Annotated in this window: 56 protein-coding genes and 1 pseudogene (2 of these 57 cut by a window edge); 24 read left to right on the top strand and 33 right to left on the bottom strand. The window is 56.2% G+C overall.

All coding sequences use genetic code 11. The features are described 5' to 3' along the window. A protein-coding gene (locus IEX72_RS01415) for a heavy metal translocating P-type ATPase (RefSeq protein WP_188785594.1) crosses the window boundary here: on the top strand, nt 1–1,212 show its end. 1,518 nt of this gene lie to the left of the window's left edge; only the last 1,212 of its 2,730 coding nucleotides appear in the window; its start codon lies beyond the left edge, outside the window; its stop codon occupies nt 1,210–1,212. A gap of 21 nt (nt 1,213–1,233) precedes the next feature. On the opposite strand, the gene IEX72_RS01410 is transcribed toward IEX72_RS01415, so the two are convergent. The 3 genes from IEX72_RS01410 to IEX72_RS01400 form a co-directional block, all read right to left on the bottom strand. Continuing rightward, nucleotides 1,234–1,437 carry a hypothetical protein gene (locus IEX72_RS01410; RefSeq protein ID WP_188785593.1) on the bottom strand — a complete coding sequence of 68 codons (204 nt, stop codon included), beginning with the start codon at nt 1,435–1,437 and terminating at the stop codon, nt 1,234–1,236. A gap of 908 nt (nt 1,438–2,345) precedes the next feature. Next, nucleotides 2,346–4,532 (bottom strand): PKD domain-containing protein, encoded by a 2,187-nt coding sequence (locus IEX72_RS01405; protein WP_188785592.1) that lies wholly within the window; start codon nt 4,530–4,532, stop codon nt 2,346–2,348. 133 nt (nt 4,533–4,665) lie between these two features. Continuing rightward, nucleotides 4,666–5,739, bottom strand: a complete 1,074-nt coding sequence (locus tag IEX72_RS01400; RefSeq protein ID WP_188785591.1) for a hypothetical protein — start codon at nt 5,737–5,739, stop codon at nt 4,666–4,668. A gap of 164 nt (nt 5,740–5,903) precedes the next feature. Between IEX72_RS01400 and IEX72_RS01395 the strand changes: the two genes are divergently transcribed. The 3 genes from IEX72_RS01395 to IEX72_RS01385 all read left to right on the top strand — a co-directional run bounded on the left by IEX72_RS01395 (nt 5,904) and on the right by IEX72_RS01385 (nt 9,353). Beyond that, entirely contained in the window at nt 5,904–7,154 is a 1,251-nt protein-coding gene (locus tag IEX72_RS01395) for a glycosyltransferase family 2 protein (protein WP_188785590.1), read from the top strand. Between the two features lie 104 nt (nt 7,155–7,258). Then, nucleotides 7,259–8,362 (top strand): DUF4350 domain-containing protein, encoded by a 1,104-nt coding sequence (locus tag IEX72_RS01390; protein WP_188785589.1) that lies wholly within the window; start codon nt 7,259–7,261, stop codon nt 8,360–8,362. Nucleotides 8,363–8,375: 13 nt separating this feature from the next. Continuing rightward, nucleotides 8,376–9,353, top strand: a complete 978-nt coding sequence (locus tag IEX72_RS01385; protein ID WP_188785588.1) for an AAA family ATPase — start codon at nt 8,376–8,378, stop codon at nt 9,351–9,353. Between the two features lie 6 nt (nt 9,354–9,359). Here the strand turns inward: IEX72_RS01385 and IEX72_RS01380 are convergent, their stop codons facing one another. From IEX72_RS01380 to IEX72_RS01370, 3 genes are read right to left on the bottom strand one after another with little or no spacing between them, the layout of a single operon-like run. Next, nucleotides 9,360–10,340 (bottom strand): hypothetical protein, encoded by a 981-nt coding sequence (locus IEX72_RS01380; protein ID WP_188785587.1) that lies wholly within the window; start codon nt 10,338–10,340, stop codon nt 9,360–9,362. Further along, nucleotides 10,337–10,954, bottom strand: a complete 618-nt coding sequence (locus IEX72_RS01375; protein WP_188785586.1) for a hypothetical protein — start codon at nt 10,952–10,954, stop codon at nt 10,337–10,339. The genes IEX72_RS01380 and IEX72_RS01375 overlap by 4 nt, the downstream gene beginning before the upstream one ends. Continuing rightward, nucleotides 10,951–12,384, bottom strand: coding sequence for a DUF58 domain-containing protein (locus tag IEX72_RS01370; protein WP_188785585.1), 1,434 nt, complete (start codon nt 12,382–12,384; stop codon nt 10,951–10,953). The genes IEX72_RS01375 and IEX72_RS01370 overlap by 4 nt, the downstream gene beginning before the upstream one ends. Nucleotides 12,385–12,476: 92 nt before the next feature. Between IEX72_RS01370 and IEX72_RS01365 the strand changes: the two genes are divergently transcribed. Continuing rightward, complete coding sequence (locus tag IEX72_RS01365) at nt 12,477–14,705, top strand: tetratricopeptide repeat protein (protein WP_229663695.1); 2,229 nt, start codon at nt 12,477–12,479, stop codon at nt 14,703–14,705. 49 nt (nt 14,706–14,754) lie between these two features. On the opposite strand, the gene IEX72_RS01360 is transcribed toward IEX72_RS01365, so the two are convergent. Next, complete coding sequence (locus IEX72_RS01360) at nt 14,755–15,828, bottom strand: DUF1616 domain-containing protein (protein WP_188785583.1); 1,074 nt, start codon at nt 15,826–15,828, stop codon at nt 14,755–14,757. A gap of 279 nt (nt 15,829–16,107) precedes the next feature. Here IEX72_RS01360 and IEX72_RS01355 point away from each other — a divergent pair, with 279 nt between their 5' ends. Further along, nucleotides 16,108–16,380, top strand: coding sequence for an AbrB/MazE/SpoVT family DNA-binding domain-containing protein (locus tag IEX72_RS01355; protein WP_188785582.1), 273 nt, complete (start codon nt 16,108–16,110; stop codon nt 16,378–16,380). A 28-nt stretch (nt 16,381–16,408) separates the two neighbouring features. On the opposite strand, the gene IEX72_RS01350 is transcribed toward IEX72_RS01355, so the two are convergent. Next, nucleotides 16,409–16,870, bottom strand: a complete 462-nt coding sequence (locus tag IEX72_RS01350; protein ID WP_188785581.1) for a GDP-mannose mannosyl hydrolase — start codon at nt 16,868–16,870, stop codon at nt 16,409–16,411. A gap of 198 nt (nt 16,871–17,068) precedes the next feature. Between IEX72_RS01350 and IEX72_RS01345 the strand changes: the two genes are divergently transcribed. Beyond that, a complete protein-coding gene (locus tag IEX72_RS01345) occupies nt 17,069–18,322 on the top strand; it encodes an RNA-guided endonuclease InsQ/TnpB family protein (protein WP_188785580.1) in 1,254 nt (417 codons plus the stop codon). 163 nt (nt 18,323–18,485) lie between these two features. Continuing rightward, nucleotides 18,486–18,767, top strand: coding sequence for a hypothetical protein (locus IEX72_RS01340; RefSeq protein WP_188785579.1), 282 nt, complete (start codon nt 18,486–18,488; stop codon nt 18,765–18,767). A gap of 162 nt (nt 18,768–18,929) precedes the next feature. Here IEX72_RS01340 and IEX72_RS01335 read toward each other — a convergent pair whose 3' ends face one another. The 6 genes from IEX72_RS01335 to IEX72_RS01310 form a co-directional block, all read right to left on the bottom strand. Further along, a complete protein-coding gene (locus IEX72_RS01335; RefSeq protein ID WP_188785578.1) occupies nt 18,930–19,403 on the bottom strand; it encodes a hypothetical protein in 474 nt (157 codons plus the stop codon). Next, complete coding sequence (locus IEX72_RS01330; RefSeq protein WP_188785577.1) at nt 19,403–20,059, bottom strand: winged helix-turn-helix domain-containing protein; 657 nt, start codon at nt 20,057–20,059, stop codon at nt 19,403–19,405. The genes IEX72_RS01335 and IEX72_RS01330 overlap by 1 nt, the downstream gene beginning before the upstream one ends. 235 nt (nt 20,060–20,294) lie before the next feature. Then, nucleotides 20,295–21,518 (bottom strand): ABC transporter permease, encoded by a 1,224-nt coding sequence (locus IEX72_RS01325; RefSeq protein WP_188785576.1) that lies wholly within the window; start codon nt 21,516–21,518, stop codon nt 20,295–20,297. Continuing rightward, entirely contained in the window at nt 21,515–22,744 is a 1,230-nt protein-coding gene (locus tag IEX72_RS01320) for an ABC transporter permease (protein WP_229663694.1), read from the bottom strand. Before IEX72_RS01320 ends, IEX72_RS01325 begins: the two co-directional genes overlap by 4 nt. Before the next feature lie 5 nt (nt 22,745–22,749). Beyond that, nucleotides 22,750–23,520 carry an ABC transporter ATP-binding protein gene (locus IEX72_RS01315; RefSeq protein ID WP_188785574.1) on the bottom strand — a complete coding sequence of 257 codons (771 nt, stop codon included), beginning with the start codon at nt 23,518–23,520 and terminating at the stop codon, nt 22,750–22,752. Nucleotides 23,521–23,588: 68 nt separating this feature from the next. Further along, nucleotides 23,589–25,268, bottom strand: a complete 1,680-nt coding sequence (locus IEX72_RS01310) for a site-specific integrase (RefSeq protein ID WP_188785573.1) — start codon at nt 25,266–25,268, stop codon at nt 23,589–23,591. Between the two features lie 1,368 nt (nt 25,269–26,636). Between IEX72_RS01310 and IEX72_RS01305 the strand changes: the two genes are divergently transcribed. Then, on the top strand, nt 26,637–28,028 hold the full coding sequence (locus tag IEX72_RS01305; protein WP_188785572.1) for an Eco57I restriction-modification methylase domain-containing protein: 1,392 nt from the start codon (nt 26,637–26,639) through the stop codon (nt 28,026–28,028). Nucleotides 28,029–28,160: 132 nt separating this feature from the next. Here the strand turns inward: IEX72_RS01305 and IEX72_RS01300 are convergent, their stop codons facing one another. Both IEX72_RS01300 and IEX72_RS01295 read right to left on the bottom strand, forming a co-directional pair. Continuing rightward, on the bottom strand, nt 28,161–28,679 hold the full coding sequence (locus IEX72_RS01300; RefSeq protein ID WP_188785571.1) for a metal-dependent hydrolase: 519 nt from the start codon (nt 28,677–28,679) through the stop codon (nt 28,161–28,163). A 39-nt stretch (nt 28,680–28,718) separates the two neighbouring features. Next, on the bottom strand, nt 28,719–29,261 hold the full coding sequence (locus IEX72_RS01295) for a metal-dependent hydrolase (protein WP_188785570.1): 543 nt from the start codon (nt 29,259–29,261) through the stop codon (nt 28,719–28,721). Nucleotides 29,262–29,441: 180 nt separating this feature from the next. Here IEX72_RS01295 and IEX72_RS01290 point away from each other — a divergent pair, with 180 nt between their 5' ends. Then, on the top strand, nt 29,442–29,687 hold the full coding sequence (locus IEX72_RS01290; protein ID WP_188785569.1) for a hypothetical protein: 246 nt from the start codon (nt 29,442–29,444) through the stop codon (nt 29,685–29,687). Nucleotides 29,688–30,857: 1,170 nt separating this feature from the next. On the opposite strand, the gene IEX72_RS01285 is transcribed toward IEX72_RS01290, so the two are convergent. Beyond that, nucleotides 30,858–31,148, bottom strand: coding sequence for a hypothetical protein (locus IEX72_RS01285; protein ID WP_188785568.1), 291 nt, complete (start codon nt 31,146–31,148; stop codon nt 30,858–30,860). Nucleotides 31,149–31,496: 348 nt separating this feature from the next. Between IEX72_RS01285 and IEX72_RS01280 the strand changes: the two genes are divergently transcribed. Further along, on the top strand, nt 31,497–31,706 hold the full coding sequence (locus IEX72_RS01280; RefSeq protein ID WP_188785567.1) for a winged helix-turn-helix domain-containing protein: 210 nt from the start codon (nt 31,497–31,499) through the stop codon (nt 31,704–31,706). A gap of 265 nt (nt 31,707–31,971) precedes the next feature. Here the strand turns inward: IEX72_RS01280 and IEX72_RS01275 are convergent, their stop codons facing one another. Together IEX72_RS01275 and IEX72_RS01270 are read right to left on the bottom strand one after the other, a co-directional pair. Then, entirely contained in the window at nt 31,972–32,472 is a 501-nt protein-coding gene (locus IEX72_RS01275; protein ID WP_188785566.1) for a metal-dependent hydrolase, read from the bottom strand. Beyond that, nucleotides 32,465–32,908, bottom strand: a complete 444-nt coding sequence (locus IEX72_RS01270) for a hypothetical protein (RefSeq protein ID WP_229663693.1) — start codon at nt 32,906–32,908, stop codon at nt 32,465–32,467. Before IEX72_RS01270 ends, IEX72_RS01275 begins: the two co-directional genes overlap by 8 nt. Before the next feature lie 665 nt (nt 32,909–33,573). Here IEX72_RS01270 and IEX72_RS01265 point away from each other — a divergent pair. Together IEX72_RS01265 and IEX72_RS01260 are read left to right on the top strand one after the other, a co-directional pair. After that, entirely contained in the window at nt 33,574–33,702 is a 129-nt protein-coding gene (locus tag IEX72_RS01265; protein WP_011572441.1) for an AbrB/MazE/SpoVT family DNA-binding domain-containing protein, read from the top strand. 5 nt (nt 33,703–33,707) lie between these two features. Further along, nucleotides 33,708–34,946: an RNA-guided endonuclease InsQ/TnpB family protein gene (locus tag IEX72_RS01260; protein WP_188785564.1), complete on the top strand. Its 1,239-nt coding sequence runs from the start codon at nt 33,708–33,710 to the stop codon at nt 34,944–34,946. A 249-nt stretch (nt 34,947–35,195) separates the two neighbouring features. Here the strand turns inward: IEX72_RS01260 and IEX72_RS01255 are convergent, their stop codons facing one another. The 3 genes from IEX72_RS01255 to IEX72_RS01245 all read right to left on the bottom strand — a co-directional run bounded on the left by IEX72_RS01255 (nt 35,196) and on the right by IEX72_RS01245 (nt 36,717). Continuing rightward, the gene (locus IEX72_RS01255; protein ID WP_188785563.1) at nt 35,196–35,885 is read right to left on the bottom strand and encodes a nucleotidyltransferase domain-containing protein; all 690 of its coding nucleotides are present in this window, start codon (nt 35,883–35,885) and stop codon (nt 35,196–35,198) included. A gap of 15 nt (nt 35,886–35,900) precedes the next feature. Further along, on the bottom strand, nt 35,901–36,050 hold the full coding sequence (locus IEX72_RS01250) for a hypothetical protein (protein WP_188785562.1): 150 nt from the start codon (nt 36,048–36,050) through the stop codon (nt 35,901–35,903). A 256-nt stretch (nt 36,051–36,306) separates the two neighbouring features. After that, entirely contained in the window at nt 36,307–36,717 is a 411-nt protein-coding gene (locus tag IEX72_RS01245) for an ArsR/SmtB family transcription factor (protein WP_188785561.1), read from the bottom strand. A 100-nt stretch (nt 36,718–36,817) separates the two neighbouring features. On the opposite strand from IEX72_RS01245, the gene IEX72_RS01240 reads away from it, so the two are divergent. Together IEX72_RS01240 and IEX72_RS15490 are read left to right on the top strand one after the other, a co-directional pair. After that, complete coding sequence (locus tag IEX72_RS01240; protein ID WP_188785560.1) at nt 36,818–37,096, top strand: DUF433 domain-containing protein; 279 nt, start codon at nt 36,818–36,820, stop codon at nt 37,094–37,096. Beyond that, nucleotides 37,093–37,431, top strand: coding sequence for a DUF5615 family PIN-like protein (locus tag IEX72_RS15490; protein WP_188785717.1), 339 nt, complete (start codon nt 37,093–37,095; stop codon nt 37,429–37,431). Before IEX72_RS01240 ends, IEX72_RS15490 begins: the two co-directional genes overlap by 4 nt. 683 nt (nt 37,432–38,114) lie before the next feature. On the opposite strand, the gene IEX72_RS01230 is transcribed toward IEX72_RS15490, so the two are convergent. From IEX72_RS01230 to IEX72_RS01220, 3 genes are all read right to left on the bottom strand, one after another. After that, a complete protein-coding gene (locus tag IEX72_RS01230) occupies nt 38,115–38,498 on the bottom strand; it encodes a DUF7344 domain-containing protein (protein WP_425603789.1) in 384 nt (127 codons plus the stop codon). A 185-nt stretch (nt 38,499–38,683) separates the two neighbouring features. Continuing rightward, entirely contained in the window at nt 38,684–39,286 is a 603-nt protein-coding gene (locus IEX72_RS01225) for a hypothetical protein (protein WP_188785558.1), read from the bottom strand. Further along, complete coding sequence (locus IEX72_RS01220) at nt 39,276–39,602, bottom strand: hypothetical protein (protein ID WP_188785557.1); 327 nt, start codon at nt 39,600–39,602, stop codon at nt 39,276–39,278. The genes IEX72_RS01225 and IEX72_RS01220 overlap by 11 nt, the downstream gene beginning before the upstream one ends. Before the next feature lie 403 nt (nt 39,603–40,005). Between IEX72_RS01220 and tnpA the strand changes: the two genes are divergently transcribed. Beyond that, nucleotides 40,006–40,386: an IS200/IS605 family transposase gene (gene tnpA / locus IEX72_RS01215; RefSeq protein WP_188785556.1), complete on the top strand. Its 381-nt coding sequence runs from the start codon at nt 40,006–40,008 to the stop codon at nt 40,384–40,386. Next, nucleotides 40,383–41,657, top strand: a complete 1,275-nt coding sequence (locus tag IEX72_RS01210; RefSeq protein WP_188785555.1) for an RNA-guided endonuclease InsQ/TnpB family protein — start codon at nt 40,383–40,385, stop codon at nt 41,655–41,657. The genes tnpA and IEX72_RS01210 overlap by 4 nt, the downstream gene beginning before the upstream one ends. 149 nt (nt 41,658–41,806) lie before the next feature. On the opposite strand, the gene IEX72_RS01205 is transcribed toward IEX72_RS01210, so the two are convergent. Continuing rightward, complete coding sequence (locus IEX72_RS01205; protein ID WP_188785554.1) at nt 41,807–42,019, bottom strand: antitoxin VapB family protein; 213 nt, start codon at nt 42,017–42,019, stop codon at nt 41,807–41,809. A 498-nt stretch (nt 42,020–42,517) separates the two neighbouring features. Here IEX72_RS01205 and IEX72_RS01200 point away from each other — a divergent pair, with 498 nt between their 5' ends. Both IEX72_RS01200 and IEX72_RS01195 read left to right on the top strand, forming a co-directional pair. Then, nucleotides 42,518–42,895, top strand: coding sequence for an HVO_A0114 family putative DNA-binding protein (locus IEX72_RS01200; RefSeq protein WP_188785553.1), 378 nt, complete (start codon nt 42,518–42,520; stop codon nt 42,893–42,895). Between the two features lie 129 nt (nt 42,896–43,024). Continuing rightward, entirely contained in the window at nt 43,025–43,246 is a 222-nt protein-coding gene (locus IEX72_RS01195) for a DUF7718 family protein (protein ID WP_188785552.1), read from the top strand. Nucleotides 43,247–43,286: 40 nt separating this feature from the next. Here the strand turns inward: IEX72_RS01195 and aglM are convergent, their stop codons facing one another. After that, nucleotides 43,287–44,591: a UDP-glucose 6-dehydrogenase AglM gene (gene aglM / locus IEX72_RS01190; protein WP_188785551.1), complete on the bottom strand. Its 1,305-nt coding sequence runs from the start codon at nt 44,589–44,591 to the stop codon at nt 43,287–43,289. A 152-nt stretch (nt 44,592–44,743) separates the two neighbouring features. On the opposite strand from aglM, the gene galU reads away from it, so the two are divergent. The 4 genes from galU to IEX72_RS01170 all read left to right on the top strand — a co-directional run bounded on the left by galU (nt 44,744) and on the right by IEX72_RS01170 (nt 49,262). Beyond that, the gene (gene galU / locus IEX72_RS01185) at nt 44,744–45,610 is read left to right on the top strand and encodes a UTP--glucose-1-phosphate uridylyltransferase GalU (RefSeq protein WP_188785550.1); all 867 of its coding nucleotides are present in this window, start codon (nt 44,744–44,746) and stop codon (nt 45,608–45,610) included. After that, a complete protein-coding gene (locus IEX72_RS01180; RefSeq protein ID WP_188785549.1) occupies nt 45,607–46,539 on the top strand; it encodes a UDP-glucuronic acid decarboxylase family protein in 933 nt (310 codons plus the stop codon). The genes galU and IEX72_RS01180 overlap by 4 nt, the downstream gene beginning before the upstream one ends. 588 nt (nt 46,540–47,127) lie before the next feature. Beyond that, on the top strand, nt 47,128–47,763 hold the full coding sequence (locus tag IEX72_RS01175; RefSeq protein WP_188785548.1) for an IS6 family transposase: 636 nt from the start codon (nt 47,128–47,130) through the stop codon (nt 47,761–47,763). A 56-nt stretch (nt 47,764–47,819) separates the two neighbouring features. Then, a complete protein-coding gene (locus IEX72_RS01170) occupies nt 47,820–49,262 on the top strand; it encodes a sulfatase (protein WP_188785547.1) in 1,443 nt (480 codons plus the stop codon). A gap of 314 nt (nt 49,263–49,576) precedes the next feature. On the opposite strand, the gene IEX72_RS01165 is transcribed toward IEX72_RS01170, so the two are convergent. The 5 genes and pseudogenes from IEX72_RS01165 to IEX72_RS01145 form a co-directional block, all read right to left on the bottom strand. Further along, nucleotides 49,577–50,704, bottom strand: a complete 1,128-nt coding sequence (locus tag IEX72_RS01165) for a hypothetical protein (RefSeq protein WP_188785546.1) — start codon at nt 50,702–50,704, stop codon at nt 49,577–49,579. Between the two features lie 333 nt (nt 50,705–51,037). Further along, a complete protein-coding gene (locus tag IEX72_RS01160; protein WP_188785545.1) occupies nt 51,038–52,195 on the bottom strand; it encodes a glycosyltransferase family 61 protein in 1,158 nt (385 codons plus the stop codon). Nucleotides 52,196–52,393: 198 nt separating this feature from the next. Next, nucleotides 52,394–53,155 carry a hypothetical protein gene (locus IEX72_RS01155; protein ID WP_188785544.1) on the bottom strand — a complete coding sequence of 254 codons (762 nt, stop codon included), beginning with the start codon at nt 53,153–53,155 and terminating at the stop codon, nt 52,394–52,396. 11 nt (nt 53,156–53,166) lie between these two features. Next, nucleotides 53,167–54,051: an IS1595 family transposase gene (locus IEX72_RS01150; protein ID WP_188785716.1), complete on the bottom strand. Its 885-nt coding sequence runs from the start codon at nt 54,049–54,051 to the stop codon at nt 53,167–53,169. 840 nt (nt 54,052–54,891) lie between these two features. After that, nucleotides 54,892–55,860 (bottom strand): annotated as a pseudogene (locus tag IEX72_RS01145) (ISH3 family transposase); the annotation flags it as partial. Between the two features lie 321 nt (nt 55,861–56,181). Here IEX72_RS01145 and IEX72_RS01140 point away from each other — a divergent pair. Further along, on the top strand, nt 56,182–57,366 hold the full coding sequence (locus tag IEX72_RS01140; RefSeq protein WP_188785543.1) for a glycosyltransferase family 4 protein: 1,185 nt from the start codon (nt 56,182–56,184) through the stop codon (nt 57,364–57,366). A gap of 14 nt (nt 57,367–57,380) precedes the next feature. On the opposite strand, the gene IEX72_RS01135 is transcribed toward IEX72_RS01140, so the two are convergent. Beyond that, on the bottom strand, nt 57,381–57,671 hold the end of the coding sequence (locus IEX72_RS01135) for a glycosyltransferase (RefSeq protein WP_188785542.1). The gene runs 888 nt beyond the window's last position; the window shows 291 of its 1,179 coding nt (coding positions 889–1,179); its start codon lies off the right edge, out of view — the gene reads right to left on this strand; the stop codon is at nt 57,381–57,383.

Genomic DNA, 57,671 nt, shown 5'->3' with positions numbered 1-57,671 from the left:
ACGATGGTCGGGACCTCGATTGGGGCGAACAACGGCGTGGTGTTCAAAGGCGGTGACATCCTTGAGCGCGTTCGCGACGTTGACAGCGTGGTCTTCGACAAGACCGGGACGCTCACCCAAGGCGAGATGTCGCTGACCGACGTGGTCGCGATCGAGCCGACGCCCGACGGCGGCCGACTCAAGGGCGCGGGCGCGCCGGCCGGACCGCAGGCACCGACGGGAGACGCCGACGCCTCGGCCGAGCCACCGACGGGAGACGACGCGCCGGAGTCGGGGGTTACACCTGCCGAGACCGCGGTGCTCCGACTCGCGGCCGCGGCCGAGCGGAACAGCGAGCACCCGCTCGGGCAGGCCATCGTCGACGGCGCCGAAGCCCACGGCATCGACGTGCCCGAGCCGACCGACTTCGAGAACGTCCCCGGACAGGGAGTGACTGCGACCGTCGACGGCGCGCGGCTGCTGGTCGGGAACCGTCGACTGCTCGTGGACGCCGGAATCGACACCGCACCCGCTGAAGACGAGATGCGGCGACTCGAATCGGAGGGCAAGACCGCAATGCTCGTCGGCCGCGTCCCGGCGGCCGCCGAACCGGGTGACGCGCCGAGCGCGGTCGTCGGTGTCGTCGCCGACGCGGACACGGTCAAACCCACCGCGGCCGAGGCGGTGGCCGCGCTCCGCGACCGGGGGCTGGACGTCCACCTGCTCACCGGCGACAACGGACGGACCGCTCGCGCGGTCGCGGAAGACGTCGGGATCGCCCCCGACAACGTCCGCGCGGAGGTGCTCCCCGACCACAAGGCCGATGTCGTCGAGTCGCTTCAGGAGGGTGATCGGAATGCGATGATGGTCGGCGACGGCGTCAACGACGCGCCCGCCTTGGCGGCGGCGCACGTCGGTGCGGCGCTGGGCTCCGGGACCGACGTCGCGATCGAGGCCGCCGACGTGACGCTGATGCGCGATGCACCCCGCGACGTGACGAAGGCCATCCGGATTTCCGCGGGCACCCTCTCGAAGATCAAACAGAACCTGTTCTGGGCGCTGGGGTACAACACCGCGATGATCCCGCTGGCGTCGCTCGGCCTGCTCCAGCCCATCCTCGCGGCGGGCGCTATGGCGCTGTCGTCGGTGTCGGTGCTGACCAACAGCCTGCTGTTCCGGCGGTATTCACCGGATCACGACTACCGGATCCTGGAACTCCTCCGCGGGCGGTAGTCGCACTCCCGTTGTCGAGTGTCACCCCTCGTGGGGTGTCGCCGGCCGGAGCGCGAGCGAACCGCGTCCACCCGCTCCGAGCACGACTGCGAGGAGAACCGACACCGCAGCGACACCCATCAGGACTCCGAGCACCGGGGCGATCAGGAACAGTCCCCCAGCGAGTCCGATGTCGGCAGCGACGATGAAACCCGGATAGAGCGGCGTTCTCGACTGCGACGTCATACACTCCGGTACGACCCTCACGGTGAAGAACCCACGCAAGGCTCAAACAGACGCTGTAGACACTGCGCCAGCCGGGAGTCACGTGGGCTGAGCCGAACCGAAGGTCCCGCCGGACGTCGGCGCTACGCCCCGGCAACGCCAGCGAGCGTGACATCGGCTGGCAAACGACCACCGGGAGTGCGCCAGCCGGGAGTTGAACCACGGTCGCTTCGCTCCCCGATTCAAGTCCCGGTGTATCGATTCTTTGCCTCACTGCGCTCGGCAGAACATGCGCCAGCCGGGAGTTGAACCCGGGCTAGTGGCTTGGGAAGGCCCGCCGTTCCGAACGACAGGATTCGTCACCACCCCCGAACCTCCACGCCATATCCCGGATTTTGGCCTGTTTCAGCCTTGATTTGCGAGGCTTTACTTATAAAAACCCGGGAGCGTGGCGCTCAGACACTACCGATTCGGATGAAGTCCTCGGGTCTCAGAGCTGAAGAAGGATCTGATATCATACCTCCAGATGGGTGGTGATGCTGAATTGCAAGCATATTCAGGATGGATAGCGAGTCCGATGATTGCCGTAGCGAACAACAGCTTGGTTCACTACAACAATCAAGAGACCTCTAGGACACCGAAACACTTCATTTGATCAGCGAGAAACGATCTGGGCCGCTGCTTCAATACCATACTGCGCCTATCAAAAGAATCGATTAACCCAATTACGAGCATCTCTTGGCATCTACCCTGCCCGGAAGGGCGAGGATTCTAGCACGAGACAGCGGGTCAATCCCACGTCTTCGCTGGTAACTTTTCGCCCACCGAACAGGGTCCGGCGAGGCTTTCTCTTCGTAGTTCGGTAATCCCCTCGTTTAAATAATAATCCGATGCCGGGAGTCAAAAAAAAAACGTTGTCGTCGCTACGGTTAATTCTCTGTGCGCCGCCGTCCGATCATCGCCGCAGCGCCGAGTAGAGCGATGATTGCTACGATGATCCCGAAGCCGGGGGTTCCGGTGTCGGTGGTAGTGACCTCAGTCTCTGTAGCCGGAGTGTCTGTCTCCGGCTCCGGCTCAGGTGTGGGTGTCGCCGTATCAGCCTGCGTGATGCTGAGCGTCTCGGTGACGGTATCAGTCTCACCGCTGTCGTCGGTCACAGTAAGTTCAACCGTGTAGTCTCCGGGTTCATCCAGCGAAACGGTCACTGTTTCGCCGGAGAACGTCTGTCCGTTGACGCTCCACTCGTAGGAGACGATCTCACCGTCTTCATCACTCGAATCGACGCCGGACAGCGTGACATCCTCGCCGACTGCAGCTGTTGTCGGATTCAGGGATAGCGATGCTTCCGGGGGAGTCACTGCACTCACAGCGAAGATTGAGGTTCCGGGTGCCCGAGCTTCAAGCACTACACCGTCGGCGGTTTCTTGGGCGACGCTCGTCTCTAAGCGCTGCCAACTACCACCGGTGAGCCTGAATGCCCGCAGGTTCTCCGCAGTCGTCCCGCGTTCCTGCAGGCGTGCATTCGAGATTCGGAACCGGACCGTTCTGATCGTGTCTGACGCATCACCATCAGCTCCTGTGACGGTAATGTCCTGTAGCGATACCGACTGTCCAGGCGCCGGATTGGTGGTCTGCGTTTCCGGATCGAGATCCGTCACCGTCACTTCGGCGGACGAGTCCGTGGTTTCGAGTGTAATCGACTCCACGTTCTCCGATGTCTCGAACGTTGCCGTCGCCGTGCCTGTTTCCGTATCGATCTCTGGAGTCGCTTCCTCTACATTCGTCGCCTGTGCGCCGATCTCGTCAATCGATTCCTGAATCGATTCTGGCGGGTCATCGTCATCGTCATCGTCGCCGCCACCACTGGGCCCACTGGGACCGTCATCGTCGTCGTCAGCCGGTTCGGCGCCGATTTCGAAGGTACCAGCGTTAGTGGCGATCGAGCTTTTGTCACTGCCTAGTGTGCCGAGGTAGACGTACTGGTACGTCCCGTCTTCCCAGTCACTGTTTGTTTCGATGGTGAGGGTGTGTTCGCCGTCTTCGTCAACATCGGCGTCAATTGACGCGTTCAGTGTTGATTTCGGTTCAACGGCGGTGGTTTCAGGCGCGGTCCCGTCAAGATCTTCGGCGATAAAGTCAATCATCGCACCGGCTCCGACGGCACGTGAGACACGCCCGTCAGCGAGCCCGATTCCGTTGACTGACGCACCGTCTTCCACATCAGCTACCCCGTCGACGGTGGCGATCGAGTGCTCGAAGGTACTGTTATTCTGTATATCGAAGTCGCTGTCTAGCTCATCTGAATCGACTTCTATCGTGTGCGAAGAGTCCGTGAATCCTGATTTGTTGTAGACGGCTAAGACGTGAGTCACGTCACTGGTTCCGAGTTCATCCGAAGCATCAACGTCGAATGTGATGTCATCACCGGGCTGCGGATTCTCGGTGGTTTGTGACACGTCAGCTGACCCCTCTTGAACAGACACCGCATCGGTTCCCAGCAGGGTCACATCAGTAAAGGAGATATCGCCGTTGTTGATACTCACTCCGTTGGAGCCCGATTGGAAATTCGAGACTGCGAAGAACACGTAATGGCCGGATTGCGACGCCTCGTATGAGAGGTCTTCAGTATCACCGGCGCTGTCGAGACTGGTGTTTTCGGCGACAAATTCGAACGTTGCGTTATCGTTCGCGTTGTCTTCTGAGAGTAGATCGATTGCTTCTGAGAAGGTATTCGGGATGTCGCCTTCATTCCCACCTGTCATTCGCGCTGCGACGACGGTGATGTTGTCATTGTCCAAATCACCGGTGACAGCTCGATCAGAGATGAATGACAGGCCGATCTCATCCCCTGGTTCATACACGACCATTTTTCCTTTCGCTAAGGATTTTTCTCCGATTCCGGTTCCTTCCGCGTTGATCCGCGGATTTTCAACCGATTCGGCTGCGCCATCGTAATCAACACGGAGCGGGAAGATGGCGCGTTCCCAAGCGTCGACATCGTCATTGACGTTGAATACTTGGTCATTGCCCGGTGGTCCTGCTGACGCGGTGGGTGTGAAGGCGATGGTGCTGATCACCAGACACACCACGACAAAGATGGTGGCGCTAGTTCGCATTTGTCAATTAGGCTTGTTATCCGTGGCTAATTAAGTTTTTATACGGCAGTAGGGAGATATTAACCGGCGTCTCAGTCGAGTGTGCGTGTAGAATGAGCGTCCTGGATTGTATTCCGAAACCAGCTAACGGAGTTTAGATGTCCGATAGTTTGGCCACGAGCGCAAATATGAGGCTGACAACTCCGACCAACCAGAGTTGAAAGCCTGGAATGACCGTGTCAGTCGTGGTCTGTGACTGATTGGGCGAGAGAACCTCTGCCGTCTCTGTCGTCGGATCTTCTCCTGTCCCGTCACTGGCTTGTCCGGATGTCGGAGCGGTATCATCGGTAACTGACTGGTCGCTGGTTGGCGTCGAAGTGCTTGGTTCCAAGGTGGTTGAATCGGCTGAGGTTGTCGGTGCCTGGTCCGTGCCTGTCGCAGGATCAGCTGTCGTGGTCTGGCTTCCAGAGCCAACTCCCCCACTGCTTCCGGAATCATCCGATTCTGCTTCCTCTAAATCAAGTGTTTGCGCGTCGCTAACCCCGAAAATAACTCGTTCATCGAAGACAACTTCTTCCCCCCGGATATTAGCATAGACACGGTAAGACCCTGGGTCGAGCCCACCGGTGTCTACCGTTGCGGTGAAGGTATCGTCGCTTCCAGTAGCCGTCGTTCGAGTTAATTGATCGTCACCAGCGATCACGACTTCAACACGGTCATTCGTTGCGTTATCGCTCAGTCGATCGGTGGTCACGTCAACCGTGACATCGTCACCGACAGTAGCGGACGCAGGTGCGTCAATAGTGGTGTCGAATCCTTTGATGACGAAAGGGTGAATGACTTGATTTGCACCTCGTTCCTGCACTGCAAACACGTATGTCCCCGCGTCTAAGTCGGTAAGGTCAAACGTTACTGTGTCGTTCCCTTCCCCTGACTCACCTTCGACGATCTGGCGATCAGAATTGTACAGGTACACGTTGTAGTCCTGATCAGGGTCTGGTGCTTGGACACTAACATCAATACTCTCGCCGGATTGGGCTTTCCCGATCGCTGAAACGTTGTACGTGGCGCCTTCGAGTTCAACGGTTCGTGTTGGCGTGTCAACGCTTCCTTCTACGCTAATTTCGTACTCGGTGTCAGCGACAACGGGACTAGTCACTGCCGTGAGAAGGAGGGAAACAGCAACGAGTCCAAGAGCCGCTGTTACGAGGACCGACCTCAGGCGCATACTGTGAGCGGTACGGTTCGCATAGTAAAAAGCCACCTATTCGAATTATTCAGCCATCCAACACAATTATGTAAGTGGACTCGCACGCAGTATACAGTGCCTAATATTGGGGAAGGGGCGTACAATCCGACGATTGTCAACACTGTCCAGTCCAGCGCTACATAATGTCTACCGATAAACAACCTGAAGAACAGCAGAACCAACAACTTTCACACGAGACACACCTAGAGGCGCCTGACGCTACTCCTGCCGCGTCAAGCACTGGGTGGTTACTCGATGAATCCAGCGATCAAACACCGACGCTTACGGTTGTTCTGCCGACGCTAAACGAGGAGGAAGGGATTGTTGAGTGTATCGAACGGATCCGGGAAGCGCTGGATGAACTCGGGATTTACGGAGAAATTATTGTCAGTGACAGTTCGACAGATCGGACGCCGGAACTCGCCGAGCAACACGGGGCGATCGTTGTTGAACCGGACGGTGCCGGGTACGGGTACGCGTACCGGTATGCGTTCCAGCGGGCGCGCGGGGAGTACGTGGCGATGGGTGATGCGGATACGACGTACGATTTCACTGAACTCCCGAAACTCTTCTATCACGTCTCAACCGGTGAGGCAGACATCGCGTTGGGCAGCCGCTTCCAAGGGGAAATCCGTGACGGGGCGATGCCAGCGCTCCACGAGTACGTCGGGAACCCGCTTCTCACTCGCTTCCTGAACACGTTTTATAACGCAGAGATTAGTGATGCACACAGCGGGATGCGGGTGTTCGCTCGTGAGGCGATCGAGCAGCTTGAACTTGAAAGCGATGGGATGGAATTTGCAAGCGAGATGCTGATGGAGGCGAGTAGCCGCGGGTTGACGATCGCTGAGGAACCGATTACGTATCACCCGCGGAAAGGCGAGGCGACGCTGGAAAGCTTCAGTGACGGGTGGCGGCATCTCCGATTTATGCTTGTGAACGCGCCGAGTTACTTGTTCTCGCTGCCCGGGATCGTACTGGCACTCGTCGGTGTCTTGTGTTTGACGGCGTCTGTGAGCGGCGTTGAACTTGGCGGTGCGACGTTCGGGATTCGAACGGCGATCGCTGGCAGCTTGCTCGTCTTGACTGGCGTCCAAGTCACCAGCCTCGCCGGGTTTGCCGTGGCTGCTGGAAGCCCGGTCCGTACACGCACGGATCCGCTGTCCCGGTTCCTGACGCAAACCGTGGGCCTCGGCGGGACTGCAACCCTTGGACTACTGTTATTCGGGGCTGGAGTGACATACGCTGCGCTTATCATTTCCGGCTGGGCGTCAAGCGGGTTCTCACAGATCCCGTCTCCCTCCCCGCAGGTGGATCTGCTCGGGTTCACGGCAATCGTGCTCGGTATTCAATTAGTGTTCGCTGGCTTCTTCATCAGCGCGATCAACGAGTAACTCGCTTCGCTCGTGATCGTCGGCACTCTACACGTGTTCGGTGTATACGGAATTGGTTTGGGTGTAGTCGATGGCTTGATTGTGTACAGCGAGAACGGGTCGCTATGACCGACGAGTCGCTTCTGGCAGCGATCACCCCGCGGGTGCTGCTCGGAGGGTTTCTCGTCGTACTTGTCCTTGCAGTAGGGGCTGCGGCTGTCACGTCGACAGCGACACTGGCCCCGTACAATTCGGACTGGGACGGGACGAGCACAGCCCGCAGTACGATTGCAGCACAGTCATCTGCCCCGCCAGTCGTCGTTGAGGCGACGGCGTATGATCGCTTTGCTGGGAACGGGACGCTGGTCGTGATTCAGGCGCCGCGGGACGCGTACACTGCGGCTGACATCCAGCGAGTCCGTGCGTTCGTGGCTCGTGGCGGGACGGTCCTAATTGCTGAGGATCGACGGACGGCAACCAATCAACTGTTAGCACAGCTTGGCGTGTCTGCCCGTCTCGACGGGCGTCCGCTTCGGGATCCACAGCAGTACTACCGGAGTCCTGCACTGCCCGTGATTACAGACACGGCGAACAACTCGACGCTTCGTGGTGTCGACGAATTCACGTTGAACCGCGGGACGGTGTTGCGGTCGACCGACGGAACAGCGATCGCGAACACGTCTGCATTCGCGTATCTTGATCGGAATGGCAACGAACAGTTAGACAGTGGCGAGCGGTTCCGGTCGTACCCGGTGGCGTCGAGTGAACAGGTTGGGTCGGGGCGCGTGGTCGTCGTGAGTGATTCGAGTGTGTTCATCAATCAAATGTTGGAGCGTCCGGGGAACCAGGCGTTGCTCACCCGGTTGCTTGACTCGCACGATCGCGTGGTGCTTGATTACTCGCACGCGCCGGGCACGCCGCCGGTGGTTGTGCTGTGGCTGTGGCTGCACCGGACGGTATGGGCACAAGCCGTGCTCGGCGGCTTTGCTTGTCTCGCAGCCGTTATGTGGACCCACCGTGGCGTTCAACAGCGGCTCAGTACTGTTGCTGCGCACGTGGTCGGACGATTCATGCGGTCGTCCTCAATGGAGTCTGTCGTGCTTACATCGCGTGAACGCGTCCAATTTTTGACGGAGCGGCACCCAGAGTGGGATACTGAGCGTGTGGAACGGATCGCAGAGAGTATGGAGCGCTTGAACGAATCAGCGGCACTTGATACTGATGAGTGAAGAACACGACGGGATGTCACCGACGGAGTTGTATGAGACGATCCACGACGAAGTGACGCGCGTGCTCGTCGGGAACGAAGTTGTCGTCGAACGCCTCTTCTTGGCGTTGTTAACCGGTGGGCACGTCTTGCTTGAAGGTGTGCCGGGGATCGCCAAGACCGTGACGGCTGAGTCGTTCGCGCGAGCGAGCGGACTGTCGTTCAACCGGATTCAAATGACGCCAGACGTGCTGCCAGCGGACGTGACTGGCACGACGATTTACCGGGAGGCAACAGGTGAGTTCGAAGTACAGCGCGGCCCGGTATTTGCGAACATTGTCGTGGCTGACGAGATTAACCGGGCGACGCCGAAAACGCAAAGTGCGTTGCTAGAAGCGATGGGTGAGCAACACGTGACGATCGAAACGGAAACGCACGCGTTACCGGACCCGTTTCTCGTGATTGCAACGCAGAACCCGCTGGAAATGGAAGGCGTGTACGAACTCCCGGAAGCGCAACGCGACCGGTTCCAGTTCAAAATCCGTGTCGGTTATCCGGGGACTGAGGCTGAACACACGATCCTTGACCGGTTCGATTCCGACCCGGAGCTCGGCCCGGCGACAATTACACAGGTTATCGATGCCGGTGACATTGCCTCGGCTCGACAGGCCGTGGCGGACACGTTCGTCGCCCAGCCAGTGAAAGACTATTTGTTGGAGATCGTGACGGCCACGCGTGACAGCGCTCAAACCGAGATCGGAGCGTCGCCACGGGCAGCGCTTGATTTACTGCACGCCGCAAAGGCTCGGGCGGCGGTGGAAGGCCGTCGGTACGTCGTTCCTGACGATGTGAAACACTTAGCTGTTGATGTGCTCGCACACCGCCTCGTGTTAAATACGGATGCGGAACTGAGCGAAACAACGAGTGTGGACACGGTCGAAGCAGTGCTCGAGACGATCGACGCACCGAGCGGCGACATCGCTGCAGCGGTGCCTGACGAACGCGACGAGTAGCTTGAGTTACTCTGTCGTGGATGTCTGCGTGTCCGACGCGTCCGTGTCTTGCGTGTTCCACGCGCATTCGAAGACGAAGTCGTGGTCGTCGACGCGTTGAACGGTGATTCGAGTCGGGGTGTTGAATGCGATGGCAGCGCCGACCGCAACGAACGACGTAAGCAGGTGATCGAACGTGTCCGGCGCTCCGTACGTACTGCCGGTGACAGCGATCACGCACCGCGTGTCGGCTTCGACGGTTGGCGTGATTTGATCGGCTAACTCGAACTGTTCGACGAGCCCGTCAGCTAACTGGTCGAACACCCGTTCCGGATTCGGCTCGGGCTGGGTGGCGAACTCACTGGCACGTCGGAACGCAGCGAGTAACTTCGCCCCGCTTGGATGGACAGCGAGCCCGCGTTGACTCGGCTCTGCTGGCACGACGATCGTTCGTTGGAGGGCGTCCTCGTCCGGGATCGTGTAGTCGTGGTGCTGTGGGAGGAACAGACGGGCGTCCGCCGCACTCTCGCTTGTCACCGGGACGTACACCGGCTTGCCTTGCAGATTCAGATCTGCCCGAAGCCCATCGTACGTGGCTTGTAGCGTGGTTGCGAGGGTTTCACCGACTGTTGCGGTAACGAACTCCTCGGGCGTCAGGTAGTACGTGAGCATCCCAGCAACGAGCGCGCTCCCTCCTAACGCAAGTAACACGTCTCGACTCCCGGGGAACAGTGCCCCGCCGCCAACCGCAACAACGCCGATGAGCACTAGTCCAAGCGCTGTGCGTCGATACTTCGTTTGCCGAGCGCGTACGTATTCCCGACGTAACCGCTGGTTTTCAGCTTGCAGTAATTCGAGTTGTCCCCGCAACTCGTCGCGTGTCGCTGTCCCGTCGCTGGGATCCCGAGTTGCCGTGTCGGTTTCCGTTGTGGTGGTTGTTTCTGTGGGTGTTTCGTTTCCGTGGTCCGTGTCGGCGTCGGTTTCGGATTCGACGTGGTCAGAACTCATTTTTGGGTAGTATTGTCGGGCGTGTCTGTCGCCGTGGGCGCGTCCCCGTGCGGCGTCGTGTCCGCAGGTTCCGAGGGATCTTGACTGGTGTTCGTGTCCGAGTCGCGCGACCGGGACTGAATGTACACTCCGCCGACGCCGACGACGTACGCGACTCCCACAAGACCCGCAGTTTGGAGAAGCGGTGTTGTGAGCCAGACGCTGGCAGTGGCGATCGCTGTGACTACAAGGACGAGTCCGGTGGCTTGCGCGCTGCTTCGACGGGTTGGTGCGAGGAGGGCGCACTCGATGAGTACCGGGCCGATGAGGAGAAGTTCCGTCGCAACCAGCGCCCACCCGGCGGATGGCAGAATCCCGAGTGCAATGACGGCTAAGTGCCCGGCGAGAACGGCACTGATTGCTGGGCCGAGGAGCCATACACCGACGAGTCCAACGGCGACGACGATCTCCACGATGCGTCCAGTGGTGCCGAACAACGCGACAAGCAGGAGCGCCCACGCGACTTCGTACCATTGCCATCGTGCTGCGTGTGTGAGTGACGCGGTCGGGCCGACACGGAGCCGCGTCCAAAGTGACGTTACCGGCGACTGTGGGTGTTGTGAGCCGGAACTCATTGTTGTGCGTGTGTCACCCCGTCCGTGATCACCGCTTGGAGTTTGGCTCCGGGTGCGACTTCGAAGGCCGTGACGTTGTCAAGCCGGTCAAGACGGGTTCGGAATCGTTCGAACGCTGCGTAGCGACTGTACAAGTCGTCGATCGCTGTGATGTCGTCCGCTTCGAAAAGGACTGCAGGCGTAATGAAGACAAGGACTTCCGGGCTGAGTTGCCCGGCGAGTTTCGCTGTGTCATACAGTTCGGCTCGGTGCTGGTCGCCGGTGATGATGGCGACGCGGACATCTTGCCCGTGTCGCTTGAGGTATGTCCGCGCAGTTTGGACCAACGGGTCCCCCTCAATCTGCCGAGTCTGGCTTGCTGTCCCGCGGAGAAACGGTGTGAGTTGCGCGCCGAAGGCGGACTCGTCGGTTCGTAATCGGTCGGCGGCAACTCCGATGTCCAGCGGCGTCGTTCGCACACCGGTTGTCGGGTCGGTCTCGTCGGTGTCTTCGCGCTGGCTGGGTGTGTATAGTCGGTCCCGGAGTTTAAGATACTGTTCAGGCGCAGCGCTGAGTCGCTGGGATGCTTCGACGTCGTGGTTGTCGATTGTGTACAGCCCTACCGGATCGCCGTGTGAGGCCGCGTCGGCAACGAGCGCAGTCCCGATGTGCCGACGGTACTCGACAGGGTCATTTTCCGGGGTTGTTGCCGGTGGCGCCCGGGTGTCAAGCAGAATCGCTAACGGGCGAACGGTTTCGATTTCGAACTCGCGTACGTACACGTCGTCGAGCCGGGCGGTCGCTTTCCAATTGATGCGTGACGCGGGATCGCCCGGTGTGTACGCACGCATCCCAGCCGGGACCATTCCTGGCCCGGTGTTCCCGGATCCGTGTTCACCGAACGTGACGGCGAACTGCTCCCCGGCTTGCCCGACGTGGAGATCCGTTGGTTCGTCCGGGTCGACCGTCACAGTCGCCGTGTCTGTCGACGTAATGGTCGTCTCGAAGAGTCCGTACGCGTCTGATACGGACACTGTGGCCGGTCCGATCGTGTACTTGCCAGCGAACGGGAAGTAGACCTCTGTCGTGAGCGTGAGGTCTGTACTACCTGCTGGTAGGTCCTGTTCGGAGGTGCCCGAGATGTGGATTGCATGGGCTGGATAGTTCGAGTGGACGGTCACTGGGGTATTGACGGACTCGGACAGGTGGACTGCGGTCGTCGCGTCGATCGGTTGCTCCGGACGAACAGTAGGTTGCGAAACCGTGTGTGAGACTTGGAGCGTCTCCGAAATACGCTGTGTGCGTTGCCGAAACACGAGTTCGGATGCGAGTGCCCACGCGAGTAACGCGGCGGCGGGCAGCAGAAACTCGGGATTGGTGAATATGACGGCGAGCACGCCGAAAAACACAGCGAGACCAAGTACACTCCAGTACCGTTCCGTCCGGTGCACGTCTACCCCACGCCCCCACGTCACCGTTAATCTACCTGAACTCACCACTCCGTGTGGGTTCTCCGGGTACCGTTCCCTGTGGCGAAGAGGTTATGCCCGCTGACTGTCTTTCCGTATCTGATTGGATGTCTGTCACTCGTGGTGTTGCTGTCGTGCTCGGGATGCTGCTTGTCATCCACGCGGTGGCGGCGCCAGTCGGTGCAACCGCCCTGGCGGACACTCCCACAACCTTATCCAGTGAGGCTGAGGAACTGATGTCGGTCTCTGCTGGCGCGCTCGCTCAAACCACTTCGGGGAACACGTCAAACACGTCTAACACGTCCAACACGAGTGATCGGCACGTCGGCCCGGACCTGCCAGCAAGCGAGTCAACCGAGACTGTTGTACTGTCGGAATTAGAAGCCCGAATTGGGAGTCGATTAATAAATAGTTCAGACGCGGTTGAGGCTCGCCAGTTCGATGCGGCGGAAGCTGAACTTCAAGGAAATACCGCGGAACTTCTCCGTCAGTATGAACAGGTCGCCGCCGGTAGTGATTCGCCGACGGACGATGAGGTTGCACGCGAACTCAATCTTACTGTACAACAGCAACGAAAGTTAATTGATACAGCGCGGAATGCACGCGCAAACTACAGCGAGTATCAACTCGCACGGGCGAATGGGAACGAATCCCGCGCTCGCGAGATCGCTCGTGACTTGTTACAATCTGCTGCGGAGGGAAACGAGACAGCTGCAGAACTTGCAGAACGCTACGAGAAATTAGGGAACTCGACGGATATTAACACGACTGAGCTGAAAAGAAATCTGAACAGAGCACAAGACCGGTTAACCGAGCTTCAAGAAACTGTTCGCAATGAAACGTTCGTCAGTACAAACCTTACTGTCAACACGACAGCATCAGCGTCAACAAGTACAAACCTTACTGTCAACACGACAGCGGCAGCATCAACAAGTACAAATCTCACCGTCAACGCGACAGCGGTAGCGTCTCCAACACGTCCCCTTCGTGTTCACGGGCAGTTATCAGCGAACACGACAGGACTCCCGAATGGGACGATCGAACTCGTACTCGGAGATCAAGTCGTGCAGACGACACTGGAGAACGCGACGTTCAACGCGTCGCTTCGACCAATCACGGTCGCACCCGGGAACCGCACGGCAACGGTGCGGTTCGTACCTGCACCAACCTCAAAATACGAATCAGTCCGTCACCAGATCGATGTTCGTGTTTCCGCTGTAACTCCGAGCGTCACTATCCACTCCGCAACGCGCAGCGCACAGTTCAACGACACGGTCGTCGTTCACGGGCACGTCTCCGCCAACAACACGTCGTTAGCAGCTGTCCCTGTGCAAGTCACGATTGACGAGACCCGAATCGGAACTGTCCGAACGAATAGCACCGGCGAGTTCACTGTACGTAAGCGGTTCCCGGCATCGATTCCAAACGGGACACGGACCATCACCGTGGCCGTCTCCCAAATGAACACGTCAGTGCGACAAACGACGCACGAACAATCGCTTCACGTTGACCCGACACCGACGCAGTTGACTCTCACTACCACACAGCAGAACCAGACAGTCGTTACCGTCAGTGGGCGTCTCACAACGACGACCGGGACAGCACTCCCTGACCGCCCGGTTGCACTTTCCGTTGGAGACAGTGCCTCCGTGACCGTGCGAACCGACGAGGACGGTCGAATCAACGCCACACTGTCTCTCCCTACAGGCCTTGATTCGTCGTCACTCCCGTTCGTCTCGACGCAACTCACCGTGACCGGACAGTATGCGGCCTCTGGCACGAACCTCCAGTCGATAACCCAGACAGCAACACTCACTTACACGCCGCCGCCGTCCCAATCACTTCGCCATACCGGATACGCGGGACTCGCTGTACTGGTTCTCAGCGGTGCGGTCGTTGCGTGGCGGCGACGTGCAGCGACCCCCGACGCGCTGAACTCTGATAGTTCTGCAACGACGAATTCTGACTCCGCAATCACTGCTGATGTTTTGACTGATTTGTCACCATCAGCGATACTTGACCGCGCTCGAACAGCACAAACCGATGGTCGAACCACTGCTGCCGTGCGACTCAGCTATGTTGCGTTACGGCACGAATACGTCGACACGTTCGATCTGAACCCCGCGTTAACACACTGGGAGCTGTACCGGACACTCGACACCGAATTAGACCCTTCCGCTCACGAGTTCCTGTATGAGTTGACAGCAGCGTACGAACGAGCGACGTACACCGAACGACCAGAACCCCTTCCGGACAGCGACATCGAGACGATTCTCACCCGACTCGAAGACCAGATCGACTGACACCGATTCGAGTGTGCCCCGGTTCTCTGATGGCGAAACACGTCCGATCTTATTGCCGCACTGTGATCCACAGGTGTACTTCCCGGTACGCGTTGTCTGTTGACGGATCAGCTGGTGGTGCCCCGCGGTACAGCAGGTACGTTAACCGGATGTTGTCCCCAGTCAGTGTCGGTGCGACAGTGTGTTGCCGCTGCCACGTTTCGTTATCAGCCACCTGCGGTTGGAACCGGCGGAGCTGCTGCTCAGCGCGTATGGTTGTTGAATTGTTTTCGACGACAGCATCCTGAGCAAGCACCACGACGGTGTACGACACGGACTCGTGTTCGTGGTTCCCGATCCCAACGGTCAACGTCTGGTTTTCCCCAGCGACGAACTCGTCCGGGTAGTTATCAGCGACGAGGTCTCCATCGTCGGTTTCAGTGAGCAGGTAAAACTCGGTGAACGCTTCCCCTTGTTTCGGAACGGCGACAGCGTACCCGACACTCGCTGTCGCAAGCAAAATACTGCACACCATCAGCACGTTCAGTGCAGCGTCACTCCGACTGTCGGGCTCAAACAGTTCGCTGCGTGCTGCGTACAGCCACTGACGGTACGGCACCCGGAACCGCGTGTCCGGCGGTACTGCGCGTCGCCGTCGAGCGGCAACGTACGTTGCTGCAACGATAAACCCGGTGAGACTCACAACAATCGGGATGAGGCGAATCCCCCACGGCGTGAAATTCAACACGAGCCCGATGAGCGGTACGATAGCGATACTCGTCCCGAACGACAACGCAACGCGTTCGATCCCGTCGATTCCCCCGCGCTCCGCCGCAATCGCCGCTGCGGTCTCTGACACCGATTGCTCCGCAGATGCTGTGGCTGAACGCTCAGCAGTAGTCGTCTCGTCGTCCCCGTCCGTGCTGCTTCCGGCTTCCGGGAACAACGCGGCGATGAACACGTACCCGGGAATAAACAGCATCACCGGCAACGCGAACAGCACTCGGATCGGGGACTGATTGATTACAGGGACAAAAATTGACGCGACGGCGAGCGCGACGATGCCGAGGACGAACGCAAGGTCCGCTGGAAGCTGCCGCACCGTCGCTTCCAGGCCCTCGTCCCGACCCGCCCCCTGTGCCATAACCCGAAGCAGTCACCTGACAAGTATAAACTCCGCGCTCTCCGCTCAGGGCCGCGGTACCCCTGTACGAGACGTATCAATGCGTTCTTCCTAGTGTCGTCCCGGTCTGTTGCCGATACGTATTTTCCGGGAGGAGCGTACTTAGGTACCAAGGTGGGTGTCTGTTTCACGGGTTGGGGAACGAATCACCCATCATATCGCGTTTGCGAATTGATCAGCATTTCAAATGACGAACGTATTTTATATATAAGCAAAGTAGTGGGAAATAGGTGATCTAAAATGGGAAAGACATCGTTGAAAGCCGACAGCGGGGAAGAAATCACCCTCAGAGTGGATGATCGGGGACGGGTAACACTTCCAAAAGCGGTTCGGGACCGATTAGGAATCGAATCGAACGATACCATTCCTGCAACCCTTGTTGGATCGGTTCTTGAACTCAACCCCAAACCGAGCTCGAAATTAGAGACGGCAACAGCCAACCGGGAGAGTTGGGAGAACACGACACCAACCGATGCCGGAGAAACGCTCTTTGGGTCGATTGATCAGGAGTGACAAGCTTTCTATGACACCCCCACCCTACTCAAGACCAATTCGGGAGTGTCGTGGCGGCGTCGAAGTACGCGCGGATGTGTTGATGGAACGGGTCAGGCGGCGACTGAAAGACCTGTAGTGTGTCGTGCTGCTCGTCGGTGGTTACCTCTCCCTCAGAAACCTCAACAACGTGCCCGTTTGCGAGGTAGTGTTTACTCTCAACACCATCAACATCAGAAGTCCCGTAGAAATGCTCGAACGCACCAAGTGATTCGATGATCGTCACCGACACGCCGAGTTCGTCGGCTGCTACGCGATGAACCGCTTCTCGCCGCGTTTCGCCTTTCTGCACTCGACCGCCAGGAACGAACCAGTAGCCTTTCGCCGGGGCATTCGTCCGCTTTCCCAATACCACTCCATCGTCGTGCTTGACGAGCAAATCAACGGATACGATCGGCACGTTCGCTACAATCGTCGCCCAGTCTTCCGGTGGAATCCAGTGGTCGGACATACGCGTTCTCACACGTCACGATACATTACCGTGGCGAGTCAGGGATTCAGCATAATACAAGGTGGAGCCTCCGACCTCAAGGAGCGAGGTAAGCGAGCGAGTAGGTCGGAGAGGAAACCGATGAAAAATGACGCAACTACAGGACAATTGCCACCCGACTCCCGAGAGTATAAGTACCGTTAGATAATAATCTGAAATATGGAGGTGCGTCGAACCGCACCAGTCAAACTCATCGTTCCTGATGAGCGGCGCGACGATCTCCACGAATCCGCGCGACAGTTCCTCTACTGCGCTAACCGTGCCGCAGACTACTGTTGGGATGAATCCTCCTACACGGAGTGCGTCACTGCGAATACGACAGCGCGTGACGCGCTCTATGTAGAACTGCGGGAGGAAACTGATCTCACCGCAAACCTCGTCCAAGAAGCCATCCGACGCGCCGTCCAAGCAACGAAAGGCGTTGTTGAACGGTGGAAGCAGGGGAAGCGTGTGAGCCAACCGGAGTTCACGTCGTGGAGTATGCTTTACGACAAGCGGAGTGCAACGTTTTACCGGAACAAAATCTCACTTTCCACAGTCAATGGTCGTGTCGAGTGTGAGTACGAACTCCCATCGGACAGTCCGACGCCGTACGAACAGTACGTACTGTCCGAAGACTACGAGTTCCGAGCAAGTACACTCCAATACGACACGGTGACCGACGAGTTCTACGTCCACATCACCACACGGAAAGCCGGTTCTGGCGGGGGAGACGACGTTGAGGGTTCGGCAGACACCGGGCACCAAACAGTCCTCGGTATCGACCTCGGCGTGAACAACCTCGCCGTCTCTTCAACGGGACGCTTCTGGCAGGGAGACGACTACGACCATTGGTGCCGTGAGTTCGAGAAGCGACGGGGGGAGATGCAACAGCGCGGCACGCAGGCCGCACACAACGCTCTGCTTCGCCTTGGAAAGCGTGAAGAAGCGTGGCGAAAACAGTACATTCACACGGTTGCGAACGAGATCGTTTCGGAAGCCGTCGAACACGATTGCGATGTGATCGTGTTTGAGGATTTAACCGACATCCGTGAGCGGCTTCCGCAGGCGAAATGGCATCACGTTTGGGCGTTCCGACGGCTGTTCGAGTACGTCTCCTATAAGGCACCAGAACGGGGTATTTCCGTGGAGCAAGTCGAGCCGAACCACACGTCCCTACGGTGTTCTCGGACGGACTGTGGATTCACGCACGAATCAAATCGTGATGGGGAACAGTTCTGTTGTGTGAAGTGTGGTTACGAAGTGAACGCGGATTACAACGCTGCGAAGAACATTGGCGTGCGGTACGCCCGGAAGCGACAACACAAACTCCGTTCCTCGCCCACGTCGGGGGGTGGAGACGCACCAGTAGACGTGCGTATAAATGGTGGGACGGTGAACGGCGAGAGTCACCAGCCTATTGCTGGCGACTGATTGCCGGGAGTCCACATCAAAGCCCCATCCTCAAGAACTGAGGCGCGCGTATGCGCCGAAGGAGTAGGGTGGGGTAGTTTACAGCTGGTCTCCGTCCACGATTTGACATCTCATCGTCGAATTCCCGGCAATATAAACCGTAGTAGCATCCTGTGTTGATACGATGCCGCCGACGCCGCATCGGTTTGTCCAGTATGTGCTTGCCTGGATGTTGACGGCGCTGTTCGGGTTGACGCTGTTGGATGCGCTCACGTTAGAGGTGTTTTTCGTCACGTCGCTCATCGGGCTCTTGGTCGTGACTGAGTTGATGACGCCGGTGAATATGCGTCCAGCGTGGCACCGACGGTTACGGTGGGTGATCGTCGGAGGACTCGCCGTCTTCGGCTATATCGTCCTGCGGCGGATCCTAGAGTTGCTCCCCGTTGAGTTTACGTTCAGTTTCTAAGTAGGATGGGATAACACGCTTGTCACAGTGGTTTTTATAATCTTACACCTGATCTGCCGTGAAATCTGGCCTGCGAATGGAGCGGAAAAATCTCTGAATCTCTGGTGTTATGTAGACCAAAGACAGACTGGAAAACCCGACTGACTGCGTAGGCTGTCCTAACTACGGCAAGCCATTCTGCGCGTTCACCAAGTTCTCATCCCCATTCTCGACCGCTGTCCACCACGTCTTCAGTACAGCAATTGTGACAAGTTTCGGTGGTTGTTCAATCCCGATACAGGATTGGGTGTGTGCGTCGAGATTGCGCGGCGGATGAAAATGATGTACTGGCTTATTGGTGGGTTCATTCGCCGCCTCGCGCCCAAACCTGAATTCCAATCCTTCCTCCCGATAGTGGTACTTGTAGTCCCCATTTTCCCACCACTGAATATCGAAATACCCACCTCGCTCGTGGATTCCGGGGGTGACAGTGACTCGTGCCGCTCTGAGATCTTCTCCGTCCCGTTGTGTGAACGGGTGACCGTTCTGATACCGGAATCGGACGTTGACAACTCCGTTACCGAGTTGTTGGCGCATCTGCTCCACGCTCTCATCAATCGCTTCCGAATCGATTGGAGAGCCGTCCCCCAGCCCCATTACTGGAGCGGGGGCTGATTCCCCGTTTGTCTGGCTCCCGATTTAGTTATGGAGTATGTCTGTTCTTTCGCCTCTTTGAGGCGGTAGGCCGCTCTGAGGTGGCTGAGTTCCCGTTCGGCTGTCCGCCAGTGGGAGATGTCGTCGAGTTCATTCTGGTTGAGTTCCCTGTCTGAAATCAGGAGTTCCTCTGGGCCGGGTGCGTCATATTTGGCGTTGTACTCTGCGAGTTCTTGTTTTACTCGCTGGATTTGATCGACAAGCGTGTTGCTACCGGCGAGTTGCCTGATCTGTTTGAGAAGGTGCCACTCTGGGTCTCGATCGTACAGCTTTCCAGAGTTAGTCTGATGACTTCGAACGAGACCTTCTTCAGCAAGCTTGTTGAGCGTGGTTCTGGCTTTTGTTTCTGAGACTAGCGCTGTCTCTGCGATGTCGCCCGCAGATTTCGGAATCGTTGTGCTGTTGATCACCGTGCGAATTCGTTCGTCCGCAGTGGTGTTTTGTTTCCATTCTGCGGCTGCGAAGTCATCGATGTCCGCAAAGTCATCGTCATCCACAGTGAACGGGTCAATATCATCCACGGTTACCGGTTCGTCCGGTAGGTCCGCTTCGGTAGGGAACTCGTCGGGCCCGTCAGGAGCTGCTGGCTCACCGGTCATACACTATGCTTCTGCCTAGACACAGATATATTTTACTAGCACACATATCTGTGTGGTGGGTCTTTAGATTGAGGCACTTCAGATTTCACAGAGATTCGTAGTAAGGTTCACGCATCTTAGAGAAACTACATTTCAGGTACACATCTACCGAGATGAGGTGTGCAGAGTGGTACTTGAAACTCCTGTTCTGAGAGATGTCTGTATAGTGTGGGAACGTATTCGATGACACCCTCGGTCAGTTTCGGAGGGCGTCCAATGGTCGTACGTGTGCCATCCGCCAACTCGCTAGTACCCCGCTCAGGAGGCTCATCACGACGGCGACACCGAACCCGAGTGCGTACACGCGCGGTTGGAGTCGGACAACACCGTCGAACCCGGTGACGGCGACAGCAACCGTGTTCAACGCGTCGGCCAGCGGGATCGTCGCTGCGAGGCCGATCCCGGTGCCGAGGAGCCCGACGATGAGCGCTTGTGTGAACACGGTCCCGGCGATTGTTGTTGTTGAGCTGCCGAGCGCTTTCAACGCGGCGTACTCGGGGCGTTGCTGGTACACCATCGAGAACAAGATGTTCAGTGTTAACGCGAGCCCGGCGAGGACGGCGAGCACGATGAGGCTCACGCCGCCAGCGAGCACGACAGCTTGCCGTTCCAACGTCGCCTGTAACTGTTCCCGATTGGTTCGCACGTCTAACTCGGGGTATGCCTCCTGTAGCCTGGATTCGAGCTGTGCCGGGGATGTCCCGTCTGTCGTCGTAATGGCGATGATCGTTGCCGGGTCGGTCGCCGTTTTCCCAGTGATTTCTTGCAGTTCACTGAGCGGCAGCGTCACAGTTGGGGCGCCGAGGAATTGACTCCCGGTGCTGGAGATCCCGACGATTTCGAATTCGTTGGCGCGGGCGGTTGCTAACGTCCCGCCCACGTAGATCGTGTCGCCGACTTCAACGTTCAGCAGTTCGGCTGTACGCGGATCGATGAGGAGTTCGTGGGTCATCGGGCCGTCGTACGTCCCATCGGCGTAGTGACTGTCGTTCGCAAACCCGCGGCCTTCCGAGACGGCGACACCGTTACTACTCGGTAGCCCCATCGCTGCGAGTCGTTGGAAGTCGTCGCCAGTCCGGCTCACGTACACGGTTTGGAATAACAACGGGCCAACCGTGGCAACCCCCTCGCGTTGTTGGAGTTCCGCAGTTGTCTCGTGTGCGTCGTACACGGAGTTTTGAATCCCACCGACTTGTGTCGGCGCGAACTGTACCGGCCCGCCAGTGATCCACAGGTCACGCCCGGCGTTATCGAACTGTTCTTGCCCGGTTTGTACGACACCGATCCCGGTCCCGGCAAGCAACGTCGTTGAGAGGACCGCTAGTGTCACGCCAAGCACTGCTAGGACGGTTCGCGTTCGGTCGTGCCGGAGTTGCGCGACGGCAAGCCCTACGACAGCGGGGAGCCGCCGAGGGGTCATCGGCGGATCACCGCCAACGGGTCAGTGCGGTGTGACAACCAGATCGGGTACGGCGTCGCAAGCAGCCCGATGAGCAGTGCGACACCGAGCCCGTACACGAGAAGGCCCGGTTCGAACACTGCTAGGGACTCGACGCCGAACACTGACGTAGCGAGTCGATTGACAGCAACGATCCCGACTGCACCGAGTCCCACGCCGACCACGCCACCGACGACAGCGAGCGTCACCGTTTCCGCTGCAACCAGGACTGCGAGTGACCGGCTCGAATACCCGAGTGCCGTCAACGTCCCGAGTGTTTGCCGGTCGTTCGTGATTTCAAGCCCCATCATCGTCGCTGTGAACAACACCCCGACGACCAGCGAAATCAACAACGCCGCCACTCCCATCGCTGCCGGGAGACTTGACGTCGACACCTGCTGCGTAGCGATCCCGGACCGCGTCACAACCACCGTGTTCGGGTACACACCTTCGAGTCGCTGCTGTACCCCGGGCGAATTCGTACTTACGAGTAGTTGATCAGCTGCATCACCACCTGTTGCGCCGGTCACTTGTTGTAACTCGCTTAAATGCACAAGCGCGACAGGCGTCACCCCGACCCCAGTCGTGAACTGCTCGTCGGACACACCAACAACCGAGAAATTCCGATCAGTACCGCGCGGCGCGACGACACTCCCGGATGTCACGTTCAATATGTTCGCCGCCGCTGGGTTCACCACGACTTCGCCAGTCCACGTCCCGTTATACTGCCCGTCAGCGTAATACGGGTCGCCTGGTGTGAGTCGCGCGGTCGGTAACCCAGCGATCGTCGGTGTCGCGTTACGCGGCGGGACAACCCCGAGGAACAACACGTACTGCGGGCCGTCCGCCGACGGGACCGGCACCACTTGCAACAGGACCGGTGTCGCATACGACACTCGCTCATCACGACTCAACTCGGCAGCCAGACGGTGCGTATCCCCGAGTTTCGGGCCGTCGGTAGACACAGCAATCGTGTCGACGCTGCCGCCTTCCGGCACAACCCAGTAATCAACGTTCTCGCTTTGCACCGCGCTCTGTGATGCTAACCCGACGGCAACCCCGGACACCGTCGTCATCAACATAATCGCCACCGCAACCCCAGTCACGCTGAACAGTAACCGCGTCGACTCCCGCGTCGACAGCTTCCCGAGCAACCGACGAACACCGAGGCCAAGCACCGCCACCACGCGACGAACACGGGCACGCACACCCATCACCCCTCAACCGTAGTGACGCGGCCATCCCGCAGCCGCAGCAACCGTGTCGTTCGATCCAACGCTTGCTGATCGTGCGAGGCGACGACGACCGCCCGGTCCGTTGCCACCTCCGCTAACAGATTCAACACTTGCGCTCCGGTCTCTGTATCGAGCTCACCCGTCGGTTCATCCGCAATCACCAGCGCTGGATCCGTCGCCAACGCGCGCGCCACCGCCACGCGTTGCTGCTCACCACCACTTAACTCGCCAGGCTTGTGCTGGACCCGATCACCTAACCCGACTTGCTCAAGCAACGCTTCAGCTCTCCGTCGACGCTCACGTTTCGACCGTCCTGTTTCGATGAGCGGCGCTGCGACGTTCCCTCGTGCCGACAACGACGGCAGCAAATGGAAATGCTGGAACACAATCCCGACGTTCGCCAGTCGTAACCGCGTCCGGCGACGCGACGACACACTACTCGTCTCCACACCAGCGAGCGTCACGGTTCCCGATGTCGGCGTGTCAAGCCCGGCAAGCAAGTGCAGTAACGTCGATTTCCCACTCCCGCTCGGCCCCGCCAACCCAACCAGTTCCCCCGGCGTAATCGCCACCGACACGTCAGCAACAGCCGTTACCGTCTCCGCAGCCGCATCCCCTCGCGTGAACCACCCGCTACTCCCCCCGCGCGTGAACGTCCGCGTCACACCCACGCACTCAACCACAGGCTGCACGTCACTCTGCGGCGCAGACAAGACAGAGGAGGGAGACTCATTCGAACCAGGGACCATATTCGATACGCTGATACAAATGTCACCCCGATATATGTTTCCACCTCTTCCTATACTGAACGGATTTCCTAAGGGTGATTCTCCCCAGCACGTTGAGCACGGGTGAACTCCGGGAGATCCACCACGACGAGAACAAGTCCAAGCACGAGACCGGTAATCGTTGCTGGCGACGCACTGTACGCTCCGCTGATCGGGTCGACGTAGAACACACCTGACATCCCCCAGATCGTTCCGATGATTGCTGCCCAACAAACCAGTCCGACAGCGATCCCGACAGCACGGCGTGGTGACGGCGGGTAGCCGTCAACGACATCCGACGCCGCTACGGCAGCGTGCTCAGCGCGAACACGAGCTTGTGTCCAGGCGCTGACCGGCTCCGCCGCAACAGGTGACTCGTGCGTCGGGCCATCCGTCGCACTGTCATCCGCGTCATCGTCAGCAGCCTGTAGTTCCGCCCGGAGCTCGTCGGTGTAGTCGTCAAGTGCCCGCTGCACCATCTCGTCGCGCTCCTCCTCACGCGCGTCTTCCATCTCTTTGAGATCGCGTACCAGTTCATCCCCGAACACGGCAGCGAAGAGTGATCGGGCGAAGTGCCGGAAGTGATCACGCTCGGCCTTCCCTGTCAGGTAGTGCTTGTCGATAATCTCAGCCGACGACACGCCCTGTTCCTCAGCGATGATCTCAAGCTTATTCAGCCACGCTAGCCGGGCCTCACTGTAATGCTCATACCAGAACGAACGGAAGTGCTTCGATGTCGGTTGTTCACCGTCCGGGAAGGTGATTCCGGCACGCTCCACAATCTCACCGATCGTATTACTCACCCACCCAGACCCCCGAGACCCGTCTTGGGACTTCTTGCTCGGAAACAGCCATTTTCCATCCCAATGCTCCGTCTCTTTGAGTTCGTCCACCCATTTCTCCAGTACTTCGACACCCGCCATAATCGGGACAGTCGCCGCACCGGTCTTCCGATCCTCATCAAACACGATGTACGGGTCGGCCCGGTCAAGACGCAGATCTGCGACCGTGGTGTCAGTCGGTTCGGTTCGCCGCGTCCCGGATAACGAGAGGACTACGACGAGAGCCTTTTCTTCAAGCGATTCGGTCGCACGCCAGCACTCTCGGATCTGCTTCGCTACCATCCTGTGCTCGGGTGACTCTCGCTCATACGTGTACCCCATCTTATCACGCAACTCGCCAACCTTGTGACTCTCAATCTCTTCTTTAAACGAGAGGTACTCCGCAAACCGCTCCAAACTGCGCGTGTAATTCGACGCTGCACCCTGTGACTCCAGATGCGTATTGAGTGCCCTGAACAACTGTAGCAGCTTATTTGCCTCCACTGACGGGTCCGAACGGAGGATACTCACAAGATCGGTGGTCCCCAACGCTTCGTAGGCGACCTTGACTAAGGTTCGGACGTGCGTGCGAGCATCTTGCACACGGGAGTCACCCCAATTCTTGAACACATCTTGTTCAACATCAAGCCACTCCTCCACGAGTCGGCGTGCCTCGGCATCCTCAATCCCGAGCGGTTTCGACGAGCGTGAGTCGAACCCGCAAATATCGATCAGTACGTCCTGGACCGTCATATCGTTTCGACGAGCAAATCCTTCGATACCGCTATACCCGTTCTCACGGAGCCACTGCCTCGTCGGACACTTGTCAGGATTTAACCCCTGCGCCCGACGCTCCTCCCGCATTTTCGCCGGTATCCTCGTCTGTAATTTCTCTTTTGTCCATTTCATACACCTAATTTCTTTATGGTTACGTAAATAAACTACCCCTCATAACGGATCGTGTTGGTCATCTTATTGTTTGGTTTTCGTTGTGGATTTGTAGATCCTCAATTCTGCTGCCGTACGGCGATTATGTGATTAGCAGACAAAGCCCATCGCTATTCGATTACACAAACCGCACCACAAAGGCGGTACGCAAGCGACGAAAGACGTACGTCTTTCGTCCGCCCCACAAGGATTGATTCACAACTCACCCGATCACGTATTTGTTAGTATCCACACTCGTCACGAGACATAACCGAAACGACGTACCCCGCCACAAGTCGGCTAAAACCAGTGTTTGACTCTCCGTACCTTTTGAGGATCAGCGTAGTGAACGACCGTATATGGTCCCGCAACCACAGCCCGCCCCTCCACACCCTGACCGACGCTCACCTGAGCACGCCCCGACGAGTGACGCCCACTCACGAAACTCGTCGTCGCCCCGGACAGACTCGCCCGCGGAACTGCCCTCCCCGTCGCTCAGCGACGTGCTTCAGTTCGGTATCCACGTGACAGTGTACATTATGTTACTCACGGTCCTTACTCTCATCCGCGCGGTCCGGCATATCATTCCGTAGTGAGGCACGCATCCCCCTTCCCACACAGCGAGCAAACTACCAGACCAATATGACGCACTTGGAATGAACGAGCCGTACTCCGTCTCAACGGATCCGTACCGACTCCTCAGAGGTCGTACTCGGCAATTTCCTCACTACCACACGTTGGACACGTCGTAGTGGTGGACGACAGGGTCGTGCCGCACTGCCGACATTCGTAGAAAACCGCCGCCTGTGTCGTGCGTTGGGTGAGTCGTGCGAGCAGATCACGCCACGACATCATCGGGTCACGGTCTCCTCGTGGTACTGGTGTGTCATTCGAGACGCGTCGACCTGCGTTAAGGCTGTGTTACGACTACACGTGGGTTGACAGGGTGGTTGCGCAGGCGCAACGCACGCGTTGCGTGTCGTAGAGATCCTCGTCATTTTCGGGGTACGAGGGCGTTCTACTTGGCTGGTGAGGTGGCGGTGTGAGGCGCAGGTGACGCCGTCCGATTGGTGGGGAAAGGGGACCGGACGTGGGAGAGGGGGGCGTCGCCACCTGTTCCTCACAGTTCCGTGTAAACTACTCTTCGTATATAGATTCCCCATTCGACGTGGCACTGGATAGGGAGAGAGTCTTATAGCCTGCTACTACGCTAGTTCACCGACGTGTACAGGAGCGCTTCCAAGGAAAGTGGCCTGCCGTCGAATCCCCCCATACAGTTCCTCCCCTCGTCGGAACCCGGTTCCACCACGTAGTATATGAATATTCACGAATAAATTCATTCTGGACCGGATGCTAGAATTCGACTTCCTGACAGCTAACCCACCGTACACTCGAGCAGCGGACCTACCTTCCGAAGATCGTGAGAAACTGAAGCACTCGTTTGCGACCACGACCACCGTATCGATTAGCGGCAAACCACCGGTATACGTCTATTTTCTTGCCCGTTCAATCGACCGAGTCTCTAAAGGCGGCGCTGCGGGTTTTCTCACTCCGCAGGAATATCTCGCCACGCAGTACGGTACGGCTCTCAAACAATACTTGCTGACCGAGTGCGCAATCAAGGCGTTCATCCGATTCGACCCGACCGGCGAATCCCTGTTCGATGATGCGAACGTGACATCACTCATCACCGTCGTGGAAAAGCGCGCCAGCGACGACTCCGACAACGCGACACAGTTCATTCGCGTTGACGACTCAGCGGAGCTCCAACCTGAGTGGCTTCAGAACGTGATCGATAAAGGTGACGACGGTGACGCTGCCCTGCCTACTGGCGTGACACTCACCCGAGTCCCACAAGCAGACCTGGACCCGACGGAAAACTGGTTAGCCTATTTCACGCGCGAAACGCCTGCAATCAAGACGGAGCAACTGCCACGCCTCGGTGAGTTCGTATCGATTCACCGCGGACAAACCTCCGGTGCAGCTGGCTTTTTCTGCCTCACCCAGGACGAGAAAGACACGTTCGATATTGACACACAGCACGTGACGCGCGTGATCCGGAAACCAGCGCTTGTCGACGGGTATATGTTTACTGACGAGGATTGGGAGGCCCTTCGAGACGCCGGTGAACCAGTTTGGTTACTCGACCCTGACCGAGTCCCTGTCGTTCCAGATACGATCCAAGCAACTGTTGATCAGGTCAGCACCCAATCGACGAGTGCGGACGCCGACACGTGGAACCTCGCAGCGTACCTGGTCCGAGGCGTTAAAGAGCACGACCTGCACGAGGTGAACACGCTACAAGATCGGGAGCCGTGGTACCGGATCCGAGACCAAGCGTCACCTCGTGTTCTCGTCCCAGACGCCACCCGTGACGGGTTTACCTTCGTGTTGAACGAAACGCCAGCAAGGCACATCAAGAATTTCCGCGGGTTCTACGATGTGGACTTCGACGATGTCGAGCTGAAAGCACTGCTCGCGTACCTCAACAGCGGAGTTGGGCACCGCGTACTCAACCAGTACACGTACACACAGCAAGGCGGGTACGACCGGATCCGGATCAGTACGCTGGAAGATGTCCCGGTACTCGATCCGACTGACTTGTCGCCAGAGCTTCGCACCGACCTTGCGACGACGTTCGATGAGTTGTGTGCCACGGCGCGGTCCGGTGGTGACTGCGGCCCCGTTCGTGACCGGATTGACACGCACTTGTACGCTGAACTCCCGACCCAGTCGTCGTAACACATTTGTCCAGCATTGCTCACGTAGGTCGGGGAGCTCCGATTCTCACTCCGACTCCGCAGTCCCCGCCCAATATCTTCGCTGACTCGTATTGTTCCACGGTGAGAATCGGTCTCGAAGTCGGCCAGGCATTCACCATCCCGACTCGTGGTGGCTTCTCACGTCCTGTACGATAATGTATGCGAGGATGGTGAGGATAGTGGCGGAAAACAGCGTCCACAAGTGGAGGTTGATGCTGTTCGGCCCGGCCCAGTACGGCACGGGTGGCCGTGGCGCGGCATCCATCAGCGGCCACAGCATATCCGGCGGGAGCGACGGGTCCGGGCCTTGCAACGACCGGTAATTATCGGCGAGGATGTGTGACGCGTGCCCGGCGATGAACGCGGCGCTCAACCGGGACCGGTGGGTGCGCCACCCGTACCACGCAACGACAAGCCAGACGGGTGCTGCTGTCGGGATCGAATGCATAAACACGCGGCCCGACGGGATTAGCCCGAACTCGTGCGCGAGCGGTTTATCGATTAAATCCGGGAACTGACTCCCGACGAACACCGCGCCAACGAACGAAAGCGTCGGGAGTCGCCGGTCAACGAGGACGGCTACGACGACCGCGGGGATGAACACGATGATGAAATGCTCGACCGGACGCACACGCACTATTTCACGCCGTACTGTAATGAAACCGGGTTGTTACGCCGTTGTCGTCGGCTCCCGGATGAGATCCCACACGCCGGGAAGCCCGTCAACGATCCACAGGGCGACCGCAACGACGGTTAGGACGATCCCGAACAGATGCATCGGCGTCATCGTGAGGGTAACGAAGAAGTCGATGAAGCTCTCAGCGCCAGGCGACGCGGGCACGGCAGTCACCGGCCAGAACAAGTACCTGAGCGCAGTGTAATCACCAGCCAATGCCGGGGCGACTCCGTCACCCACCACGTGTGTTGCGTACCCGAGTGTGAACGCCTCGGTCAACGCGCGCTGATCCGGGTATCGGAACCACACCCGCAGTACGGTGCAGAGAATACCAAACGCAACCAGTGAGTGGGCGAGGCTCCGCCCGTACGGCAGGAGTGGGACCGTCCACGTCAACGGCTTATCGATCAGGTCAGGGAACTGGGTCCCGATCCCGAGCGCCACCACTGTTAACCCGATTGGTGGCCGTCCGTGCCGCCACCGCACGTACACTGAATACACGAGATATCCAAGTGCTGCGTGCCCCCACGGAAGCATCTACATCGCACTCTAGTCGCTACCCGTATGATAGTTTCTCACCGATAGATACCCATTCCACTTGCGTCGTGCTGGAATTGTTCGACCTCCACACATCACGCACGTGGCCGTCGTGAGCGGGCACCCCAGCGCGGCGCGTTCGCCTTCACATTTATCATATCCACTGCCGTCTTGGCTACTATGCCTGCGCGGGCTGAACAGCAGTTCCTTGTCGCGACGGGCGATACGTCGAAAACAAAACTGCACAAACCGCTATCTGAAGCGAAGCCGAACACACCGGCGTGCAAACCCGCTGTTGAGTATCGACGCGTGTCCGAACGCATCGGAAAGCAGATTATTGGTGTGCCTGACTCGGCAGATGAGCACGACTGGAAGTGCCTGCGGTGCTTCTTCAAAGAGGAAATCGAGTACGGCACCCCCGACTGACGATGTACGATGCGTGACTGGCCACTACCCAGCATCGCACTCGAAATCAAGGGGTTACTCCACGACATAGGTGCCGACCTCTTGAAGACCCGTACCCCACCAGAGAGGGAACCGCACACCGACTTCTAGGAGGGCATCCGGCACGTTCACGACCCGTAATCTGGGGCGAGTTATGAGCGCCCGTCAGACGGTGATACTTATACCACGTTGGCGACAGGGGCAGTGTTACCAGACATTAGTCGAGTAGGACCCACGTCTTCCGGCGGCGTGAAAGCCCGTCTCGCTCCGGGGTCATCGCTGTCAACGCATATATTTCCTGTCTCTGTCGTCCGTTATCCTTATCTTTTTATCAGTTCTGGGAGAGTACCCCGATATGGGACGGTATCCACGGGCTGTACGGAGTGCGCGAGTCAAGTGTATCGCGTGTAACGCCCCTGCCGCAGAAACGATTGAGGACCGCTACGTGTGCGTCGAGTGCGGATCCGCTGTCGTTAAACCCCGTGACGCTTCGGACGACGACTGACCAGTGTTGCTCATCCGTCGAGAGGCAAGTCGATTTCGACGAAACCATTCCTGGCGCGTTCGGCTCGATGTCGGTACACACTCCAGCGGAGCAGGGCGAGGATACCAGTGACGAGCGCCGGTCCCGGGGTGGGCTGAGAGACAGCCCGGGCTTCGGGTTGCGTATTGACTGTCAGGCCACGAGGGTGTCATAGCACTATTCGCACCCCTCAGTCACAGCGAATCGAATCGTTCAGTTCAGAAGGAACATTTACTTGTACTGCTGGTATTTCACAATACGATGAAAATATCCCGAAAGAACGATGCTGCTTGGCATTTTACGGAACCAGACCACTGTGGTTGGGCGCAAACCTTCGCCGAACGAGGGTCTTTCGAGGAAACTATCGAGGTGACATCGATAGATGAAGTAGACGAATTTTGTTCGATGTGCCAAGAACGCCGTAAGTAGTAGGTACGCACACCTCACGCCTGACTCAGTGCGAGATTCAGAACCAAACACCGTGACAAGCCTAGATTGCCCGCCCTGGGAATCGAACCCAAGCGCGTTGTTCCTCCTGGGGTGCTGGCAGCAGGGGATTTCGGATCGCCACCAGTGGTGGGGGGAGGGACTCAGCGCGACCACGACGGGCGCATATATCCGTGATGAGCTCAGCGCCGACGGTCGATTCCGCCGTTCTCCAGCCACCGCGCGAGCGCATCACCAGACTCATCGATGGCATCAGCGAGTCTGCCCCGCAGCGCCTCAGCATCGTCAGGGGTGAGTGTGACGGAGATCGTGCTCTCCTCGCCCCCGATCTTCACGCAGACGCGAGACGTCAGACAGTTGTTGATCTTCAGTGCCTCGCCACTCACGTTGATTGAAACGTCATCATCGTCATCTCCAGGCGCGAACATAACGCTGGCCGACTCAGCGACAGGAGATCCGTGCTCGTCGCTCATCGGCGCAGCCCCGTTTGTTCTTGACTGTCCGTGCCGCCTCTCACAAACGCATCCAAGCGGAGCTGCGCTACGTCATCCATCGCCTCGTCCGCGTCGCTCTCTTGATCGGTACATCCATTCGTGCCGTCGGATTTATTCGACGGCGTTGCGTTGTTTGATATGGGTTCGTTCCGAACCCGACTCGTCCGCTGCGATCACAGCGGGCGGCTTTCCTGAGGCCGACTCGTCGGGCGTAGTTGTTACTGTATGCGTCACTGACTTAAACCTTAGTATCTCTAAATGCTATTACTGAACATCAAGACACTACACAATATTACTAAGTGTGTCTCTGTGAACCCACTAGACATAATGGAACCTGAGGACCTGAACCAAAGCGACCGTGAGATACTCAAAGTGCTCCGTGACGGGCGTGCGACGCCAGCGGCACTGAAAGATTGGACCGGGCGGTCGGGCCAGACAGTCCACAACCGACTTGGCCGACTCGTCGCCGCGGGGCACGTCGAGAAGGTCCACGGGAGTGGACTGTACGAACTCGTCGATGACCCAGAACAGGGCTAAAAATACCCCTCAGTACTTATTGTAATCACAGAGTGGGTGACATCTCTGGTGAGCGGGGCGAATACTTCTGCTTGCACTGTGATGCTGTGCTCCGAGATAACGACGTGAGATCTGACCAATCCGGTCGATACCGGGCACCGACCCGGCAGCTCTCCCGGACAGCAAACCGCCGATTACCTCTTTCGCGTGAACATAGTGATATCCGCAGTTCCATTCACGCAATCGTATTCAAAATGGCCGTCGACACGCAGTGACTACACCTCGGTCACTCGGAGGCGCGCCTGGTGCGGTACTGGTGTGCCCCCCACACGAGGATGGCGAGGAGGCCGGTGACGAGCGTCGGTTCCGGTTGTGTGCTGAGGTACAAGCCTGGACTCGGAGTCGTATACTGGCTGACGGGCCACAACAACTGCGTGGTCCGGCCCGTCGGGTAGAGGAGTAAACTGTCGGTGGCGAGGTGCGTGACAGCACCCAGCGCAAGCAAACTGCCGCCGCGGCGGCGCTCTGCGGCTGCCAGGAGGACGACGCCGATCAGTGTGCTTAGCAGGACGCCGCCACCGGTTGTGAAACTCCCCCAGCTGAACGGAATGCCAAGCAGTTGCTCAACGCGCCAACTCGGAACGAGCAGCTTGATTTTCACGAGATCCGGGATGAACGCCCCCACCATCCCGAGCGTCACGTACTGCCGATCAAGCCACACATACCGCCACGACAACACGCGGCACACGCTGTACGCGATGAACACGTGCGCTAACAAATCAGGCATCCCGATCACCGCCCCGAGACTGCCGCGCAGCGAGGAGCCGCCGTATCGACAGCGGCTCGGCGCGACGCTGGAATCGAAGTCGTGACACGTCGACCGTCCAGTGCGCGATGAGACGAGCGAGCACCCACAACCCAGCGAGGAACGACACGCTCCACGCGTACCACTGGCCGCTTGACGGGACCACGAACGCGTACTGACTCTGGATTGTCCGTGGGTCGGTCAGTGTCCCGAACACGCGCACCTTGTCATCAACGTCCGGGCGTAAGCCGCTGTCAGTGATCGTCACGTCGTGTTTTCCCTGCGTGGTTTCGACCTCGATGACGAGCGGCGACACCTGTTGTACGTCCCCGCCCGTTGTAACCGCCTCGCCGAGGTACGGCTCCGGCGACTGGATGAACTCCTCGTCGTCGGGATACACACCCATCTCCGGGTTCACGGGTTGTGCCGCGTACAACGGGCACAACACGGCCAACCCGGCAAGCAACAAGAGTACGGCCCCTGCACGGCCACGCGCTGTCCGAAGCATTCACCTATGGAAACGCTGCTGGCCGATCAAAGCACGGCTGACGACAAAACGATTACGCCGTCTGGGGATCTGCTGTTCTCACAGCCGGTAGGCGGTCGAAACGTGTGTGCGGTGCAGCCGCTGTCTGGCGATAGCAGATGCTGATGGAAGGCTCCGGCCGACCGCTGAGGGCCGCAGCGGCCCTCAGCTCCCTTGTCTATCTGCCAATCCAGTTGTCATCACAGCTCGGAGACGCGATCTTATGACTCGGGACGCCAGCGCGTGACGCAGATCTTCACCTATTCGGGCTTTCCCGGATGCCGCAGCGCGCGGCATCCGGGTTGTAGCGCCCATAACTCGGCTTCTTTCGCGCACGGACCAGTCAGCAGGACGTGCTCTGAGGCACGGAATACAGGTCGGTCTCTTGCGTCCCATACTTACGTCACGCTCCAGGGATAGCAGCGTTTCCATCGAGTCAGCTATCGAGACGTATGCCCAAGTGTACAGGCGGTCAAGGCGACTGCCCCGGGGCTTGACCCCGGGGTTGAAGCCGACAACACCCAACCTCCATTACGATTGAGTATGAATTAATAACAATGAGTTCGATGGAGTGCTACCCAAAACTCAGAGAACGCGGGCAAGTAACAATCCCAGAAGAAGTCCGAGACGGGCTTAATCTGGAAGAAGGCGACCAGTTGAAACTCACTGTCGAAAAACTCGACTAACACCGATGAAACATACGCTTCGCTTCCGCGCGTACCTGCCCGACGACGTGGCAAGCGAAGCGTGGCGGCACATCGACATTCTCCGGCAGATTCGTAATCACGCTGTCCGGGACTACTACAACTCAGACTACAACGACAGGCCATCTGACTACGACCAACACAGCAAACTCAAAGACTGGACAGACCAGTGGCCGACCTTTGCCGACCCGTCACAACACGCCGCACAACAGGCTATCAGCCAGATTCACAGCGACCTAGAGACGCTGCAAGAACGCCGAAAGGAGGGCTACGATGTTGGGCGGTTGCAGTGGCAAGGCAACGGTGAATTTCGCTCGGTGTCGTACAATCAGTCTAGTCGCTTCAACGTGGATTACAACACGGGCGACGACCGATTCGTGCGACTCAGACTCGAAAAGATTGGCTGGTTCAACATCCGTGCAGACCGCCACGTACGACCAGCAGAGGACATTGACGAGGTAATCCTGAAAAAAGAGACGACTGGCGAATGGTACGTCTCACTCGTCACCACTGTCGAAGACACACCCGAGAAACCGCCACTCAGTGAGATTGAGGCCGAGGACTGCGTGGGCGTTGACCTTGGTATCACCAGCTACATCCACACTTCGGAAAACCTGTCCGTTGATACACTCGACCTGTCCGATGAGTACGACCGCTACGCACGCGAACAGCGGAAACTCGACCGGAAAGAACACGGTTCCGCCAACTGGGAAAACCAACGCCGGAAAGTCGCCCAAGCGAAACGAAAAATCAAGCGGAAGGTGCGAGACTACCAGCATAAGCTCACTACGTGGCTTGTCACAGAGTACGATTTCGTGGCCGTCGAAGACTTGGATGTGAAACCGATGCTGGAAACCAGCCAGAACGCCAAGAACAAGCAGGATGCCGCGTGGTCGCAGTTTATCGAACTGCTAGAGTACAAGGCTGACCTACACGGCACACACGTCGAAAAGGTGAAGCCGGGAGGAACAACCAAAGAGTGCGCTGTGTGTGGTGTGGAAACAGCCAAGCCACTCTGGGTGCGTGAGCATTCGTGTCCGGCGTGCGGCCACTCGGAAGACCGAGATTTGAACGCGGCGAAGAATATCCTCTATCGTGGTTTGAAGCAGTTAGGGGCGGGACGCTCCGAATCAACGCCTGTGCAGACTGCGCTCCCTACGCTCACGCCTTACCGGGAGGCTGTGAGTGCAAAGCGCGTCGTTGAAGCAGGAAGCCCCGGGGCTTGACCCCGGGGTGGGTTCACAAAGGCGTGCCGGAAGCAGTGGGTCCGTCGTCTGGGCACACCTCATCTAGTGAATCGCCTCGGGGTCAAGCTTCGAACCATTCGCCTCGCTACCGCTGTAACTTTCTCCTTAGAATGTATTTGTATCCGTGCAGCGTCCCACGACAGTCGAGATCATCGAGAGTTTGTGACCCTTATCGCTCACCTTTATGACACCCTTGTTGGGGATTCTGTTGGGAGCGTCAGTTACCGATCAAGCCCCATTTGCGAACACCTCATCTTTGACGGAGTCGAGGACTGGCGTTTCCCGCAGTGTTAGTCCTTCTGTCAGGATTTCTTGGATCTGATCGTGCGTGACTGCTGACTCTTGCGTCTCCACGACAATATGCGGTTCATACCGGTCTCCGTCAAACCGTTCGGAAGCGAACTCGTCTTCGATCGAATGTGCTGTGCGTTGTGCGGCCATTCGGTCATCGTCCACAACGACGAACAGATCAATGTCACTGGCTCGGTCGGCATCGCCGCGAGCGACACTCCCGAACAAAACGATCCCAGCGTCGGTCCCGGTCCGATCCGTTAAACACTCCACAGCTCTGCGAACGGGCGCGTGATATTCGTCCTGTGGGATCGCCGTAATTCGATCGGCTGGGCTGCTGATCTTCGCCGGATTGATTTGCACCTGGTTTGCTCGACCGTCTCGATCAACAGTCACGAGTTCGAGCGTTTCTAACGCTCGTACTGCTGCATTCACATTTCCTAATCCCTTTTCTGTCAGACGATGCAGTTCCCGGTTGGTAAACGACTTTTCAGGATTGTCAATTAGCAGGTGCAGTATGGCTCCAGTCGCATTGTGGCTGAATACGTCGGGGTCTGGAATGGGAACGGGGATGCACACGTGGGTCCCGTTGAATCCACCCGAAAACTGAACTGGTTTACTGTTCACAAACAGTAGATCTGTTCATACCGGATTAACTCTTGTGCGGCAATTAGAGGTGAGTAGCTGACCGTGATCGATACCGTGGACGATGGTCATCCCGACGCCGTGGTATTTACCGTCGGTGTCTGCCACCCCGATGAGCACGCCTGTATCGACAACCGCCGCCGCCATCACGCATCCTCCGAGCACGCAGAGTTATCTTCGCAGCCAGCGCGATCGTGCGTCTTCTGGCCATGGCCACCCATCGGGACCGGTTCGAAGTCGTCGAACGCACCGTACCGCTGTTTCACGACCGCCACCGACAAGTCGCCTCACTTGTGGCCGTCGCACGTGATGCCAAATTCCATACTGATGAAGTCTATTTTTCCCTCAGACTGATGGCTCCCTCCGACGCGAACAGATGTGAACGGCAGCGGCGGTAGTGCGGTTAAGCGGTCGAACTGTCGTACAGTTCTCCGAACCCGTGCTCACCACGGATCAACTCGTCGACGCCATCGGTGAGTGTTACGTCGCCAAATACGGTGGCCCGATAATACGTGTCCAGGCCGTCCTGTCCGCGCTCTGTGCACTGCCGTTTTTCGACGAGTCCGACATCGACGAGCGTGTTGAGATGGTAGTGGAGCGTGCTGTCGTCGATGTCGAGTGTGTCCGCAAGTTCCGTCGGACTCATGTCACCGCTGTGAACGAGTCGATAGAGGATCTCATAGCGGGTGCGGTGACCGACAGCCGCGTGCATATCGAGGTATTTATGAAGGCTGAGCATACTCTCCGCTGGCAGCAGGTCTGCCGGATCGTCCGGGGCGTCACCGCCACCCGTCCGTGTTTGATCCGTCGCCATCGTCCGTCACGCTATGCGATAGCGACGCTTAGTCGTTGTCGAAGAGCCCAATCGTACCGCGCGGCGGTAGTTTTTCGTTTCGAGAGCGCGAAGAGAGCAGATGGTAGTGACGGACTCTCGAATACGCTCTGGCGACAAGTCAGAGGTCCACGATGAACCCCATATCAGGGGGAGTCGGGTGACGGTGCAGCACATCCACGCGCGGGTCGAAGGCCGTGGATTGCGTCCCGAGACCGTCGCCGAACGTCTGAATCTACCTGTAGCCGATGTCTCTGAGGCCTTGGCGAACTATCACCGGAACCCCGAGGAGATGCGGGAAATCGAAACACACCGCAAGGCGGTGGCAGACGAGTCCGAAACTCTGGAAAAGCCGGACTGAGGGTTCTACTCGATGAGAACATCGAGCACGAGGTATCCCACCGGCTCGGAAACTACGGACACGACCGCCTCCACGTCGAGATCAGCGACGAACTGAACAAGGGCGATACTGACGAGAGACTCGCAGCAGTTTCGCGGTCCAAAGACTGGATCATCGTTACCTATGACGATGACTTTCGAGACGATTTCGACGAAAGCGACTACCGAGGGGTGCTGTACTTCACAGATCAAACTCCCTCGGCGAAGACAGTCGCCGATGTCCTACACGAGATCTCGACCTACTACAAACAAGACGAGCTGCGCGGGTTCCTGACGGTTGGGAACAGTTGGTTGTAATCACGCCGGTCTGGGAAGGATCACGTCACCAACGCGGTACTCCCTGCGTCGAACCCCGTGAGTCCCCGTCAGTCTCTGATTCATTCTCGCCCAGCACGCAGCGCGAGCGATCAGTCACGCCCCGTCTCGAATCGGTCCCAGTTGATCACTCACTGCGAGAATGCCGAGGCCACTGCGACGACGAAATCGCTACTACGTCAACCCTTCATACACGAGCCCGTCACGTCGAATTGTCCGAGCCGCCCGTCGACCACGATCGGTATCGCCATCACGTCGAACTCCTCATCGAGCTCAGTAATTTCCGGCCAGTCCGTGACTGGATTGATTCTCAGTGTACGCGGAACTTCCGACCCGATAGTCTTTACAAATCTGTCCAGCACTTCAGAGGCGGTACGAGGACCCCCGATCTGCACTCGAACTCCGGTAGTACCCCGACATTTTCGATCACTGGTATCGTGTCCCCAGCAAGCGTCGCCTTCGAAGGCAGGCAGGCGTTCACCGTCACTACTCGTGGTGGCTTCTTACGTCCTGGATGCTGATGTCTGCTTCGAGATCGGAGAGGACCGTCGGACTCACCGGTACGCCGGGCGACCCGCCCGTTCGGTGCGGGCGGTCGAGTCCGTGTGTCCGGTTCGAACTGTCGCCCGGGACAAGTCAGGCGTTCGAAGGGGTAACTGGAACTGCTATCCTGTTTCCTGTGCGCCGCACACTGCTTCGATGTGCCGGATGAGATCGGCGAGCGCTGTCGTCGCTTCGGTCGCACGGATATCCCCCGAACGCGAGTCGTAGGCGACGGCGCCGACCTCGTCAAGTGTGTCGAGATGCACCTGATACAGCCCGACGTAGACACGCTTTCGTTCCTGGGAGTCAAGCTCACGAACGGGTTTCCCCAACTCGATGGCGGCGATCGCCTCGGCTACATCGCCCAGCTGTATTGAGCCGTCCTGATCGGCCACCAGACGGATCACGTGTCTGCGACGACTGTTATCGAGAGCTGATACGGCTTCGGCAACGTCGAGTGGGACAGAGTTATCACTGCCCCACGGAAGATTGTGTAGTGCTGTCATGCTTGGCAGCGGGTTCCGGCGTCACACCGCCGGGGCCTCTTGATTAGGCCATATGGGGATTTTGCTGTAGCTAAAAAGGTATTTGGAAAGTCAGTCAGTCAGCTATCAACAGCTGAAGCCGTTGGCTTGTCAGTGGACTCCCGTTCTGCCGACTAGTAGTGGTCGGACGCCACTTTAGTAGGCTCTTATGATGGAAGGATGTCGTTGTCAAGGAATTCAGAACAATCCACCGGAATGCTGGCCCAGGCACTATTGACGACTTCGTATCCAGTCCACCCTTCCGTCCGGATCATTTGACCTGTCGCCTCGCAGAATTCGCCCTTCGAAATGAGATCGTTATCGAGAAGAACGAAGAGCAAATATGGCGGTCCCACAACGTCAACGTCGTATTTATGGTCGTCAACCAGTCGCCGGATTGACCGACGCGCTGCTTCATCAAGAAGCGAGACGACCTGATACGAGTCCATATGTTCTGAAAGCTCTTGTTTCACCGATTCTTCACCTGCGTTCGGCCCGTGAGGGCGTGGAACGACAGTCACACATGACCACGACGAGGAATCGTCGTCTAATTGATCGAGCACGCGCTGGCTACCGCGTTTCAGGTACTGCTCGCGGCTTCCCTCTGGTGCGTACGTGTTCGAGTTGACGTGATTCTGGAGTTCGTGCTTGCAGACGTTCGTGGTCGTGAGAGAGAGTGACTCTGTCAGCTTGTTCCATTGGTCGGTGTTCGCAACGGCAATGAGGGAACTCGTATCGGCAAGGAGCGGATAGCGAGGTTCACTCACCATCGTTCTGAGCGAGGAATGCCGAGGTATCTCGCTTCATTGCAGACTCGAATGCGTCTATCTCCGCTTCCACCTGGTCAATCTTCTCGCCGAGGAGCACACGAGCGACATCTTCATCGATCTCACCGCGGCTGTATCGTTCATAGACAGCGATTTCGTCCTGTTCGTCCAGCGACCGGCGGAGCATCTCAATTAGCCCGGTCCGGGCAAGTTCGCTCACATTCACGCCGCCAATATGAATCTCATCAAGTAGCTCTGCAGCCTCTTTTTCAGCCCCGGCACGGAACTGAATCGTCTTATCGTAGCTTGAACCGCTCATACTACGTTATTCGCCGCGGGAGGGGTTATATGTTATGACGTGTACTGACTTGTCCATACATCTTTCCTCGGCACCTGCGTCACACTTGATGCGAACGCGGACTACTTCATCGACGTTTCCGAAGGCACAGTGCGTCCGGAATCGCCGCCACGGTAGCCCGATGGAGGCAACACACCACCCCCGTTTCTCCACTCGCGCGGCATACCTTCACGTATGAGCCACGAACCGCCGGTAGACGACCCCCTTTCGACGGACGCGCTGACCGAGTTACGGAAAATTCGAGGCGAAAGCCTCGCCCTTCAGGGCGGCGATAAAGCCGACCAACAGTATTCAACCGCCGATGATGGCATAGACGGGGTTCTAACGCAATCTTTAACCCATCCGGCTATGATAGTATGCATAGATGGTAAAGAGTACCCGTCACGCGAAATACGAACTCTACTACCACATAGTGTTCGTACCGAAATACCGGCGTTCGCACCTGACGGGGAAGACGAAGGAACGTCTCGAAACCATCTTCGCGGAAATATGTGAGGACAAAGACCTCGAACTGGCCGAGTCCGAGGTTATGCCCGACCACGTACACCTGTTCATCGGGAGCCCACCGAAGAACGCCCCGTCACTCATCGTCAACTGGGTGAAGGGCATCTCGGCGCGGAAGTATAACCAGCGGTACGACGACCGCGTGAAGTGGACTCGTTCGTACTACGTCGGCACGGCGGGAAGCACCTCGAAGGGCGCTGTCGAACAGTACATCGCTGAACAGGAAGGTGGTGACGAATGAAGCGCGTCAACACCTTCGAGGTCGTGCCACAGACCGAGAACGACAAAGAGTGCCTTCTACGGCTACTCGACGCCTCCGCCTCCCTGTGGAACGAACTCACCTACGAACGCCGTCAGAACTACTTCGGTGACGGCGACGTGTGGGACACCTCCGAGTACCGAGGCCGCTACAACGGTGTCGTCGGAAGCGCGACCGTTCAACAGGTCACGCGCAAGAACAGCGAAGCGTGGCGGTCGTTCTTCGCGCTTAAGGAGAACGGCGAGGACGCCAACCCACCGTCGTACTGGGGCAACGAGGAGGACGGACGCGAACTCCGTACCTACATCCGAAACAACCAGTACACGATTCAGTGGGGCAAGCGTAGCCGTCTCGAAATCCCAGTCGGGCAAGAACTGAAAGACGAATACGGACTCGGCTACCACGAACGACTCCGCCTCGAAGTCCGCGGCAATCCGAAATGGGACGGCAAACAGGGTCGTCTGGAACTTGAGTACGACGAGGTGAGCGACACGTTCAGGGCTTTCCAACCAGTCACCGTACCTGATTCTCGACTGGATTCACCACTGGCTTCTCACGAAGCCGCCCTTGACGTTGGCGCAAACAACCTCGTCGCCTGTTCCACGACTACTGGGAACCAGTATCTCTACGACGGTCGGGAGTTGTTCGGACGGTTCCGCGAGACGAGTGACGAAATCGCCCGCCTACAGTCGAAACTCCGCGAGGGACGCTACAGTTCCAAACGGACTCGACGGCTGTATCGACAGCGGACGAAGCGCCGTGACCACGCACAGAACGCGCTGGTGCGCGACCTCGTTGAACGGCTGTACGACGAGGGCGTGGCGACGGTGTACGTGGGTGATTTGACCGACGTGCTGGAAACACATTGGTCGGTCAGGGTCAATGAGAAGACGCACAACTTCTGGGCGTTCAAGAAGTTAATCCACCGTCTCGCGTGCGTCTGTGAGGAATACGGCATCAGCCTCGAAGTCGAGTCGGAAGCGTGGACGAGTCAGACGTGTCCCGAGTGTGGCGACCACGAGGAGACAGTTCGCCACGGGGATACGCTGACGTGTCCGTGTGGTTTCGAGGGGCACGCCGACCTCACGGCGTCAGAGACGTTCCTTCGAGAAAACAGCGATTGCGAAGTCAGGCCGATGGCACGGCCCGTGCGATTCGAGTGGGACGACCACGATTGGTCGGGGAAACCACACCCTCACGAAAGTCCCAAAGAAGTGCGCACAAACCCGCAAGTTGCCTCCGTGGGTCGGTAGCCGAACCCAAACGGAGGAATCCTCGCGCTTTAGCGCGGGGAGGATGTCAACCTCGGTCCCGATGAGTACCGGTCCGAGACGACAACACTCAGTATCAATACTGAACGACGTATCTTCGATCATTCCGTGTTTCGAACGTCCGTTTGGAGTTAATCACGACGGTCACGGGAGCGTTCCCGCCCCGATTCAATCACTTCTTCAAGCGTGTCAGCGTCTGTATCGGAGAGGATTCCCGTTACCTCTGTCCACGATCGTTCACTCGCAAGTCGCTTGACGACCTCGGAAAACGACTCTCCCTCGCGCTTGTGGGCTTTTAATCGCTTGTAGGCTTCTTCATCAAGGGAAATCGTTTTCATCGCCATACAGTACACAGTAATATTTTCGAATTGATAAGTAAATTGGGTGGAACAGCTAACTTTGAGGTAGTCGATGATAACGATCGCAGCAAGTGCTCTCAGACATTCCCAAGGCCGCACATCGGCTCTTCCCGCTCATTGTTCACGTCGGCGCGCTGCGCGGCGGCGCACTTGCTCGATATTCCCACCCCCGTAGCCGCCGACCTCGTCGCTCAACGGATCTTACTGGGCGCAGTTCCGGCTCGATAGTCTTCGGGACCGTCACCTATCTCCGGTCACTCACCTTTCGCTTGTGTTCTCGCACAGTAATCCATACTCTCCGCATACTATCGACGTAGCGGTGCTCGCAGCGTGCTCGTCTCACAGGTACAGATCAAGATAATCAGGTAGTACATAACGATTAGTGTCATCCACGTCGAGATCAACCAGAAGTTCTCCTCGCTGATTGCAGTAGTTGGCCGCCTCACCATCAGCCCTATACCCGTTGATGTCATAGGAAACGGTATGTCACGACCAGACGCCGAGACGGGTGACAGGCAGGACGACCGCATCGCCGAACGGATACGACAGCAGGACGAGTTCGCCGCCGACCTCAACGCACAGGGCTACACGGATCTCCTCGTCCTTCGACGGGAAAACGGGCGCGACGCCCTCACTGACGCCCGGCTTGCACTCATTGATTACCTTGATCGACACGGCGACGACATCGAATCCGTCCGCGACCTCGCTCGGCACCTTGACCGCGACAAGGGCGCTGTCAGCAAGGACCTTCACCGCCTCGCCGCACTCGACATCATCGAGTACGACAACGCAGGTGACGGCGACGCGAAGCGGCCTCGTCTGAAGCACACCCACGTCGTCATCGAACCGATCGTCTATTGAATGCACAAGCTCAGGACACTCAATCTCCCGCCACACCGCGGTCGGGAATTTTTCGCAACGGTCTTCGTCGAACCTGCTCCAGATGCGTTCGACTCATTTGACCTCACAACCGATGCCACACAGTGGGGAGTGAGCATCCACTTCCAGCCCAACCACCCGTACGCAAGTCACGTCGAAATCGCTCGGATCGATACCGAGCACGGTGAACCACACTTCGACCGTCTGTACGAACCCGATCAGCGCAAAGACTGGCTCGGCCACGACTACACGTACGAGGACGCCCGCCGTGAGTTGCTCTCGAACTGGCGTGAGTACGCCGACCAATTCCTTGAGAACCACTACTGCGAGTAGTTACTGCGACAGTCCCGAGGCCACTGCGACGACGGAATCGCTACCACGTCAACCCTTCGTACACGAGCCCGTCGCGTCTGTCGATCGCACGCCGCCCGTCGATCACTACTGGGGTTGCCATCGCATCGAACTCGTCGTCAAGCTCAGTAATTTCGGGCCAGTCCGTGACGACGAGCGCCGCCGCGGCGTCGTCGAGCGCATCGGACGGCGTGTCCGCGTACGTGATGCCCGGGAAGTGCGCCTGTATCTCGTCAGCAGCAACCGGGTCGTACGCGACGACGTTCGCGTTCCGATTCTGTAACCCGTCGATGACGGGGATCGCGCGAGAGTTCCGCACGTCGTCCGTCCCGGGTTTGAACGCCAGGCCAAGCACGGTGACGCGCTCGTCGGTCACGTCGACGTGGCGATCCATCAGCGAGAGGAGCCGTTCGGGTTGCCGATCATTTACTTCGGTCGCCGCATCCAGCATTACGGGTTCGTAGTCCTGCTCACGGGCTGCGGCGCGGATCGCCGCGGTGTCTTTCGGGAAACAACTCCCGCCCCACCCGAGGCCCGACCGGAGGAACTGGTCGCTGATCCGGTGATCTAGCCCGATCGCCTCCGCCACGTCGTACGCGTCGATCCCGAACTCCTTGCAAATGTTCCCGATGTCGTTGATCAGCGACACCTTTGCGGCGAGGAATCCGTTGTTCGCATACTTGATCATTTCCGCGGTGCGCGTGTCAGTCTCCACGACCGGCGCGTCCGCCTGTTCGATGAGTGGGTCGAACACCGCCCGCATATCGTCGCGTGCCCGGTCGTCATCCGCACCAAGTACCACTTTATCCGGGTCCAGGAAATCGTGGACGGCAGAGCCTTCCCGCAGGAACTCCGGGTTCATCCCGACCCCGAACTCCTCGCCCGCCGTCTTCCCGCTCGCCGTCTCTATGACTGGTGTAATCACGTCTGCAGTCGAGCCCGGGATCACGGTGCTTTTCACCACGACCGAGTGCCAATCAGGTTTCTGCGCGAGCGTGTCACCGAGTTGCTCCGCCCCCGCCTCCATAATCGACAGATCGATACTGCCATCCTCGTTTTGCGGGGTCGGCAAGCACAAGAACGTGACAGCAGTGTCGAGCACCGCGTCGTACTCAGTCGTCGCGCGGAGTCGGCCCGTACTCTCACTGCCAGCGTGGGTCGCAACTAACTCGTCGAGGCTGTCCTCGTGGATTGGCGGGTCGCCGTCGTTGATCGTTGCAACAGTCTCCTCGTCGACATCGATATTGACGACGTCGTGCCCAAGATCCGCGAAACAGGCGGCGATCGTCGTGCCAACATACCCGCTCCCGATAACAGACAAACGCATCTTAGTTCACGTATCCACGGAACGCTACATCAAGTGATGGGGTGACTCTGCACGATCAAGTTGCGATGTGGGTTCTGCTCATAGTACTGCCTGTCGTTTCGTCGTAGTAATGACAAAAGGTATGTGAGTCGCCTTTCCAGTCGTATCCAAGTATGGACGTAACGAAGGCAGTGATTCCGGCGGCCGGGTTCGGGACGCGGTTCCTCCCAGTGACGAAGGCCCAACCAAAAGAAATGATGCCGGTGTTGGACAAACCGACGATCCAGTACGTCGTCGAAGAAGCCGTTGAGGCTGGAATCGACGATATCCTCATTATTACGGGGCGTGGGAAGCAAGCGATCGAACGGCACTTCGACAAGTCTTACGAGCTTGAAGAGGCGTTGAAAGCCGACGCGAAACACGACCGGCTCGACCGCGTCCAAGACATTGCAGACCTGGCCGACATTCATTACGTCCGGCAGAAAGAACGCGACGGGTTAGGCGATGCCGTCCAGTACGCCGAAAAACACGTTGGCGACGACCCGTTCGCGTTACTTCTTGGCGATACGATCATCGAAAGCGACACGCCGTGCACAGCGAACCTGATCAACGCCGCGGAAACCCACGAGACGTCCGTCCTCTCGTTAGAACGCGTCCCGTGGGCCGACGTTCCCTCCTATGGGGTAGCAGACGTCGGCGATGTCGAGTCCTCAGGCGGGAGTTTCCCCGTCACGGATTTTGTCGAGAAACCCCCGCGCGAGGAGGCGCCGTCAAACCTCGCAATCACCGGACGGTACGTGCTTACCTCGGAGATCTTCGATGCGCTTGACCGCACTGAGATGGGTGTTGGCGGTGAACTCCAGTTAACAGACGCCATCCGGAAGCTCGACGGTGTGCGTGGGGTCGAGCTTGACGGTGACCGGTACGACATCGGGAACATCCCGAGCTGGTTGCAGGCGAACATCGAAATGGCGCTCACCCACGACGACGGCGAAATGAACGACGCCGTCAAAAACATCTTGGAGGCACAATTCTCGTGAGCCGCATCCTCGTCACCGGCGCCGCCGGGTTCCTCGGCTCATTCCTCTGTGACCGGTTATTGGAAGACGGGCACGAAGTCATTGGGATGGACAACCGCGTCAGCGGGCAAACCGAGAATTTAGAGGACGCGTTCTACCACGACCGGTTTACCCTCTACGAACACGACGTCACCGAATTCATCCACATCTCCGGCGAGTTAGACGCCGTGTTGCACCTCGCCAGTCTCGCCTCGCCCGTGTTCTACCGGGACCACCCGATCAAGACACTGAAAGTCGGGGCGTTAGGGACGCACAAGACACTGGGCTTGGCGAAAGAGAAGGACGCGACATACCTGTTCACTTCCACGAGTGAAGTATACGGCGACCCCGAAGTGAACCCACAGCCCGAATCATATCGTGGGAACGTTGATCCGTACGGACCACGGTCGTGTTACGACGAATCCAAGCGCTACGGCGAGTCGCTAGTGCGGGCATATCGAGATAAGCACGAATTGGATGTTCGGGTGGCGCGGATCTTCAACACGTACGGTCCGCGGATGCGACTCGATGATGGGCGCGTCATTCCGAATTTTATGAAACAAGCGTTGACTGGTGAGGATTTGACTGTGTATGGGGACGGTGAGCAAACCCGGAGTTTCTGTTACGTCTCCGATCTGATTGATGGGCTGGTGGCGTTGTTGGAGTCCGATGTGGAGGAGCCGGTGAACATCGGGAATCCAGACGAGCGGAGTATCAATGAACTGGCCGAGATCGTATTGGAGGTTACGGGGAGCGACAGCGGGATTACTCACGAGGAGTTGCCCCCGCAGGACCCCCAAGTGCGACGGCCCGACATCTCAAAGGTGCGCTCGGAGTTGGGGTGGGAGCCCGAGGTATCGTTGCGGGACGGGCTTCGGAAGTCGCTTGGGTACTTCGAAGAGCGGGTGTAACTGCGGTGCTCATAGGGTTACGGAACACGCATCATCCGCGAGAACGTTGTCTCGAGCCATACTACCCGGGGAAGCGCTGGCGAGTAGTCCGAACCACCTGTTCAGTTACTAGTGAATATCGCCGCGAAGTACCACGAAGAATGTGTCTCCTGCCCGTGTATGATGATAGCTCTCACCGTATGACCGGTGGGATGCGTTTATGTGCTTGCCACGACGTGAACTGACATACTGACTCTCCACCATGTCTGATTCGAACGTTTCTCGGCGCGACAAAATAGCCTCCCTCTGGGAGGTGGCCGAATTTGACCCAAAGCTCACGGCGCTAATCATCGTGTTTGGCGTCACTGCGGCGGGCCTTGAAGCTGTTGGATTGGGTTTCGCCTTCCCGTGATCGAACTCGTCCAAGCCAGCGGGGACCCAGCTACGAATGCGACGGGTGTATGGGGCTGTTCGTGTCGGCGTATCAGATCCTGAATGTTCCGTTCTCTCTCGCCACGGTCGTCGTCGGTGTTACAGTGGTGATGTTCGTTCGGTAGGTCGTGTTTAGTTAAGGATGAAGAGTGAGGCGGAATGATTTCTTGCTGGTCTATGGCAGAAATCGCCCGCCTCACCGGATGTACTGATTGGATTGATTTGGGTTTTGTGGAGCGACAGCGGACACCCGAGCGTGCGATGAAGCTCGGTATTCAACTGCAGTTAGCGGGGCTATCGCTGTCGAATACCGTCTCCGTGCTCGAAGAGTTGGGTGTCGAGCGATCTCGCAAAGCAATCCACGATTGGATCCAGAAAGCCAATCTACAGCCCACAGAGCGTCGAAACCCGAATCACGTTGCGGTTGACGAAACGGTGATTCGAATCAACGATCAGCAGTTCTGGCTGTATGCTCCAGCTGATCCCGACACAAACGACCTGCTGCATCTGCGGCTGTTTGCGACGACAACGACTGCATTAACCGAGATCTTTCTCCGAGAACTTCGCCAGAAACACGATGTCGAATCCGCCGTGTTTCTCGTCGATGGCGCTCAACACCTCCAAACTGCCCTGGCCAGAGCATCGCTCCGATTTCAAACTGAACGGAATGGAAATCGGAATGCCATCGAACGAATCTTTCGAGAGCTCAAGCGTCGAACGTCCTCGTTCTCCAACTGTTTCAGCCACGTACAGCCTAAAACTGCCGAAAATTGGCTCCAAGCATTTGCTGGCTGGCTCAATGCTCCAAACTAAACACGACCCCACCCCCGTCAGCCAATTATATATATTCCCTGTGAAAAGAAATGTCTATGACACAGCGGCCGAATATCCTCTTCGTCGTTTTAGATACAGTGCGTGCAAAATCAACCACTTTCGCAAATAGGGATATTACGCCAATTATTGAGGCCGAATTGGAACGAGGTGAGGGTTATCATAACGCCATAGCTCCTACCCCTTGGTCACTCTCCTCACACGCTTCAATGTTCACCGGAAAATACGCAACAGAACACGGCGCAACACCGGAAAGCCGGTGGCTTCCTGAGGAACACATAACGCTCGCTGAACGGTTATCCGAAGAAGGATACCGGACCGGAATTTTCACTGGGAATTTGTTCACTTCGGCCGCGTTCAATATGTCTAGGGGATTCAATACTACTAGCTTTTCGTTGCGGAAGAAACTATTTGATGACGGTCACTCTCTTGATGAAGTCCTTTTTCGGGAGGACTATCCCGGAAAGCGAGCATTACTGATGATGGGAGTCCGAGAACTGCTGTTCGGAGACCGGAAAACAGGCTCAAATATCCTTTATGCTGGGTTCAATAAAGTGCTTGGACGGACCGTTGAAAACGTTGACGAACGAAAGGAGCTGGACGATTATATTGTCCCAGACGCGAAACGGTTCATCACGTCCAAAGCTAGGTCTGAGCGCCCGTTTTTCGCATTTGTAAATATACTGTCGGCTCACGCCCCTTGGGAATACAGTAAGTCACGTCTCCGAGAAATCGGTGTTGAGCCCTCTGATTATGGGTCTGATGAGGAGTGGGAGTACCTTGCATCAGTCTCGGAGAACCAGTGGCCACACGCAGCGGGGGAGTTAACCTTTGATGACCGCGAACAAGAGATGCTGACATTGCTCTATGAAAGTTATGTACATAGAGCAGACAAACTTGCAGGAGAATTACTTCAGGCACTTGAGGAGGCAGATATTCGCGATGAGACAATAGTTATTCTAACCTCAGACCACGGAGAGGCTATTGCTGAAGACGGGGTACTTGGTCATACGGTATCGCTGCAAGACGCTTGTGTTCAAGTCCCTCTCGTTGTTTCTGGTCCGAAGTCTACTACCACTGAAATAAATGAAATAGTCAGCCTAAAGAATTTGTATGGGACACTACTCTCCCGTGCTGGGGTTCAAACGGATGCTCCAACTCTGCACGATACGCTTGAACAAGATATAGCCTTGACTGAACGATTTGGAGTCCCGTTGGAGGGAATTCAAAAACACGTTGACAATATCAATGATGACATTAAACAATACACTCACCATCATCAAAAATTGTATTCTTCTACATCCTCGGTCGAACGGTGTACTGATACAGGTGAGGTGTTCGGCGACGCCGATTTGTCGTCTGAATTGTCAAATTTCACCAATAGTTTAGAGCCACACACCGGAGAAAATAAACAGGCGAGGGCTTCGGAGAAGGTGACCGACCGATTGGAACAACTCGGATATATAAATTCAGAATATTAAGTTTTGTTAATATATTGTGTTCCTAATCTTTGTATTTACAAACTGTAACTATAGTCCTCAACCCGGTGCGGTTGTTGGTCAATTCTGCGATGTTGTCACTCCCCTCCTCAGTCCAGTCGTCAGTCCCTACGATGTACCCGATTGCCTAGAGGCCAGGATTATCTGGCCGAGTCCCTTCATCAAACTTCACGACAGCAGGTGTGGTCATCTCACACACCACTTGTGTTATCCTGCCTATTGTTCGCTCGATACCTCACACAACTCAGATTCATCCTACTCGGCGCTGATGATTCTTTAGCACCAACACCCTCCACCTAATAGTCTCGCTCCTCCTTCATCGAGTCGGCTATCTCACTGAATCTGCCGAGTGGACGCCAGCGCCGTATCCCATTCGAGTCAGGTTCACCATCCTTGCCACAGCTCATATGAGCGCACCATCGCTCGACATACTTAGGGCAGTGTGTGGCGTCGAGCTTGGCTTCATATCGCGCTGAGTTGGTGGATGCATCCATCTCCACCGTATCGCGGAACGTCTCGATAGCACTCAGTACAGGTAGGTTAGCGCCCACTTCTTGCGCGAGGGCTGTGGTTGCTCCTCGCTCTTGCTCAAGGTCAAGCCGATTGACAGAGGACGGAGCCTCCACCTTGTCAGAGCGGTGATACCGTATCGACACATCGACGCCCTCCTCTCGCAGTGGGTCGAAGCACTCTGACGAGATGAAGGTGGGAATCACTATCATATCGTGAGCGTGTGTCGTTTCGGCGCAAGGCTTTGGTGCTACGTCCTTCGGCGCAAGGAGGGATACACCAGCAAACTCCTCCCAGTATCCCGTCGCTTTGATGCACTCTCGGCGCTTCGTCTGGTTGGGATACTCAGGATAGAACTTGTCTGCGTGTTCGGCAATAGACTCATCCTCGCTTCGAGGGCGAGTGTAGGTCAGTAGGACTGTCGTGAGGGTGGGGTATGCATCGAGAAAGTACCGCTCCACATCCTTGGCTCGAACCGATTTCTGTCGTTCGCTCTTGTAGGTGTATGCGTGTTCGACAGGATGCTGGTGGATTCCATCATCGTACTCCTCTCGTCGCATATCGCGTTTGTCCTTGCACCACTCGCGGAATCTCTCGATTTTGTCGGAGGGTGTTGGTGCTACAGTAGCAGAATCTTCGACTCGCCAAAGCTCGCCCAACACGTCGCCCTGTGGTGGGACAGGTATCTCGCTCCTTCCATCGAGTTCCTCCGCTCCGAGCCAGTCCCGAATATCGCTCTCGTCGTATCCGTTTGCATCACCTTGAGCGAATAGCTCCGCTATTTGGAGTGGCTCACTGACATTTAAACCGAGATATTTGCCTGCCTCTACTGCGAGCCGATGAAGCCTCTCATCATCGGGTGTCTGTGCTGTCTGTACGCCTGCTGTCTGCCTCTGCGTGCTAACTGTTGACAATATATATCACGAGCCGAATAGAGTAGAACGACTACAGATTTCGCTCTTGGGTAGAATATTGTTGGTGGCGAGCTGTCGGGCGGTTTTGTTGTACCTTTGTTCATTGATCGGGATTGCCAGAACGGGAGAGAGCCTGGGTGAACGACGGAATCGACCGAGTTGACTCACCCCGGAGAAACCTCACCAACAATCTGTTCCACAAGAGCGATGATAGAAATTTCCTGTACAAGCAGTAATCATTTCTACTTTGTCTTCCATACTGGGCTACGAGCAGATTGGGAAGGAATCGATTGACACACCTTTCTTGGCGTAAATACGATGGGTTAGACTATATTAAACGATCCGCGATAAGGTTCTGCGCAATTCAGACGGGTCAATAATCAAATTAGAGTTGATATCATCGGGTTTTATACTGCGACCTTGGATTGGTTGATAATTATGTCCCAAATTATTTGCTAGAATATAGTAATGATCTCGAATATAATTATTGTGTAATTCAATGATCTTTGCGTTATTGGCCCAGATCATATTTGTGAGTCCAGCTCCGTGGGGGCCGAGTATTACCTCTGCATTTGAAAATAATTTCACCTGTTGAGTAAAGGCGAAATCTTCTGCGAGTACCCGCTTAAACCCAAATTTATCAAGCACATCCTCTATTTGATTTTCATTACTTATTTTCCTTTTTTGAGCATTCCCACGCGAAATATAAATGCGCTTCTGTGACTTATGTTGGCCCTCGGTGAGCGGAGCCTGGATGTGTCTTCTAAGCCATCGCAGGTTTTCGGGGGTAGCCTCAGGATATGCGGGCAATACCAAAGTATCTACATCTATCGCAGGTGGATTCCACTCAACACAAGCAGAAGTGTCAATATTTAGAACTTTAAGACTCTCAAGAACATATGGAGGGGGATCATTTGGTATGATTAGTGTTGGTTTATTTCTTGTTTGAGCTTCATAATGTCTTACTCCACGAATCTTAGGAAGATGTTCAATAAGCCAATGGTAATAATTGTTCCACTTGCTATGTAGTAAGCAAGCATACTCTAATGACTGCGAGGGGCTTGCAGAGAAATATGGCGAATGGATCCCATTAAGTGTTTGTAATGTGAGGAGTGGATATTTTACGAAAGCGCGCCGCACTGATTCTTCTATTCGGACGGGTTCTTGCGGTATAGTAATTGAATCAGCAATAAACTCACCTGTATTTGTGATACCGACTCCATTTGGACCAATTATCCTTATATTATCAATTTCACATACGAAATCTTCTCTGTATGTATATTCGCATGACTGTAAAAAATTCTCTCCCTCATATTCTCTTCCAAATGGATGGGCGCTCTCAGATCTGTCTAATTGATCATTATCAATCGTCGGTAATTCCCATAGACGGTCTTTATCGTACAGGTCTCGACTTTTGATTACTTTACTTGGTTTAAATGGATAATGATTCGGCGTGAGGTTCCGTACCCCTGTTCGAAATATCCCTTTCAATATCTGTTTGTAACCTCCTCGTCTGTATGCTCGCTTTATTCGTCTCAAGATATTGTATCTATATTTGCCGTTGTACATATATTCGACCGTCTTATCTTCCTATATTTCCAGCTCGTGATCGAATTTTTTCTCTCTATTGTCAGCAATTTTTTGTGTAGAGTATATGATGCCCAAGAAAGACGCTACTGTGGTGTATATCTACTCAACGTAACCTGGGTCCCGTAACTGTTCCGTTGGGAGTTGCTCATCTGAAAATTTCACACCCTCCTCTGTAGTGCGTATTTTCTTACGCTTGTCATAGGGTAACTCCAACCATGGTACTTGAACAAGTGGGTCAATATAGGCTCCCGGCGGATGGCCATATACCTCCCATTCACCGAACGCATTTCCGTGATCTGATGTAATAACTGTTTTTCCACTGAGCGAATCCGATAAATCTCGGATATATGGAAGTGTTATACGGAGATTTTCTTCATACACTTCCCAGATCTGCTCTTTTGTCAGTTTACCATTCTCGAGCTGTATCCAAATATGATCATCCCGGTTCTGAGATCTATATCCATTCTTTGACATAAACTCCTGCCCTTTGGGGCCAATCCAAGGATAGTGTGGCTGCAAGAAATGACTAATTAATCGCTTATTAGGATATCTTTCTTCTGCTCGTATCGTTTCATCTACCATCTCTTTCGGTGGTACAGTGTGAAGATCGTCATCCCATCCCGTTTTCCAAACTTCTTCAACTGCTGCAAATTCTGCATCGGCTTCGCTTGCTGGATTAGGATTGGATGATACATATACAACATCACGGAATGATCCATTCTTAAAATTTTGTTGAATAAACTCTCCAGTATGTGATCCCCGAGAATGGAAACGCTGTAATTTCCCCTCGAGAATATTCGCTGACTTAAAAAGATCATATCGGCAGGCGTCAAGAATAATTAGATCGCTCTTGTGAAGCACATTGTTGATTTTCAGAGGGCGGCGTTGAGAGCGTGTTTGAGTGCTTCATCACCTGGTTTTCTGAAGAGTTCGCGCCGGAGCTGAAAGGCTCTGAGATACGGCGTTAGCTTGGTTTTTGATACTCCTCGGTGGGGCGAGATCCACCGTCGCGCCAGCGACGCGTGGCTCTCGCAGGTGTTGATGTGGATGTCGTCGTCAGCATATTCTCCGTTACTGTGGACGACGTATTTCCGGGTGAATGCGTCATCTTCTTCGAGCGGATCATACGCTCGAAATCCGTCCGTATAGACGGTGAGCGACTCCTGGTGGCGGTCCGCCAGCAGGAGTCGAATGGTCGATTCATCCGCGGATTTCGCTGGCACGACGTACCGCTCGTTCGAACCACGATCAACCAGCGTGAACACCGGTGGTTTGTCACCATCATATGTTCCGCGCCCACGCGTGGACAGCCCACGCGAGCGCGACGCTTGGTCGCGCTCGCAGCCTTTGAGCCCAGCAGAGACGTACACTTCGTCGATTTCGACCGGGCCAGACAGCGTGATCGAAGGCGCGTCGAGCGCTCTGGCGAAGCGCTCGACGCGCCGCCTCACTGTTTTGTAGGAGAGATCGAGTTCCGCTTCGATTTGCCGAATGCTCGTGTTGAACCGTAAGAATAGGTAGATCGTAAAGTACCATTCTTTCAGCGAGAGCTTCGAGTGAGCAAAGATCGTCCCGGTCTTATCATTGAACGTCCGACCGCAATTCTTACACAGATACCGTTGATACACCCGATAGCTGCCGTTTCTGACCGTCAGGTCAGAACGGCAGCGGGGGCACTCGACACCATCACACCAGCGAACCTGTCGTAGCAGGTCCGCTGCAGCCGATTCCGACACAAACCGGCTTACTGGGAACATATCGGGCACCGCTGGCGCGGTGCCCTTGCCCTCTTCGACTTTCAGTCGCAGCTCTCGATATCAACAATCTACTTCGCAAGAGCGTAATTAGATTATCCCAATCCTGTTCCATAATGTAATCCCCAAAATTACCGCCAAATATAGAATTCATCACATCTGATTTACGTCTAACTAATTCTCGTAATATTAATCTTGGGCGACGGTACGCTTTCTTTATATCTTTAATATCATACATATCTCCAAGGCTTTGAGCTAGTATTACTTAAATTAACTGGGAAACACACTACTTATAATTGATGCTATCTCGGAATGATATATGTGTAGTGGAACGCGGCGAAAGCTTTGACCCAGCATTCTACTATTTCCAAGTCCTATGGTACAGAATTGACTGTGGAAGGTCCAATTCAGTATTTGAGTGCTGAACCAACTTCGGCCAATGACTGTTTTCCACGGTTCATTAATGTGAAGTTAGGGGTTGAGATCGTCAAGGGCCTATAATAGCGTTTGCAAGTCTTCACTCACTCGATCGCACGACGGCGTGCGATCGGATGAGTAATCAGTTGCAAACGCTACTATAGTTATCCACCACAACTACATCGCTGTGACAGCACTTCAATGTTTGTTGATCGACAGTAATATACAGAGGTTAGATCGGAGGCTCTGATGTGTATAACTTTGAACGCCTCAGTATTGACGGTTTCCCAGACGGGACCTTGGTCGTTTTAATGCTGAGTTTCAGTCCCTCACAAAGCATCGCCAGTTAGCGTGACCTGAGCCATCTGTTCTGTTGTGGCGAGGCGTCGCCATATATTCGTAGTGGAGATACCGCCACGCGTTCTACAACAGTAGACTCACCACGACGTAGATCAGTCTCACCGTCGGATCTCGCTTCGTTGTGGTCGCTATCGCTTGCTCGGACAAGCAATAGCTCGACTCAATACCGAAGCGTTTCGAGTAGTGGTATCGAGCCTGGTGTGGTGTCTCGATGAACGGTGCATCAGCGGCGTAGCCGTGACGCGCCACTCTGTACTCGTCATACCGTCCATTCAGGTACGTACAGTCGATGTAGACGGGAAACTCGACGGTCACAGGTGGACCGTCGAGTTTCCGTCAGGTCGTGGTTGATCACGCGACTCCATCCTTCCGCGAGTTCCTGCTGAGTGGTATCTCCCCACCGAATGATCGGCATCACGTAAGCGTGGTTGTGCGCCTGCAACAGCGTGAGACACTTGCTATCGTAGAATCCACGTTGAGGTAGCCTTGACTCCGGTGTCCAGGTCGTCAAGCAGTCCAAGAAACTCGACGATGACGCTGCTGGCGGTGGGCTATCTTGAAGACGGCGACACCGCCAGCGTGTACCGCTTGTTCTTCACACGCGCGTAGAGTGCGGTAAGCGTGGAACGCGGTGGTTCCGCGCTTGCCTCGGAATGATAGAGGGGGTCTGTCTCGTCTTCGTCACCGTAGTAGGGCCGCAGGTGGAAGTCTGCGCAGACCTCCACCTGCTCGGGAAGCAGGTCGACGATATTTCGCCGGAGGAGCGTGTTATCGACTCGTTCGAGCCGTTCCGGCTCGAACTTTGTTCGCAGATGGTAGAGGATCGTGTTCGCAGGCGGTGAGCCCTCACTGGACTCACACAGCGTTGAGACTGAGGTCCCGTCGGCGGTCGCGCCGACGAGGACTTCGTAGATGTTCTCAGCATCGATTTCAGCATTGGGAGAGAGAAACTTCCTCGTTAAGCTGATTGACGAGGAAATTAAGGAGCTGGTCTTCGTGGATTTCACTGTCTGCTTGCTGCTGGTGCTTGGACACATCCTCAGCAAGCAGACGTTCTAACTAACCAGTTTGTGAGGTACTGAGTTTGGTCTCCTCAATACGGTTGTCGAATGGTACGGGTCCGACTTTTCCACGTGGTAATATGAGGAACCAGTATGGAACAGAAGGCTGCTTCGACGTGCTGTACAGTCGGCAATTCCTTCATAAATATGTGTTTGCGTGTGTCTACTTAATGTGCGGGCGGGTATCTTCGAGATACACTGGAAGGCTCAACTACTCTCCCTTCACACCAAGTTTGACGTGCTTGGATCACCACATAAGCGATAATTTATTACTAATACTTGATTAGATGTAGATATGCAGGTGATTATATCCGTTCCTGGATCGTTTCACGTTCCAATGCTGGGTGGAGAATTAGAGGAACGGAATTACCTGAAAATGATATATTCTACTCAACCGAACTTTGGATCTGATACTTCCTTAATTTCTAATAGAAAGATATCGCATATTCACCATCCACATATAGTTGAATATATTACTCATCGTTTTCCTCTTTTAACAAGTCTCATACCGGTGAATTGGAATGACCCTTCAAGACGCTTGAAGACGATGCTATTCGATAGGTCTGTATCTAGAAGATTAGAAGCCACTGAAGATGGTATTTTTATAGGATTCGCGGGGGGCTGTCTTAAAAGTTTAGAGAGAGCTAATGAATTGGGATTAACAACCGTGGTTGAGAGAAGTTCTGTTCATATTAAGACACAAAAGGATATTCTTGACGAAGAGTTTGGAAAATATAACCAAGGAGAATGTCCTATTTCTGAACAACATATCTGCCGAGAAGTTAGAGAATACGAAATTGCGGATTATATAGTCACCCCGTCAAAGTTCGCCCAAGATTCATTTTTAAATCGGGGCTTTTCTAGATATAAAGTGAAAAAAGTCCCACTTGGGACCCAGATCCCTAAATTTTCAGATGGGAAGAAGGCACAAAGTAAAAGAGTAAATTTCGACGAAGACAAGATCTATTTTATATATTCTGGTCAGGTTTCCCTTCGCAAAGGGATTCAATATCTGCTACCTGCCTGGGATTCTCTAGATCTAACTGAAGCAGAATTAATCATCACGAGCGCTATTCAAGATAGTGCACGACCATTAGTTCAAGAGTATCAGAATAGGAAGGACATTCACTTTTTAGGGTGGGTAGATGATTTATACCAATGGTTTGAACGTGCAGATGTTTTTGTATTCCCTTCTATGGAAGATGGATTTGCACTTGTCGTAATAGAGGCGATGGCATCAGGTCTTCCAGTGATCGTTTCTGAGAACACCGGGGCTAAGGACTGTATAAGAGAAAGTGTGGATGGGATTACAGTACCAGCGGGCAAGATTGAATCATTAGCAGTGGCAATACAATATATGTATGATAACCCTGATGAACGCTGTCAAATGGGCAGAAATGCTAGGAAACAAATCCAGTCTAAATATACTGCAGAGGATTACGGGTCACGTATATCTTCAGTATATCGGAATATGATTTGATATTATTCAGATAGTCAGGTAAGTGTAATGAATAGGTTCTCTAATTGATCAACAGCAGATCGGATATCGAACTTCGTTTCGATAGTTTTTCGCGCGTTCTTTGCTAACCGTTTTCTTTGTGCTGGATTATCAAGAAGTTCAGCCACAGCCTTTGCTATCACTTCGGAATCATTCGGTTCTACTAGTATTCCATCATAGCCGTCGGTAATGAGCTCCGGTATTGCAGATACAGTTGTTGACACACATGCTGTTCGGGTCGCCATTGCTTCTTTCAATGCCACCGGCGCAACATCTCGGTCTCCATC

The organism is Halobellus salinus, assembly GCF_014646875.1.
GTDB classification, from domain to species: domain Archaea; phylum Halobacteriota; class Halobacteria; order Halobacteriales; family Haloferacaceae; genus Haloquadratum; species Haloquadratum salinum.
This window is presented reverse-complemented; position numbering and strand designations above follow the sequence as displayed.

Coding starts and splice junctions, on each gene's coding strand:
- IEX72_RS01410 (WP_188785593.1), bottom strand. CDS start 1,437: ATGACGTCGCAGTCGAGAACGCCGCTCTATCCGGGTTTCATCGTCGCT.
- IEX72_RS01405 (WP_188785592.1), bottom strand. CDS start 4,532: ATGCGAACTAGCGCCACCATCTTTGTCGTGGTGTGTCTGGTGATCAGC.
- IEX72_RS01400 (WP_188785591.1), bottom strand. CDS start 5,739: ATGCGCCTGAGGTCGGTCCTCGTAACAGCGGCTCTTGGACTCGTTGCT.
- IEX72_RS01395 (WP_188785590.1), top strand. CDS start 5,904: ATGTCTACCGATAAACAACCTGAAGAACAGCAGAACCAACAACTTTCA.
- IEX72_RS01390 (WP_188785589.1), top strand. CDS start 7,259: ATGACCGACGAGTCGCTTCTGGCAGCGATCACCCCGCGGGTGCTGCTC.
- IEX72_RS01385 (WP_188785588.1), top strand. CDS start 8,376: ATGTCACCGACGGAGTTGTATGAGACGATCCACGACGAAGTGACGCGC.
- IEX72_RS01380 (WP_188785587.1), bottom strand. CDS start 10,340: ATGAGTTCTGACCACGTCGAATCCGAAACCGACGCCGACACGGACCAC.
- IEX72_RS01375 (WP_188785586.1), bottom strand. CDS start 10,954: ATGAGTTCCGGCTCACAACACCCACAGTCGCCGGTAACGTCACTTTGG.
- IEX72_RS01365 (WP_229663695.1), top strand. CDS start 12,477: ATGCCCGCTGACTGTCTTTCCGTATCTGATTGGATGTCTGTCACTCGT.
- IEX72_RS01360 (WP_188785583.1), bottom strand. CDS start 15,828: ATGGCACAGGGGGCGGGTCGGGACGAGGGCCTGGAAGCGACGGTGCGG.
- IEX72_RS01355 (WP_188785582.1), top strand. CDS start 16,108: ATGGGAAAGACATCGTTGAAAGCCGACAGCGGGGAAGAAATCACCCTC.
- IEX72_RS01350 (WP_188785581.1), bottom strand. CDS start 16,870: ATGTCCGACCACTGGATTCCACCGGAAGACTGGGCGACGATTGTAGCG.
- IEX72_RS01345 (WP_188785580.1), top strand. CDS start 17,069: ATGGAGGTGCGTCGAACCGCACCAGTCAAACTCATCGTTCCTGATGAG.
- IEX72_RS01340 (WP_188785579.1), top strand. CDS start 18,486: ATGCCGCCGACGCCGCATCGGTTTGTCCAGTATGTGCTTGCCTGGATG.
- IEX72_RS01335 (WP_188785578.1), bottom strand. CDS start 19,403: ATGGGGCTGGGGGACGGCTCTCCAATCGATTCGGAAGCGATTGATGAG.
- IEX72_RS01330 (WP_188785577.1), bottom strand. CDS start 20,059: ATGACCGGTGAGCCAGCAGCTCCTGACGGGCCCGACGAGTTCCCTACC.
- IEX72_RS01325 (WP_188785576.1), bottom strand. CDS start 21,518: ATGACCCCTCGGCGGCTCCCCGCTGTCGTAGGGCTTGCCGTCGCGCAA.
- IEX72_RS01315 (WP_188785574.1), bottom strand. CDS start 23,520: ATGGTCCCTGGTTCGAATGAGTCTCCCTCCTCTGTCTTGTCTGCGCCG.
- IEX72_RS01310 (WP_188785573.1), bottom strand. CDS start 25,268: ATGAAATGGACAAAAGAGAAATTACAGACGAGGATACCGGCGAAAATG.
- IEX72_RS01305 (WP_188785572.1), top strand. CDS start 26,637: ATGCTAGAATTCGACTTCCTGACAGCTAACCCACCGTACACTCGAGCA.
- IEX72_RS01295 (WP_188785570.1), bottom strand. CDS start 29,261: ATGCTTCCGTGGGGGCACGCAGCACTTGGATATCTCGTGTATTCAGTG.
- IEX72_RS01290 (WP_188785569.1), top strand. CDS start 29,442: ATGCCTGCGCGGGCTGAACAGCAGTTCCTTGTCGCGACGGGCGATACG.
- IEX72_RS01285 (WP_188785568.1), bottom strand. CDS start 31,148: ATGAGCGACGAGCACGGATCTCCTGTCGCTGAGTCGGCCAGCGTTATG.
- IEX72_RS01280 (WP_188785567.1), top strand. CDS start 31,497: ATGGAACCTGAGGACCTGAACCAAAGCGACCGTGAGATACTCAAAGTG.
- IEX72_RS01275 (WP_188785566.1), bottom strand. CDS start 32,472: ATGCCTGATTTGTTAGCGCACGTGTTCATCGCGTACAGCGTGTGCCGC.
- IEX72_RS01265 (WP_011572441.1), top strand. CDS start 33,574: ATGAGTTCGATGGAGTGCTACCCAAAACTCAGAGAACGCGGGCAAGTA.
- IEX72_RS01260 (WP_188785564.1), top strand. CDS start 33,708: ATGAAACATACGCTTCGCTTCCGCGCGTACCTGCCCGACGACGTGGCA.
- IEX72_RS01250 (WP_188785562.1), bottom strand. CDS start 36,050: ATGGCGGCGGCGGTTGTCGATACAGGCGTGCTCATCGGGGTGGCAGAC.
- IEX72_RS01245 (WP_188785561.1), bottom strand. CDS start 36,717: ATGGCGACGGATCAAACACGGACGGGTGGCGGTGACGCCCCGGACGAT.
- IEX72_RS01240 (WP_188785560.1), top strand. CDS start 36,818: ATGGTAGTGACGGACTCTCGAATACGCTCTGGCGACAAGTCAGAGGTC.
- IEX72_RS01230 (WP_425603789.1), bottom strand. CDS start 38,498: ATGACAGCACTACACAATCTTCCGTGGGGCAGTGATAACTCTGTCCCA.
- IEX72_RS01225 (WP_188785558.1), bottom strand. CDS start 39,286: ATGGTGAGTGAACCTCGCTATCCGCTCCTTGCCGATACGAGTTCCCTC.
- IEX72_RS01220 (WP_188785557.1), bottom strand. CDS start 39,602: ATGAGCGGTTCAAGCTACGATAAGACGATTCAGTTCCGTGCCGGGGCT.
- tnpA (WP_188785556.1), top strand. CDS start 40,006: ATGGTAAAGAGTACCCGTCACGCGAAATACGAACTCTACTACCACATA.
- IEX72_RS01210 (WP_188785555.1), top strand. CDS start 40,383: ATGAAGCGCGTCAACACCTTCGAGGTCGTGCCACAGACCGAGAACGAC.
- IEX72_RS01205 (WP_188785554.1), bottom strand. CDS start 42,019: ATGGCGATGAAAACGATTTCCCTTGATGAAGAAGCCTACAAGCGATTA.
- IEX72_RS01200 (WP_188785553.1), top strand. CDS start 42,518: ATGTCACGACCAGACGCCGAGACGGGTGACAGGCAGGACGACCGCATC.
- aglM (WP_188785551.1), bottom strand. CDS start 44,591: ATGCGTTTGTCTGTTATCGGGAGCGGGTATGTTGGCACGACGATCGCC.
- galU (WP_188785550.1), top strand. CDS start 44,744: ATGGACGTAACGAAGGCAGTGATTCCGGCGGCCGGGTTCGGGACGCGG.
- IEX72_RS01175 (WP_188785548.1), top strand. CDS start 47,128: ATGGCAGAAATCGCCCGCCTCACCGGATGTACTGATTGGATTGATTTG.
- IEX72_RS01170 (WP_188785547.1), top strand. CDS start 47,820: ATGACACAGCGGCCGAATATCCTCTTCGTCGTTTTAGATACAGTGCGT.
- IEX72_RS01150 (WP_188785716.1), bottom strand. CDS start 54,051: ATGTTCCCAGTAAGCCGGTTTGTGTCGGAATCGGCTGCAGCGGACCTG.
- IEX72_RS01140 (WP_188785543.1), top strand. CDS start 56,182: ATGCAGGTGATTATATCCGTTCCTGGATCGTTTCACGTTCCAATGCTG.